This is a genomic window from Microcoleus sp. MON2_D5, assembly GCF_036701905.1.
GTDB lineage: Bacteria > Cyanobacteriota > Cyanobacteriia > Cyanobacteriales > Microcoleaceae > Microcoleus.
The window spans coordinates 1-54,086 of the sequence record NZ_JAUBRM010000051.1; the positions used below are offsets into that span (position 1 = coordinate 1).

Annotated in this window: 49 protein-coding genes; 24 read left to right on the plus strand and 25 right to left on the minus strand. The window is 46.5% G+C overall.

What is annotated here, in order from left to right:
* Positions 1-134: 134 nt before the first annotated feature.
* On the plus strand, positions 135-590 hold the full coding sequence (locus tag QUA47_RS19125; protein ID WP_333431898.1) for a GTP pyrophosphokinase: 456 nt from the start codon (positions 135-137) through the stop codon (positions 588-590).
* An 82-nt stretch (positions 591-672) separates the two neighbouring features.
* On the opposite strand, the gene fabG is transcribed toward QUA47_RS19125, so the two are convergent.
* Positions 673-1,437: a 3-oxoacyl-[acyl-carrier-protein] reductase gene (gene fabG / locus QUA47_RS19130; protein ID WP_333431899.1), complete on the minus strand. Its 765-nt coding sequence runs from the start codon at positions 1,435-1,437 to the stop codon at positions 673-675.
* 73 nt (positions 1,438-1,510) lie between these two features.
* On the opposite strand from fabG, the gene trxA reads away from it, so the two are divergent.
* Both trxA and QUA47_RS19140 read left to right on the plus strand, forming a co-directional pair.
* The gene (trxA, locus tag QUA47_RS19135; RefSeq protein WP_333431900.1) at positions 1,511-1,828 is read left to right on the plus strand and encodes a thioredoxin; all 318 of its coding nucleotides are present in this window, start codon (positions 1,511-1,513) and stop codon (positions 1,826-1,828) included.
* 453 nt (positions 1,829-2,281) lie between these two features.
* On the plus strand, positions 2,282-2,875 hold the full coding sequence (locus tag QUA47_RS19140) for a hypothetical protein (protein WP_333431901.1): 594 nt from the start codon (positions 2,282-2,284) through the stop codon (positions 2,873-2,875).
* 54 nt (positions 2,876-2,929) lie between these two features.
* Here the strand turns inward: QUA47_RS19140 and prmA are convergent, their stop codons facing one another.
* Positions 2,930-3,820, minus strand: coding sequence for a 50S ribosomal protein L11 methyltransferase (gene prmA / locus QUA47_RS19145; protein ID WP_333431902.1), 891 nt, complete (start codon positions 3,818-3,820; stop codon positions 2,930-2,932).
* 184 nt (positions 3,821-4,004) lie between these two features.
* A complete protein-coding gene (gene serA / locus QUA47_RS19150; RefSeq protein WP_333283914.1) occupies positions 4,005-5,588 on the minus strand; it encodes a phosphoglycerate dehydrogenase in 1,584 nt (527 codons plus the stop codon).
* Positions 5,589-5,878: 290 nt separating this feature from the next.
* On the opposite strand from serA, the gene QUA47_RS19155 reads away from it, so the two are divergent.
* On the plus strand, positions 5,879-6,385 hold the full coding sequence (locus QUA47_RS19155) for a hypothetical protein (protein ID WP_190663783.1): 507 nt from the start codon (positions 5,879-5,881) through the stop codon (positions 6,383-6,385).
* 77 nt (positions 6,386-6,462) lie between these two features.
* Positions 6,463-7,053: a Uma2 family endonuclease gene (locus tag QUA47_RS19160; protein WP_333431903.1), complete on the plus strand. Its 591-nt coding sequence runs from the start codon at positions 6,463-6,465 to the stop codon at positions 7,051-7,053.
* A 55-nt stretch (positions 7,054-7,108) separates the two neighbouring features.
* Here QUA47_RS19160 and QUA47_RS19165 read toward each other — a convergent pair whose 3' ends face one another.
* Positions 7,109-7,840 (minus strand): PaeR7I family type II restriction endonuclease, encoded by a 732-nt coding sequence (locus QUA47_RS19165; protein WP_333431904.1) that lies wholly within the window; start codon positions 7,838-7,840, stop codon positions 7,109-7,111.
* Positions 7,837-8,883 carry a site-specific DNA-methyltransferase gene (locus tag QUA47_RS19170; protein WP_333431905.1) on the minus strand — a complete coding sequence of 349 codons (1,047 nt, stop codon included), beginning with the start codon at positions 8,881-8,883 and terminating at the stop codon, positions 7,837-7,839. The genes QUA47_RS19165 and QUA47_RS19170 overlap by 4 nt, the downstream gene beginning before the upstream one ends.
* 171 nt (positions 8,884-9,054) lie before the next feature.
* On the opposite strand from QUA47_RS19170, the gene QUA47_RS19175 reads away from it, so the two are divergent.
* Complete coding sequence (locus QUA47_RS19175; RefSeq protein WP_333048915.1) at positions 9,055-9,834, plus strand: photosystem II S4 domain protein; 780 nt, start codon at positions 9,055-9,057, stop codon at positions 9,832-9,834.
* Between the two features lie 250 nt (positions 9,835-10,084).
* Here QUA47_RS19175 and QUA47_RS19180 read toward each other — a convergent pair whose 3' ends face one another.
* The 3 genes from QUA47_RS19180 to QUA47_RS19190 all read right to left on the minus strand — a co-directional run bounded on the left by QUA47_RS19180 (position 10,085) and on the right by QUA47_RS19190 (position 15,664).
* Positions 10,085-11,563, minus strand: a complete 1,479-nt coding sequence (locus QUA47_RS19180) for a hypothetical protein (protein WP_333431906.1) — start codon at positions 11,561-11,563, stop codon at positions 10,085-10,087.
* Between the two features lie 90 nt (positions 11,564-11,653).
* Positions 11,654-14,587: a CHAT domain-containing protein gene (locus QUA47_RS19185; RefSeq protein ID WP_333431907.1), complete on the minus strand. Its 2,934-nt coding sequence runs from the start codon at positions 14,585-14,587 to the stop codon at positions 11,654-11,656.
* Between the two features lie 288 nt (positions 14,588-14,875).
* Positions 14,876-15,664 carry an SDR family oxidoreductase gene (locus tag QUA47_RS19190; RefSeq protein ID WP_333431908.1) on the minus strand — a complete coding sequence of 263 codons (789 nt, stop codon included), beginning with the start codon at positions 15,662-15,664 and terminating at the stop codon, positions 14,876-14,878.
* 96 nt (positions 15,665-15,760) lie between these two features.
* On the opposite strand from QUA47_RS19190, the gene QUA47_RS19195 reads away from it, so the two are divergent.
* A complete protein-coding gene (locus QUA47_RS19195; RefSeq protein ID WP_333431909.1) occupies positions 15,761-17,095 on the plus strand; it encodes a hypothetical protein in 1,335 nt (444 codons plus the stop codon).
* A gap of 105 nt (positions 17,096-17,200) precedes the next feature.
* On the opposite strand, the gene QUA47_RS19200 is transcribed toward QUA47_RS19195, so the two are convergent.
* The 3 genes from QUA47_RS19200 to QUA47_RS19210 form a co-directional block, all read right to left on the minus strand.
* Complete coding sequence (locus QUA47_RS19200; RefSeq protein WP_333431910.1) at positions 17,201-17,437, minus strand: 2Fe-2S iron-sulfur cluster binding domain-containing protein; 237 nt, start codon at positions 17,435-17,437, stop codon at positions 17,201-17,203.
* Between the two features lie 103 nt (positions 17,438-17,540).
* Positions 17,541-19,007, minus strand: coding sequence for a cobyric acid synthase CobQ (gene cobQ, locus QUA47_RS19205; RefSeq protein ID WP_333218905.1), 1,467 nt, complete (start codon positions 19,005-19,007; stop codon positions 17,541-17,543).
* A 339-nt stretch (positions 19,008-19,346) separates the two neighbouring features.
* Positions 19,347-20,981 (minus strand): Ycf66 family protein, encoded by a 1,635-nt coding sequence (locus tag QUA47_RS19210; RefSeq protein ID WP_333431911.1) that lies wholly within the window; start codon positions 20,979-20,981, stop codon positions 19,347-19,349.
* A 373-nt stretch (positions 20,982-21,354) separates the two neighbouring features.
* Between QUA47_RS19210 and QUA47_RS19215 the strand changes: the two genes are divergently transcribed.
* A complete protein-coding gene (locus QUA47_RS19215) occupies positions 21,355-21,537 on the plus strand; it encodes a hypothetical protein (protein WP_333431912.1) in 183 nt (60 codons plus the stop codon).
* Between the two features lie 373 nt (positions 21,538-21,910).
* Positions 21,911-22,348: a DUF6918 family protein gene (locus QUA47_RS19220; RefSeq protein WP_333040283.1), complete on the plus strand. Its 438-nt coding sequence runs from the start codon at positions 21,911-21,913 to the stop codon at positions 22,346-22,348.
* A 120-nt stretch (positions 22,349-22,468) separates the two neighbouring features.
* Here the strand turns inward: QUA47_RS19220 and QUA47_RS19225 are convergent, their stop codons facing one another.
* The 3 genes from QUA47_RS19225 to QUA47_RS19235 all read right to left on the minus strand — a co-directional run bounded on the left by QUA47_RS19225 (position 22,469) and on the right by QUA47_RS19235 (position 26,958).
* Positions 22,469-23,971, minus strand: a complete 1,503-nt coding sequence (locus QUA47_RS19225; protein WP_333431913.1) for a HoxN/HupN/NixA family nickel/cobalt transporter — start codon at positions 23,969-23,971, stop codon at positions 22,469-22,471.
* 263 nt (positions 23,972-24,234) lie between these two features.
* Positions 24,235-25,641, minus strand: a complete 1,407-nt coding sequence (locus QUA47_RS19230; RefSeq protein ID WP_333431914.1) for a tetratricopeptide repeat protein — start codon at positions 25,639-25,641, stop codon at positions 24,235-24,237.
* A gap of 102 nt (positions 25,642-25,743) precedes the next feature.
* Positions 25,744-26,958: a DUF4331 domain-containing protein gene (locus QUA47_RS19235; RefSeq protein ID WP_333431915.1), complete on the minus strand. Its 1,215-nt coding sequence runs from the start codon at positions 26,956-26,958 to the stop codon at positions 25,744-25,746.
* A 596-nt stretch (positions 26,959-27,554) separates the two neighbouring features.
* On the opposite strand from QUA47_RS19235, the gene QUA47_RS19240 reads away from it, so the two are divergent.
* From QUA47_RS19240 to QUA47_RS19255, 4 genes are all read left to right on the plus strand, one after another.
* Positions 27,555-28,121 carry a sigma-70 family RNA polymerase sigma factor gene (locus QUA47_RS19240; protein ID WP_333431916.1) on the plus strand — a complete coding sequence of 189 codons (567 nt, stop codon included), beginning with the start codon at positions 27,555-27,557 and terminating at the stop codon, positions 28,119-28,121.
* Positions 28,122-28,189: 68 nt separating this feature from the next.
* Complete coding sequence (locus tag QUA47_RS19245; protein WP_333431917.1) at positions 28,190-28,885, plus strand: cupin domain-containing protein; 696 nt, start codon at positions 28,190-28,192, stop codon at positions 28,883-28,885.
* Between the two features lie 212 nt (positions 28,886-29,097).
* Positions 29,098-29,574 carry a DUF732 domain-containing protein gene (locus QUA47_RS19250; RefSeq protein WP_333431918.1) on the plus strand — a complete coding sequence of 159 codons (477 nt, stop codon included), beginning with the start codon at positions 29,098-29,100 and terminating at the stop codon, positions 29,572-29,574.
* Between the two features lie 170 nt (positions 29,575-29,744).
* A complete protein-coding gene (locus QUA47_RS19255) occupies positions 29,745-30,563 on the plus strand; it encodes a hypothetical protein (protein WP_333431919.1) in 819 nt (272 codons plus the stop codon).
* Between the two features lie 92 nt (positions 30,564-30,655).
* On the opposite strand, the gene QUA47_RS19260 is transcribed toward QUA47_RS19255, so the two are convergent.
* Entirely contained in the window at positions 30,656-31,243 is a 588-nt protein-coding gene (locus tag QUA47_RS19260) for an acireductone dioxygenase (protein ID WP_333218922.1), read from the minus strand.
* A 221-nt stretch (positions 31,244-31,464) separates the two neighbouring features.
* Entirely contained in the window at positions 31,465-32,673 is a 1,209-nt protein-coding gene (locus QUA47_RS19265; RefSeq protein WP_333431920.1) for a NupC/NupG family nucleoside CNT transporter, read from the minus strand.
* A 249-nt stretch (positions 32,674-32,922) separates the two neighbouring features.
* Between QUA47_RS19265 and der the strand changes: the two genes are divergently transcribed.
* From der to proC, 7 genes are all read left to right on the plus strand, one after another.
* Complete coding sequence (gene der, locus QUA47_RS19270) at positions 32,923-34,284, plus strand: ribosome biogenesis GTPase Der (protein WP_333403425.1); 1,362 nt, start codon at positions 32,923-32,925, stop codon at positions 34,282-34,284.
* A 161-nt stretch (positions 34,285-34,445) separates the two neighbouring features.
* Positions 34,446-35,441 carry an energy-coupling factor transporter transmembrane protein EcfT gene (locus QUA47_RS19275; RefSeq protein WP_333431921.1) on the plus strand — a complete coding sequence of 332 codons (996 nt, stop codon included), beginning with the start codon at positions 34,446-34,448 and terminating at the stop codon, positions 35,439-35,441.
* Positions 35,442-35,627: 186 nt separating this feature from the next.
* Positions 35,628-36,086: a holo-ACP synthase gene (gene acpS / locus QUA47_RS19280; protein ID WP_333065641.1), complete on the plus strand. Its 459-nt coding sequence runs from the start codon at positions 35,628-35,630 to the stop codon at positions 36,084-36,086.
* A 35-nt stretch (positions 36,087-36,121) separates the two neighbouring features.
* Positions 36,122-36,391 (plus strand): transcriptional coactivator PipX, encoded by a 270-nt coding sequence (pipX, locus tag QUA47_RS19285; RefSeq protein WP_006634205.1) that lies wholly within the window; start codon positions 36,122-36,124, stop codon positions 36,389-36,391.
* A gap of 72 nt (positions 36,392-36,463) precedes the next feature.
* Positions 36,464-37,129, plus strand: coding sequence for a YggS family pyridoxal phosphate-dependent enzyme (locus tag QUA47_RS19290; RefSeq protein ID WP_333431922.1), 666 nt, complete (start codon positions 36,464-36,466; stop codon positions 37,127-37,129).
* A gap of 117 nt (positions 37,130-37,246) precedes the next feature.
* Positions 37,247-37,864, plus strand: coding sequence for a cell division protein SepF (locus QUA47_RS19295; RefSeq protein WP_190656556.1), 618 nt, complete (start codon positions 37,247-37,249; stop codon positions 37,862-37,864).
* 192 nt (positions 37,865-38,056) lie between these two features.
* Positions 38,057-38,902, plus strand: coding sequence for a pyrroline-5-carboxylate reductase (gene proC / locus QUA47_RS19300; RefSeq protein ID WP_333431923.1), 846 nt, complete (start codon positions 38,057-38,059; stop codon positions 38,900-38,902).
* Positions 38,903-38,938: 36 nt separating this feature from the next.
* Here proC and QUA47_RS19305 read toward each other — a convergent pair whose 3' ends face one another.
* The 3 genes from QUA47_RS19305 to QUA47_RS19315 form a co-directional block, all read right to left on the minus strand.
* Positions 38,939-41,335 carry a bifunctional serine/threonine-protein kinase/ABC transporter substrate-binding protein gene (locus QUA47_RS19305; RefSeq protein ID WP_333431924.1) on the minus strand — a complete coding sequence of 799 codons (2,397 nt, stop codon included), beginning with the start codon at positions 41,333-41,335 and terminating at the stop codon, positions 38,939-38,941.
* Between the two features lie 168 nt (positions 41,336-41,503).
* A complete protein-coding gene (locus tag QUA47_RS19310; protein ID WP_333431925.1) occupies positions 41,504-43,915 on the minus strand; it encodes a bifunctional serine/threonine-protein kinase/ABC transporter substrate-binding protein in 2,412 nt (803 codons plus the stop codon).
* Between the two features lie 156 nt (positions 43,916-44,071).
* Positions 44,072-46,432, minus strand: a complete 2,361-nt coding sequence (locus QUA47_RS19315) for a bifunctional serine/threonine-protein kinase/ABC transporter substrate-binding protein (RefSeq protein WP_333431926.1) — start codon at positions 46,430-46,432, stop codon at positions 44,072-44,074.
* A gap of 178 nt (positions 46,433-46,610) precedes the next feature.
* Between QUA47_RS19315 and QUA47_RS19320 the strand changes: the two genes are divergently transcribed.
* Positions 46,611-47,396, plus strand: a complete 786-nt coding sequence (locus QUA47_RS19320; protein WP_333431927.1) for a calcium-binding protein — start codon at positions 46,611-46,613, stop codon at positions 47,394-47,396.
* A gap of 97 nt (positions 47,397-47,493) precedes the next feature.
* On the opposite strand, the gene plsY is transcribed toward QUA47_RS19320, so the two are convergent.
* From plsY to QUA47_RS19335, 3 genes are all read right to left on the minus strand, one after another.
* Positions 47,494-48,174 (minus strand): glycerol-3-phosphate 1-O-acyltransferase PlsY, encoded by a 681-nt coding sequence (gene plsY / locus QUA47_RS19325; RefSeq protein WP_333431928.1) that lies wholly within the window; start codon positions 48,172-48,174, stop codon positions 47,494-47,496.
* Between the two features lie 167 nt (positions 48,175-48,341).
* On the minus strand, positions 48,342-49,673 hold the full coding sequence (locus QUA47_RS19330; protein WP_333431929.1) for a DUF3086 domain-containing protein: 1,332 nt from the start codon (positions 49,671-49,673) through the stop codon (positions 48,342-48,344).
* A 58-nt stretch (positions 49,674-49,731) separates the two neighbouring features.
* Complete coding sequence (locus tag QUA47_RS19335) at positions 49,732-50,124, minus strand: DUF3119 family protein (RefSeq protein WP_333431930.1); 393 nt, start codon at positions 50,122-50,124, stop codon at positions 49,732-49,734.
* A 226-nt stretch (positions 50,125-50,350) separates the two neighbouring features.
* Here QUA47_RS19335 and QUA47_RS19340 point away from each other — a divergent pair, with 226 nt between their 5' ends.
* Positions 50,351-51,541 (plus strand): transposase, encoded by a 1,191-nt coding sequence (locus tag QUA47_RS19340; protein ID WP_333431931.1) that lies wholly within the window; start codon positions 50,351-50,353, stop codon positions 51,539-51,541.
* Between the two features lie 51 nt (positions 51,542-51,592).
* Here the strand turns inward: QUA47_RS19340 and QUA47_RS19345 are convergent, their stop codons facing one another.
* On the minus strand, positions 51,593-52,387 hold the full coding sequence (locus QUA47_RS19345) for an MlaE family lipid ABC transporter permease subunit (protein ID WP_333431932.1): 795 nt from the start codon (positions 52,385-52,387) through the stop codon (positions 51,593-51,595).
* 186 nt (positions 52,388-52,573) lie between these two features.
* Here QUA47_RS19345 and QUA47_RS19350 point away from each other — a divergent pair, with 186 nt between their 5' ends.
* Complete coding sequence (locus QUA47_RS19350) at positions 52,574-52,861, plus strand: hypothetical protein (RefSeq protein ID WP_190656534.1); 288 nt, start codon at positions 52,574-52,576, stop codon at positions 52,859-52,861.
* 45 nt (positions 52,862-52,906) lie between these two features.
* Here QUA47_RS19350 and QUA47_RS19355 read toward each other — a convergent pair whose 3' ends face one another.
* Complete coding sequence (locus QUA47_RS19355; RefSeq protein ID WP_333431933.1) at positions 52,907-53,116, minus strand: hypothetical protein; 210 nt, start codon at positions 53,114-53,116, stop codon at positions 52,907-52,909.
* 240 nt (positions 53,117-53,356) lie between these two features.
* Between QUA47_RS19355 and QUA47_RS19360 the strand changes: the two genes are divergently transcribed.
* Positions 53,357-53,800 (plus strand): Hsp20/alpha crystallin family protein, encoded by a 444-nt coding sequence (locus tag QUA47_RS19360; protein ID WP_190656530.1) that lies wholly within the window; start codon positions 53,357-53,359, stop codon positions 53,798-53,800.
* A 33-nt stretch (positions 53,801-53,833) separates the two neighbouring features.
* Here the strand turns inward: QUA47_RS19360 and QUA47_RS19365 are convergent, their stop codons facing one another.
* On the minus strand, positions 53,834-53,998 hold the full coding sequence (locus tag QUA47_RS19365) for a hypothetical protein (protein WP_333431934.1): 165 nt from the start codon (positions 53,996-53,998) through the stop codon (positions 53,834-53,836).
* Positions 53,999-54,086: the final 88 nt, after the last annotated feature.

Genomic DNA, 54,086 nt, shown 5'->3' on the forward strand with positions numbered 1-54,086 from the left:
TTCGTTTCGGCATTCTTTATCTGACGGAGGTAGTGTTCCTCACTATTATATCACGGTCAATCGACCGGACATGATATCACACACTACCTTTTCCCCGCGAGGGCACTGAAACTTTAATAGAGAACTTCTGTACTATGTTGTCAAATACGAATTCAGAGTACGAATCATTACTACAACGGGCGATCGGGATCGCCGCAAAAGCTCATGAGGGGCAGGTTGATAAGGCAGGCAATCCCTATCTCGATCATCCGCTATTTGTAATGGAAAATGTAAACTCTATAGAGGAAAAAATCGTAGCGGTTCTACACGATGCGGTCGAAGATTCTGAACTTACACTTGAGCAACTTAGAAGCGAAGGTTTTCCTGAAGTTCTAGTCTCGGCGATCGCGGCGATTACCAAAATAGAAGGAGAAGCTTATGCAGCTTATTTAGAACGTGTGATTGCCAACCCGATCGCACTGCGAGTCAAGATCGCTGATGTTACTCATAACCTCGATATTCGTCGCATCGCCAATCCCACAGAGGCAGATTTTCAACGGATTGCAAAATACAAAAAAGTCCTCAGTCAGTTGCGTGCCGCCTTAAAATAATTATTAACCGCAAATATCCGCGTTCATCGTGGCACAGGCATCTTGCCTGTGCGATATCTGCGGTTAAAAAAATCCCGAAATCCTAAGCCATTACCATCCCCCCATCCACATTAAAAACCTGCCCCGTTATATAAGCCGCCGCCGCATCCGCCGCCAAAAACTTCACCATCCCGGCAACTTCCTCAACTTCCCCGTATCTCCCCAGCGGAATATACTTCAAAATTTCATCAGACTTGACATCCTTAGTCATATCTGTAGTGATAAAACCCGGTGCAACTGCATTCACAGTAATCCCGCGACTCGCCAACTCTTTCGCCACAGTTTTAGTAAACCCAATTACCCCAGCCTTCGCCGCACTGTAGTTAGCTTGTCCCGGATTGCCCATTTGCCCAGCAACCGAAGCAATATTAATAATTCGGCCGCTTCGCTGTTTCAGCATGATTTTACTGGCAGCTTTCGCACACAAAAACACGCCGGTTAGATTCAAATCAATTACCGCTTGCCAATCTTCCAACTTCATCCGCAGCAGCAAAGTATCGCGAGTAATCCCTGCATTGTTCACCAAAATGTCAATTCGTGCCCATTTTTCCATGACATTACTGGTGAGTAAATCTACTTGGTCAGTTTTCGAGACATCTGCTGCAAGTGCCACAGCTTCTCCTCCAGCAGCGACTATTTCTGCTACCACCTCATCAGCAGCAGCACTCAAACTCGCATAGTTGACGGCGACTTTAGCGCCTTCTGCTGCTAGTGTTAAAGCGACGGCGCGGCCGATTCCCCGCGACGCACCGGTCACGACAGCAACTTGACCCCGCAATCTCTGAAAATTCTCTGGCAATAATTCCATAATTGTATCCTCGCAATCTACCAGAGAATTTTGCACTAAAATCGAGCCAGAACCCAAAAAATTATTTTGTCTTATGGCAGTTCAAAAACAGTTCAGCAGTTTTGAAGAGTTACTATCGGGCTCTGACTTGCCGGTGTTGGTAGATTTTTACGCTACTTGGTGCGGGCCTTGTCAGATGATGGCACCGATTTTGGAGCAAGTGAGCGGTCAGATGAAAGACAAGCTCATGGTTGTCAAAATTGACACGGATAAGTACGAACACTTGGCGTCGCAGTATCACATTTATGCTTTGCCGACTTTGGTGCTGTTCAAAAATGGCGCTGAGGTCGATCGCATTGAGGGAGTTATGCAACCGGCGCAGTTGATCGATCGAGTGCAACCTTTCTTGTAGTACGAGCCACTTATCTCACGCGTAGGGTGTGTCAGCTCATATCTGATTAATTATGAATAAGATAATCCTAGTTGACGCACCCTACTTTTGACATACTCACCGACCTGAAGGTACGGTGATTCTTAAGCCTCGCGACTTAAGTTTCTGCTTCTTCGCAACTGCCTCCACCATCAAAGAGTTTTGGTCTTATGTTCGCTCCACAGACTAACCTCGCAAGCCCTGCGGTTTTTACGTGTCGAATACCAAACGGAATTCTTCGTAGTTTTGATTCTAGGGTTAGACTTCCATTGCCCTATCCTCTTTTCCCGGTCTACCGATTTTGCTTCGCCGCCAGCACAAGGCTGAACTTCGCTCGTATAGGCTGTTTGATCCATCGTCTCGGGTGGGTCGTTGACCAATTACATTCTAATATAAAGCCGTCCTAAAAGGACGGGGGTTCTACCCAAATTTGTGATGAAGACTCCCAGCCACGCTATTATCAATCTCGCAATTCTCGGCAAACCGCAACTGCCGCAAGCTAATCTAATTATTGTTATCGGCGGAATTTTGCCGGATATTCCGATATTTTTATTTTACTTTTGGGCGAAATACATTGCTCGCTTGCCCGCAGCTACAATTTGGTCAAAAGCATATTATGAGCCTTTTGTGCAAAATATTGTGGCTCTGTTTCATTCAATTCCCCTTGCGGTTATTGGTTTGCTAATTGCTTATTACTTTGGCTGGAAAAGTGTGCAAATTCTGTTTATCAGCATGATACTACACTCTCTGGGAGATTTGCCTGTCCACAATGACGACGCTCACCGACACTTTTTTCCGTTCAGCAATTACCGTTTTATCAGTCCGATTTCTTATTGGGATAGGAAGCACTACGGGGCAATTGTTTCTATGGTTGAAATGTTGTTAGTGCTGCTGTCAACTTACCGCGTTTTTGGTTTTATTAATTCTTATGCTGGAAAAACATTGTTAATTTTGGTGAATAGTTTTTACTGGGCTGGCGCGGTTTATTTTCAGGTGCGAGATTTATTTAAATTCACTTCCCAAAGATGAAACATGAACTCAAAATTACCAATTAGCAATTAGGAATTAGCAATTACCATATTGTTAATTCCGCCGAATATTAAAACAACACCAATCTTGGCGCTTCCACAGAGTAGCCACAATCCAGCCGTGCTGTTCGAGAGTGTCAGCAATTGGCTTAGCTTGTTCGAGCAAAATGCCGCTGAGCACGGCCCAAGTAGTGGGTTTGCTAATTGCCGTGAACTGCGGGATTAAATCAATGATTACTTCTGCTAAAATGTTGCAGATCAAACCGTCGATCGGCTCATCTACCATTTCTTTCAAACGATCGATACTTCCGAGCTCTGCAACTAACTGCTGAGAATTAACGCGGTTGAGTAGTCTGTTGCTAATGGTCGATCGCACTGCCAAAGGATCTGTATCCAAAGCATAAACTTTTGTAGCGCCCAACAACACGGCGCCGATCGACAAAATACCCGAGCCGCAGCCGATATCGGCAACTACGGACTTGCTGTCATCAAAACCTAGCCGCATTTCCAGCGACTCCAGACAAAGTTGAGTAGTAGCGTGAGCACCGGTACCGAAAGCCACACCCGGATCTAAACGCAAAATGAGGCGATCGGTATCAGTCGGTAGCGGCAGCCAAGCCGGATTAATTAAAAAGCGATCGCCCACTTCTTGAGGCTGCCAGTGCTCCTTCCAAGTGCTGCCCCAGTCTTCGTCTTCAATCAAATCCCACTGCATCGCAGGTAGGGGCAAACCTGCACACAGAGCATCTTGGCGCAGCCACAGAGACAGAGCGGCCAAATCCAGCAATCCTGCCTGTTCTTCGGGCAAATAAGCCGACATCAGGCAGGAATTGCTTTTGATCTCAGTAGCAGTTCCCCGACAGTTAAATCGTTCCAGACGCCAAAAGATGATATCTTCCAGCGCCGGATCGCAAAGAATTCTAATTTCCCACCAGCTATGTGCCATAACGATTTTAGATTTTAGATTTTAGATTGTAGATTGGCCCAGGGGAACTGGAGACTGGGAACAGGGGAGTGAGGAAGGAGGATTGGCTAATAGAAAAATTCCCGCTTTCTTGCCAATGACCAATGACCAATTACCCATTACCAATTATCAGCCCTTGCATCCAAAATCTAAACTCCAAAATCCGTCAAAGATTTACCGTGTAAGCATCCCGAATTCCCGGAACTTTTAGGATCTCAGCCAGTATCCCCTCTGGTAGAGGGTCATCGAGGCTCAAAACCATCACCGCATCGCCTCGCACGATTTTACGGCCTACTTGCATACTGGCAATATTGACATTAAAACTGCCCAATTGGGAACCAATTTTGCCAATAATCCCCGGCATATCGCGGTGCAGGGTAAACAGCATATGGTGAGTGGGGGAAACGTTGACCGGGAAATCGTCAACACTGGTAATCCGAATTTCGCTTTCGCCGAGCACTGCACCTGTCACGGTGTGTTCGCCGAGGGTTCCCTTGGCCGAGAGGTGCAGGGAGCCGGTGTAGTCGCGAATTGAGGCGTCTCTGGTTTCGACGACGCGAATTCCGCGCTCTTTTGCTTCAATGCTGGCGTTGACGTAGTTAACGCGCTCTCGCAGGGCTTGGGAGAGCAGGCCTTTGAGGGCGGCGACGACTACGGGCTGACCTTGGTTGGTGGCCAATTCGCCTTGCAGTTGAACGTTGAGGTAATCGACTCGGCCTCCGGCTAGCTGGCTGACGAGGTTGCCGAGGGTTTCGGCGAGTTGCAGGTAGGGTTTGAGTTTTTCGATCGAGTCTGGGAAAATTCCGGGTATGTTGACAGCCGATCGCGCGGGCAGTCCCAACAGCACGTCGCGAATTTGTTCAGCCACGTCGATCGCCACATTCACCTGAGCTTCCGCTGTGGATGCTCCCAAGTGGGGCGTCAGCACGATGTTCTGGCCGACAGTCCGCAGCGGGGAATCGGCTTCGAGGGGTTCGTGTTCGTAAACGTCGATCGCGGCACCGGCGATCTTGCCTTCTTTGATGGCTTCTGCGAGGGCTGCTTCGTCGATGATCCCGCCTCTGGCGCAGTTTATGATGCGGGCCGTGGGCTTCATTTTCGACAGCACTTCCGCGTTAATTAAGTGCAGGGTCTCCGGCGTTTTGGGGATGTGCAGGGTGATGTAGTCGGATTCGCGCATCAGCAGTTCTAGTTCTACCAAGCGGCAGCCCAACTGGTCGGCTCTTTCCGTCGAAATGAAGGGATCGTAGGCCAGCAGTTTCATGCCCATTGCTTTGGCTGCGGCCGCGAGGTGGGAGCCGATTTTGCCCAAACCGACGATGCCGAGGGTTTTTTTGTAAACTTCTACGCCGATAAAGCGGTTGCGTTCCCATTTACCACCTTTGACGGATTCGTTAGCTTCCGGGATGTGGCGGGACATCGAGAGCATCATGGCGAGCGCGTGTTCGGCGGCGGCGATCGTGTTGCCTTCGGGGGAATTGACGACTACAATTCCTTTGCGGGTAGCGGCGGGTACATCGACATTATCTACGCCGACGCCGGCTCTGCCGATGATTTTGAGTGAATTCCCGGCTTCAATGATTTCTTTGGTAACTTGGGTGCCTGAACGGATCATTAAAGCGTCGTAATCTGCAATAATTCCTACCAGTTGTTCGGCTGAGAGTCCTGTGTTTACGTCAACTTGCGCGACTTGGGAGAGGATGTCAATTCCGGCTTGGTCGATCGGATCGGATACTAGAACTTTAGGCATAGCAAGCAATTGAGTGCAATAGTAAAAATAGACCGAGCGTTGGCGAGCTCAAAGTTGAGACTTATGACTTAGAGCAGTATCTAACAGCTCAGCTCAAGCTTGCCTTTGTGCAGTTTGAATTGTATCTGTATTCGGTCAAGGTCGGCCGTTTTTTCCGTGAAATATTTTAGCTTTGCGGGCGATCGGACTCTCTGACCGCGTTAAAATCCCCGAACTGCTTAGCTAGTATGTCTTTTCGGGCTATAATAGACTTTGGCTATTCAAGCCTAATTATCAGGAATTGTTTTCTAATGAATTATCTTATCGCCGTACTGCCCGATCGAATTCAAGCCGAAGCTGCCTACAGTGCTCTGGAAAAAGAAGGCTTGCCCATGAAGCAAGTGAGCATTTTGGGCCGCGGCTACAAAACTGCTGATGAATTTGGCTTGATCGACCCCAACCAGCAAGCGAATAAACAAGCTAAACTCATGGCTGTTTGGCTGGTGCCGTTTGGCTTTATTGCTGGCGTTACTTTCAGTCTGATGACTCAGTTGAAGACTTTTGCGTGGGCGGGCGAAATTGGCGATCACGCGATCGGCGGAGTGCTGGGTGCGATCGCCGGCGGGATGGGCAGCTTTGTTGTTGGCGGAGCCGGGGGTATGGCTTTTGGCAGCGGCGATGCTTTGCCCTACCGCAACCGTTTGAATGCGGGTAAATTTTTGATTGCGGTTAAGGGTACTGATGATTTGACTGGGAAAGCTGCGAAGATTTTGCAGCAGTTTGAACCGGAAAATATCCAAGGTTATACAGAGACTTAGTTCTGTGTTGACAGTCAACTGTTGACGGTTAACTGTTAACTGTTGACTGTCAACTCGTGTAATATTTGAAGGCAGTTATGGAATTACAAACTATCCCCCTACATTCTCCCCTAGAATTAACGCTTGAATTAACTGACGAGCAGTTTTTTAAGTTGTGTATAGACAACCGGGATTTGAGATTTGAGCGCACTGCTAGTGGAGGATTAATTATTATGCCACCTACGGGTAGCGAGACGGGTAATTTCAACATAGACTTATCGTATCAACTTCAATCTTGGAGCCGTCAAAATAAGCATTTGGGAATTGCTTTTGATTCTTCAACTGGATTTAAACTGCCCGACGGTACTGATATTTCTCCCGACGCTGCTTGGATTCGGCGCGACAGGTGGGATGCTTTAACTGCTGAAGAAAAAAAGAAATTTGCGCCGATTTGTCCCGATTTTGTGGTGGAATTGCGATCGACCACTGACTCGCTAGAAAAATTGCGGGCTAAAATGAAAGTGTACGTGAAAAATGGAGCCAGGTTGGGATGGTTGCTCGATCGCAAAAATAGAAAAGTAGAAATCTCCCGTCAAGGTAGAGAAGTAGAAATTTTAGAGGCGCCTGCAACTCTGTCAGGTGAAGATGTATTACCCGGTTTTGTTTTGGATTTAAGTGATATTTTGTAATTTAAAAAAAGCATTTTCCTGTGCTGTGGCGGCTCGATAAAATCTGTTACTTACTCTACAGCGCGTGCCGGATAAGCTGCTGCAAAAAATTGACGGCCGACAAGTCTGGACATCGCTCCGTATAGTTGGGATTTTGTGCTGCCTGTTCGCGACCTGTCACTAAAAAGCAAGCAGCCGTGAAATGCCTTTCCCGCACCATCTTCTGACAAAACAGTTCATAGCGTTTAGCATAGCTGGCGCCTCTAAACTCTGGCATAACCGCGAAATGCGGTTCAGCAACCTGTACCGGGGTGCGCGAGGCAGGACTGTCTTCCAAAACAAACAGATATCCTAACCACGGTGGCGGAGGTGCTGCGCCAAACACCCCTTCCCGGTAAGCTGTCCAGATGTCCAGAGCAGCCCCCATCGCTTCTTCTGTGCGGTTGTTGAAGTTGTTGCCAAAGCTGCCAACCTGGCTCTTCAACTCAATGACTACCTTGAGTTGCCGTTTTTCTCGGTTTACCACCAAAAAGTCGTACATCTTGGTCGGGCGGAAGAACCCCGGTATAACGGTTAGGCTTTTTTTAACATGGATATGGTTTTGAGGAACACCTACAGCGAGCAAGAAATTAGTCAGCGTCAGGATGAAACCGTCCATCTGCTTGCCGCCTGTCACCGCACTGCGGTTCCCCTGGTCAACCTTGCCAGCTAGCACCTGGGCTTGTGCCTGGGCGATGCGGGTATCCCAGAAACCCTGCACCGCCTCCTGGAACACATCATCGGGGATGATGGGTGTCTGTTTCGTCATTCAGCAACCTCCCCCATCGTTCTGTCATAGACAACGCGCAAGCCATACGTCTCCTGCATCCGTTTCAGCGCTAGCTGATGGTAAGTTGGCTCCACATCTACCCCGATACTGTTGCGCCCCCAGTTGGCGGCGGCTACGCAGGTTGTTCCTGTCCCCATAAATGGGTCAAGTACCGTGTCCCCTGCAAAAGAAAACATCCGCACCAGTCGTTCTGCCAGTTCCAAAGGATATGGGGCGGGGTGTTGCTTGGTGGAAGCGCCTTTGATATCCTGCCAAATCTGTTGAAACCACTGTCGGTGGAGAGTTTCCGGTATTACGGACAATACCCGTGCTGTGAGAGTGGGACTGCGGTAGCCGCCCGGTTTGCGCTGCATCAGGATAAATTCGATGTCGTTTTTGATCACACCTCCGGGTTCATAAGGTTTGCCGAGAAAACTCGTGCCATTCCCGGCTGCTTCCAGGGAAGCATTGGCGATTTTGTACCAGATAATCGGTGCGAGGTTATCAAATCCCAGATGGCGACAGTGTTCCTGAATACTCGCGTGCAGGGGAAATACCATGTGCCTGCCAAACCGCCTGCGGGCAACACAGACATCGCCCACCACAATCACCAGCCGTCCGCCGGGGACTAAAACCCGCCATACCTGCTGCCATACTCGATCGAGCTCCTGCAAAAACTTTTCGTAGTCTGCTATTTCGCCAAGCTGGTTGAGATTTTTGAGATATTCTTTTAAATTCCAGTACGGGGGCGATGTGACTACCAGATGTACGCTTTCATCGGGAATATGTGTCAAGTTTCGGCTATCGCCCTGTAGCAGGGAATGGAAAGATGGCAACCCCTGCACCCGATTCTGAATTTCCTGGATCAACGCCTTATTTTTGCTGATGGCAGGAATGGCGCGTTGCTCGTCTGCTGTTAGTAATGCCGTTGCTTCCTCGGGTACAAGGCTTTTATCCTGTAGCGCTTGTTTCAACGGTTCGGCTGCTTCCGGACACAGCAACCGCGTTGAAATATTAACCTTGCTTAAACTCGAGGACTTCATACATTTGGTACAATAATCATGTTCATCATATCAGCTTTGCGAGTCCCAAAAATCATAAGTTCGTTATTGGATTATCTTAGACTATAATTAAAGTAGTGCGACTGTTAAAAAAGTAGACTTTGTAGTTACAGCAAGCTTTGGCAATTTCAAATTAGAATCTAGCATTAACTGATGTTACAAAGAGAAGAACTGTTAAAAGGCATCGAAAACCGCGAATGTGTGGCGCGGGCGATCGACCAAGCGGAACAAGCAATTAAAACTTGGGAAGTTACTCTGACTGATTTTCTGTCGCCTCCAGAATTGGCGGACACTCTGACGGTATTTAAGCGGTTAACAGACGTGGAATTAGTGGCTTGGGGCGGCTACCCGCAAGCTGAAAGACAAAGAATTGCGATCGCGCGATCGGATATCCCGATCGACTCTGCTAGCGTTAACGTTGCTGCAGTAGAAATCGCTGGCAATTTCTTGTTCGATACAGCTTCTCACCGCGACTTTTTGGGGGCGATGTTGGGTACGGGAATTGTCCGCGAGAAAACGGGCGATGTGATTGTTTTGGGAGAACGCGGCGCGCAGGCCATTGTCATGCCGGAGATGGTAGAGTATTTGGAGATGAGTTTGCAGCAAGTGCGATCGGTTCCTGTACAAACGCGGCGCATTGAGTTGAGCGAACTAAAAATTAGAGAACCCAAAAAGAAAGAAATGACCACCGTTGAAGCATCGATGAGATTGGATGCTGTAGCCTCGGCTGGATTCGCAATGTCTCGCAGCAAAATGGCCGATTTAATTGATAGTGGCGACGTGCGAGTTAACTGGAAAGACGTTACTCAAGCTAGTTATAATGTCAAGTCTGGAGATTTAATTGCTGTTACGGGCAAGGGAAGATTGGAAATTGGGGAAGTTGCTGTTACTAAGAAGGAACGCTATCGAGTCCAGTTAACTCGATATTTGTAATTTATGGGTGGCATCTTCGACCCAACCCCTACTCCCCACAAAAAATTGACTCTTTGTGGAACAGGCATCTTGCCTGTTCTTAAGAATGCTAAGGCGAAGATGCCCAACCCCTACTCCCCCCAAAAAATTGACTCTTTGTGGAACAGGCATCTTGCCTGTTCTTAAGAATGCTGCAACCTATGAGTTATACCACCCAAAAACCCCGAAAAACCCGGTTTTTTTGGTTTTATGCGTAAGTCCTAAATCCAAATTATCGGGGAAAAGTTTTCCTTACCCACACGGCGATACCCAGCATTAACCAGCCAAATAGTAAGCCAAACAGCAGACTCCAGATAATTGTCGCAAAAAAGGGATGCAGCGGTAGAGAAAAATCGAGTTGCCATTGAATCGGTTTATCCTTAATTAGAGGATAGGCGGCCGAAAATATTTGTCCGCCACCGATCGCAGTTCCGACAAAAAAGATGATATTCTCAAGCTGGCGATCGCGCCTTTTCTCCCTGTCTTCCTGTTTATTGTATAATTCCATCTGTTCCCTGTCCACTTCCACCTGTTCTATTTCCACCATCCCCCGCACAGTAGATATCGACTGCTGGAACAAATTTTGACTAGCAATCAGGTAGCTTAAATCTATTTCACTTTGCCGCTGATACTTATCCTCAGCTAAATCTAGAAACCTCTGCCAAAAATCCAGATTGTCGCCTGGGATGCACAAACCTCTAATTCTTGTCAACGCCTCACCATAATTTTCAGCATTAGTATCAATGGTATTTCTGTCTTCTTGCAAATATCGCACCTGCTGAGCAAAAGCCCACATTTTAGTGTGAACTTCAGCCAGCAACTCCTTTAACTTCTGCAACTTAACTTGTCGATTTTGTTCGCTTTCTATTGCACCCAATTCGCGAAGCTTCTTTTCTAACTCGCCCACTATTTGCTGTGCTTGGCGATAATTTTTTCGAGCTTCGCCATACACAAATACAATTTTAGCGCGAGAGCACAGCAGATTCATCAAGTAAAAGTTAAACGTCGAGGTTGCGAATTCCCAAGTTCGGGGATTGTCTTGCAACCATACTAAAATGTGACACCGTTGACGCGCATCATCTTCTCGGCTTTCATACTCAAAAATCTGACTCCCGAATAACTTTCCTTCGGCGCGAAAGTCTACTGATGCTGGCTGTTTATCCTGTACAAAAGCTTTAACCGATTCGTCAGCTAGTTTCCGGTAAGTATTATAAACTGCTGGTGCGGCGTATAATAATAATGTCTGTCCCAGAGACGGTTGAATTGCATTTGGCAACAAGCAACCTTGGGGATTTAATCGAGTTAAGTCCGCTACTTTCATTGTGACATTTTTATAGCAAAATGTCACGTCTGCAGTGTAAGTATCCTGAAGTCGCAGAGCATTGATAGAACCATCAAGTTTCGGGTTATCTGGCTGAGTAATTGGCTGAAACTTCAGAGTTTTTCCACCATCTGGAATCAGCAATTTTACCCGAGTCAGATTTTCCCCTTCGCCCTCTGGATAATAGACGCCGTTTTTGTAGCAAATTAGCTTGTCTCTGAGGGACTTTAGTTCGTTGATGTTAAATTCTTTGCCGACCTTATCAGCTAGATTTTCCCACAAATTTTGGGCATTTTTTGCTACTTGCTTATAGCCTTCGTCCCTATCATCCCGCAGGTGGAAAGGATAGAGGGTAATGGTGGGATTTTTAATTGGCCATTCTTGGCTCATAATCAATTTTGTGAGATGTTTTCGAGTATTTCTATCAGATATTTGGGGCGGGCAAGATGCCCAGCCCACAAAATTTTTATGGTTTCTATCCTAGGAAGGTGTTTGTGGATTATTTGTTGGCGGTGTAGGCGGCGCAGACGACAGAGGCAAACCCTGTCGAATCTGATTTTCCTTCTGTGTTTCATAAAACTCCCTGACGATTTCCTCCGGTGCATCGCTATCACCGCCGCCCGCACCCATTTGATAAATTTCGTTCTCTAAATTTTCTTCTATTTGAGGTCTAGTTTCACACCAATCCTTGATTGTTTGAGCGATAATATTGATATTATCGGTCGAACCAACATCAATCGCTGATAATTCTTTGAGAAATTGCGGCTCGGATATTTTCAATAACTTAATGAAAGCTGCCACAATTTCTTCCGGTGTGGCATCATCGGGAAGTGACATTACTAATCTCCTTAAATTACTCTTTTCAGTGGACAGGGGTAAAGTTTCGGTTTCGCCAATTAAGGTAAATGCAGCCCAAGCTATGGGACTCGGAAATCGAGCTTTTGTGGTTAGCATAGCACACCGCAAGGCGGCTGCTCGATTCTCGCCCCGTGCTAAATTTTGGTAGAATTCAGTCATTAGTAATTTGGCTGAAATTGCTCCCATATTCCACAGGGAAACGATGATGCTGGGGACTCCGGCGAGGATGAAGCAGCGCGACAATCCGATGACTCCATCTCCGGTGATTTTACCGCCTCCGGTGCTGCACGCGCTTAATACTACGAGTTCGGAATCGAGTTTTAATTGCAGAATTTCTGTGGCGTTAAGCGCGCCGTCGTCGGTGTCTCCTGATGGTGCTAAAATAATCGCGCCAGGGATGCCAGAACCTTGGAAATCGTCGAGGAGTCCGTGGGCGGATAAATGGACGATGCGGGTGTTTAGCATCCTCTCTAAAATGGCGACTTTTGTGGCTTTTTCTCCGCTAATTGCTTCGGTTCCTAAAGTTGCGGCAATGGCTTCGGCGGCTTCTTTTGCTCTGGGGTTTTGGCGGAGTTTGTAGGGGTGTTCGTTGAATTTTGCGGCGATGGTTGGATCGCCGACAATTAGGGCGGCTTGTCTCAATCCTCGCACTCGGTTTTGATGTTCGCGGGTGATTTCTAATACTTGGATGGATGGGCTGGTGAGTATGGTATTATTTTCGATTAGGTAGCAGTTGTTGCTATCTTGCAAGGCGGCGAAAGGAACTAAAAATAAGTCGTAGTGAGGGATGAAGAGGATGGGGGAATTGGCATCAACGGGCAGCAAGTCGATGATGGGTTCGATCAGGATTTGATGGAGGAGTTGCAATAGGGGAAAGCGGCCTGTTTCGTCTCGATTGTACTGGGATTCTAGCTGAATTTTGTTGCCTTCGTCGTCGGTTTCATTGGTGCCGATGGAGACGCGGGCTTTGAGGATGATTTGTTTGAGGGTTTGGTTTTGTTGGTTGAGGGGTTCGAGGTTGGCGGCGCGATGGGTGATGTTGCCGTTTGGTTGAATTACCCAGATGTAAATTTCTGGATTGATAATCGAATATTCAACTATTGTGGAGTTTCTGTCGCGGGCAATTTGTTGGATTTGGGGAATTGATAATTGATTTGTTTCGTCATTCGCTGGCACATCATTTGTTAATAAGGTTTGTCGCAATAACTCGACGAAGGCACGGGTGCGGGACATTTCAGATATTTCTAAGGCTTCATCAAATCTAGTTTGGGCGACTAGGACTTGTTGCAGCAGGCGATAGGCAGATACTTGGGTTTCAAAGATTGAGGCTTTATGATCATTATTTACTAACTCTGAACGCATAGTTTCATAAATTTCGACTGAGGCACGTAATGCTGTTTCAGCTTCAGCAAGTTGATTGTTTTTTAGTAAAGTACATCCCAAATTGTTTAGAGCAATTGACTCTCCCAGGCGATATTCGATTTCCCGTGAAATCTCTAAAGACAGTTGGTAAAATTTGATCGCCCTGTGGTATTGCCGTAGGGAAGAGTAAGCATCGCCCAAATTGTAGAGGGAAACAGCTTCTCCTTGGCAATTTCCGATTTCCCGTTCAATCTCTAAAGACAGTTGGTGAAATTCGATCGCCCTGTGGAATTGCCCTAGGGAATCGTAAGCTAAGCCCAAATTCCCGAGGGACATAGCTTCTCCTTGGCGATTTACGATTGCCCGTGAAATCTCTAATTGTTGTTCGATAAATTCGATCGCCCTGTGGTATTGCCCTAGGGAATTGTAAGCATTGCCCAAATTTCCGAGGGACATAGCTTCTCCTTGGCGATCTCCGATTTCCCGTGAAATCTTTAAAGACTTTTGGTAAAATTCGACCGCCCTGTGGTCTTCGCCTAATGCATGGTAAGCATTGCCCAAATTGCCGAGGGAATTAGCTTCTCCTGGGCGATCTTTTATTTCCCGTGAAATCTCTAAATACTGTTGGTAAAACTTGATGGCCTTGTGGTATTGCCCTAGGGAATAGTAACCAATGCCCAAATTGCCGAGGGAATTAGCTTCTGCTGGGCGATCTCCTATTTCCCGTGAAATTGCTAAAGACTGTTCCAGAAATTCGATCGCCCTGTGGAATTGCCCTAGGGAATTGTAAGCAGTGCCCAAATTGCCGAGGGAATTAGCTTCTCCTTGGCGATTTTCGATTTCCCGATAGATAGTTAATGCCTGTTCCCAAGACTGCAAAGCTTCTCGAAATTGACTAATGTTAAACTGCTGATTTCCTTGTTCTAACAGTCTGTCTGCTTCTCGTTCTCGGATAACTGCCACTGAGGTGTTGTCATTCATTCCAAGCAGTAGCCCTGCAAAATTCATCAACCGATTAGCGTTATTTAGTTCGCCTTGTTCTCTGAGATTATCAGCCTCTTCTAGCATTGCCGCCACCAAGCCATCATCCAGCAATTCCGGCTGAGTCTCTAATACCTCCGCTTCTTCGCCGCGGGGACAGGTTAGCAGTTGATTTATCAGGTTGAGATAGGCTTGTTGGCGTTCGGAGTTCATGGCGATTTGGGATTTGGGATAGTTTGATCCATTAATTTATTATCGGTGAAACTCATCGGTTTTGGGCGATCGAATTTTTGTCCTTGGGTGGGGGCGGGTTTATCTAGATTGTTGGTGGGAATTGGGGATGGTTGGTAAAACCCGCCCCTACAGAATTATCGGGATGTTTGATTGTTTTGGGAAAATTTTGGTTAGGGGCGATCGACTTTTGGGAAAATTTGGGTTAGGGGCGATCGAATGTTTGTCCTTGGGTGGGGGTGGGTTTATTTATATTGTCAAAGATCGCGATTATTCCTCTTTCGCCCGAAACACCTTTTCTACCGACTTCACCAAAAGTTCTCGCGGCATCAATCGAGGCAGATTTGCGATGATTTGATTGGGAATTCCCCCTGTGACAACATTAGACTCATTTTTGTCTAAAGCTTTCAAAGCATCTCGCACTACTTCCGCTGCGGGAACGAGTTTTTGCCCGCTGCTGGATGCCATTGATTGAGGGAATTCAGCTACTGCGAAAAAGTCCGATTCTGTCGGCCCTGGACAAAGGCATAAAACGCCAATTCCTAAATCTTTGTTTTCCGCCCAAAGCGCCTCGCTGAAACTTAAAACAAAAGCTTTAGTTGCTGCATACATCGACAAGTACGGCATCGCTTGAAAAGCTGCGATGGAGGCAACATTGATGATACTTCCTGATTTTCGCTGCCGCATTCCCTGCAAAAATAAGTGCGACAGTTCCACTAATGCTACAATATTTAGTTGCACCATTGTTAGTTGTTTCGCAAGCGGGCGCTCGGCAAAAACACCGTAATCGCCAAAACCCGCATTGTTAACCAACAAATCCACCGTCCAACCTTTTTTAACAACCGTATCAAATACAGCAGTTCCAGCGCCCGGTGCGCTCAAATCTTGCACGATTACTTCTACCCGAACCTTGAATTGTTGTTGCAGTTTAGCAGCTAACTGTTGCAATTTATCTTCGGAACGAGCTACCAAGATTAGATTGTGCTGGCGTTTGGCTAATTCGGCGGCAAAGGCTGCACCAATTCCGCCAGAAGCACCAGTGATTAAAGCAGTCGGCATGAAATTAATTCGGATTATTTGATATAAACTTTATATATTTTAACAATTATTTTGACGGGAACCTGTAAAATAATTAAAAGGGAATAGGTGAGTTTTATGGCGCGTCTTACCGATCGAGCTTTTGAAATTTTGCGGGCCGAAGTTGACAAGTGCGCGGCGGCTGATAGTCTAGCGGGTGATGTCTACCGACGGATGGTAATCAAGCGGTTAGAGAAATTACGATCGCAAAACGGCACTTTCGCCTCAATAGAAGAAATCCGCGATACCTTCAAAGACGAATTTCCCAACTTCAGCGAAAAAGCTCTCAAAGCAGCCGTCAAAGCCAACCGCCCGCCGGGATTGTTCGGTAAAATCATGTTTGCTGGGAGTTTGCTGGGAAGTGCTGCGGGGATAATTTGGCTGATTAACCTGCCTTTTCCAATGATTCGCTGGCCCGTGGCGAAAACAATGCCGATATTGTTGCTGCCGAGTTTTAGGAGTATGGATCACAATTACCGGCAGGCGATCGCCCTTGTGGAACAATCCGATCAACTGGTGAATAAAGCCACGGCTGTCGCTGATTTTGACTTGGGCGAAATAAAAGCAAAACAAGCTCAAAAACACCTCGACGCCTTGCCGGTGTGGTTCCTCGGCTATTACCCAAAGAGGTACTGCTCTTTTTTTAGCTGCAGTTGGCAGTTTACACTCGATGAATTTCAAGCCGCCCGCAAAAATGTCGGGCGGATGGAGGCTCAGATTTTCCAGCAAAAAAATGCTTTTACTCAGTTAAATCAAGTCGAACAAACTCTCAACGCGGCAAAACAGCAGTATCAGCAAGCCAAAACGGCTGCGGATAGACAAAAAGCGACGGTAAATTGGCAAAGTGCGATCGACCAACTCAATCAAATTCCCGCCGAAACCCTCGCGGGAGAAACGGCTAAGAAAACACTCAAAGCAGCAGAAAGAGACTTTCAAGCAATGGGCGGCGTCGCCACCGGTTCTGTGCAGGCTGACAACTTAATTGAAGCTGCCAAAGAATTTGCTCTCTCCGCCGCCGTCGCCTCCCAAAAACCACCGCATCCAGCCGCACAGTGGGAGCAAATAGCAGAATTGTGGCAAGAAGGAATTAACCGACTAAAATTAATTTCCCTCGATAATCCGGGCTATCTCGATGCTCAAACCAAACTCGCTGAATATCAAAAAAATTTAGGAATCACCCAGATTAGACTGCAAGCAGAAAAAGATTCTACCACCGCTTTGCAAGCAGCTAAAAACTTGTTTGCCAACTTGCAAAATAATGTGAATTCTCAAAATCCCGGTTACTCCCTCAGCCAGTTGCAACAAATTATCAATCAATTAGAATCCGTCAAACCCGGCACAACGGTTTATCCTGAATCCCAAAAATGGCTGCAATCTGCTCGCAAAAAACAGCAAGAATGGCAAAAAAATTAAAGGTTTGAAATTGGGAATATAGCATTGTTAGCAGTTGACTGTTGACTGTTAACTAATGACTAATGCCAACTGCCAACAACCAACTGCCAACTGCCAACTGACAAATTACCAAGTCGGGTCAACATACAGATTAATTGTCACTTGCTTTCTCCCCGAAGGGATGCCGGAAATACAAGCACAAATCGTATCTCCGCCATCAATTTCTACTTCGCAAGCGTGACAAGAACCCATGAGACAGCCGGTAGGAATAGAAACCCCTGCACGTTTAGCTACATCTAGTAAAAGCTCTCCTGCTTCAGCTTCAACTGTCACGTTATCTGGTAAAAAACAAACTTTTGTCATTGAATTTGAACCTCAACTCTAACAAACAATAATCAACAGTTAACAGTTAACAGTCAACTGTCAACAGTCAACAGTCAACAGTCAACTGTCAACAGTTAACTAATCAACCTAAAATATGCTTGATATCTAAATGCTTTTCCACTGTATCTGCTAGAGAGTCTAACAGAGTTTCGCGGTGTTCCCGGTAATTAGGAATACCCGTAGGCAACGCGCGGAGTCCCCGCTGCTGCCGCAAGTGATTTAACCAAGCTCGCCGCCAAGCTCCGTTGTCAAAGATGCCGTGCAGGTATGTGCCCCAAATTGATTGAGAAGTATTGACAATGCCTAAACTAGCATCGTCAAATAGCGGTTGAGTCAAATCTGACTCTAGGATTTGCGTTTTTCCTTGATGAATTTCGTAACCGGAAACGGGTAAACCCGGTTGAGGATAGTTAGATGTTACGATTCGTTGGCGGGCAATTTTGTTCGGTGCCATCGCAGTTTTCAAAGGCAGCAACCCCAATCCTGGAAATTCTCCCTTTTCTCCCTCAACCCCTTCTTTATCCGTGATACTTTGCCCCAGCATCTGAAAGCCGCCACAAACTCCCATGACTGTACCGCCAGCTACTAAATAATTTTGAATAGCTTTTGCCATACCTGTTTGGCGCAGCACCTGCAAATCGGAAATTGTAGTTTTAGAGCCTGGTAAAATCACGGCGTCTGGATGGCCTAACTGGTCTTTTGGGCTGACATATTTGACAGTGACGGAAGTTTCCGACTCTAGGGGGTCAAAGTCTGTAAAATTGGAAATTCGGGGCAGGCGGATGACGGAAATATTGATGTCGGTTTGAGCATTGGGAGAACGCCGATCGAGCAAATCGAGAGAATCTTCTGAGGGAAACACTTCGTCTATCCAAGGAATCACCCCAACTACCGGGATTCCCGTCCTTTCTTCTAGCCAAGTCAGGCCCGGATCTAAGATCGATTTTTGTCCTCGGAACTTATTAATAATGAATCCTTTAATTAAAGCTCGTTCGTCTGGATCGAGCAATTCCAAAGTACCGATAATGTGAGCAAAAGCACCGCCGCGATCGATATCAACTACTAGCAAAGTTCGAGCCTTTAAATATTTAGCTACCCGCATATTTGTTAAATCGCGGTGTTTGAGATTAATCTCAGCAGGGCTACCGGCTCCCTCACAAACAATCATGTCAAATTCTTGCCCGAGAAATTCCAAAGATTCCCGAATAGCTTGCCAGCCGATATCGAAATACTGCTCGTAATATTGAGATGCTCGCACATTGGCGATCGCCCGGCCCTTCACAATCAATTGAGAAGTCATGTCTCCTTGTGGCTTGAGCAAAATCGGATTCATTTCTACCCAAGGTGCGACGCCCGCAGCCCAAGCTTGCACTGCTTGAGCGTAACCAATCTCTCCGCCGGCCGCTGTGACATAGGAATTCAGTGCCATATTCTGACCTTTAAACGGAGTTACCCGCCAGCCTCGCCGAGAAAAGATTCGACACAAAGCTGCCACGAGTAAAGATTTCCCTGCGTGAGATGTTGTTCCCACGACCATAATTGCTTTCATAATATTAAGGGAGAAGGAAGTTCGGCAACGCGCAGTGTAAGGGATTTAATATCTATTCCCGTTGCACCGTCCGTGATTGTTGATTGTTGAGTGTAAACTGCTGACTCGGAGTCTAAAAACTAAATGGTTGAGTGTTAACTGTTGACTCGATTTTATTATTCCGATGCAACCGGAAACGATATAACGGATTTAACGGATTTAACGGATGGATGTTGAGAGCCGAAGTCAAGCGTGAATAAGGAGGAAGGAAGAGGGCCTAAGTAAGAAGTAAGGAGTAAGAAGTAAGAAGGCAGAAAACAGAATCAAAAAAATTCTGGTTTCTACCTTTTGCTTTTTGCCTCAAGATAACGGCTTATCTTCGCCGGATACATTCTCAGACTTGGATTCATGGGCCGCTTGAGCAGCTTCTACTAGATCCGGAGGGGGGGGATTCGGGCGAATCAATTCCGGGTGTTCTCCCTCAGAAGATGGTTTTTTATCTGTTGATTCGATCGAGATCACTGATACTGAAACCGTTTCCACCTGCACGCTCAACCCAGGTTCTCCCGGTACTTCTATCTCTACAGGCTCTGCCATTTCCACCACAGTCATTTCTATCGATGCTGCAGGGGCTTCTGCTTCCGGTACGCCTGCTGCTGCTTCCGGTTCACCAACCGCAGCCAGCGGTGTCTGGGTTTCCAGAGATACAGCAGGGGCTTCTGCTTCTAGTACGCCTGCTGCTGCTTCCGGTTCACCAACCGCAGCCAGAGGTGTCTGGGTGTCAGCGGACGATCGATCTTCGATCGGAGTTTCCCCTATTTTGTCAGAACTCGCGGTTTCTGTGGCCATCAAAAAGGCCATTGCTTCAACATCGTTGGGAAACGGCACTCCTTGGCTTGTTTCAACAGCAGTGTTGCTACTTTCGGCTGCCACTTCCGCAGCCACCTCGGCTAATTCGGATTCGAGAATTTGGTCGATACCGGGTGCACGAGTTGCCGTTATTTTAGATTCAGGTGCGATCGATTCTGGAGTCACTGAAGGTTTTGGCGTCTGGGGAGTTGCATCAGACTTGTTTTTACCCGCACCTCTTCCCAACATACCGCCGAGACTATTTTTGATATTGTCGAACAGACTTCCGAAACCGCCGGATTTTTTAGCTGGTTTAGGAGGAGTAGGAGGAGTTGGGGCCACCGCCGCCGCCGCCGCTGCTGCCGCCTGCGACTCTTTAACGGCTGTCCTCCATTCTGTTTCCTCGTCAAAATCATCTGCTTCTGGCTGCTGTGGAGGTTCTGGCTGAGCCTCTGCTGGCTCCACACTCGGTGCAACGGCTATTTCTGAAATTTCTAGAGGTAGAGGTAGAGGAGTGAAACTGCTGGCTAATTCTGCTGGGGTTGGTGAAGTCTCAGCAGCAGGAGTTTCGACTGAAAACACTGGTATTTCTGCAATTGCAGGTGGTTTCGAGTCGGGAATTGTCCAGTCAGGGGCGATCGCACTTTCAGTCGTCGGAGCGATCGAACTTTCAGCAATACTTTCAGCTATGGGGGGAATCGCCGGCTGTTCCTCTAGCTTTACCTCGCCCTTATCCAGAGTGGGTGCTGGAACCACATCAGTTTTCGGTTTGGGCGATCGAACAAACTTAGGTTTTTTCGCTGCGGGTTCTTTTTTCTTGGCAAACAAGGCAGCCAACGGCACGCCTGCTGCAGCCAAATTCGCCGACTGAGGAATCGGCGTTTGCTCAGCAACGGGTGTCACTTGCCGGCGCAAAGTCAGAGTTTCCCAGGCAAACCAGCCCAACATCGCCACGCCCGCCATTTGACCAAGCAGGAGAGCACCAGTAATTCGTCCCGCACAAGCCCATAAAATTAACGCATAAAAAAGCCCTACCCCGCTCCAGGTAAAATCACTTTTGCGGTGTACTTCTGGAAAAAAGAAGGCCGCCATGTAAATACTGAAGCTGCCTAGACCGACCGCCAACGCCAGAATGTATGCAAGCATCTTGTCGGTACCTCCGCTGTGTCAAATAACTTCTACGCGCTAATTCTACCTTTGAGAGAGACTCAACGGCTTCTTTCTCTAGGACAATTCTTGATTTGGGGGGAAGTTCGGCAACGAACCGATGTAAGGAATTTAACACGTTCAACCGATGTTGACGGTACAAGTGCCAGGAAAGATTTCCCACTCTCCCCCAGTTCCCTAGGGTCCATCACCCCCTACCCCCAGACCCCCTATCCCCATCACCCTCTTCTCCGTGGTGATAGATGTCACTTAAACTATGCCCGTGCGATCGCACCAAGCGACTGAGGATGTTTATATGTTGTAGGTGTAAGAGGAATTATGCCTTAGGGCATATGTAATTGGAGACACTGCCATGTTAGAAAAAGTATTATTAGCTGCCGGCTTAACCTTATCGCTTCAAGTATTTCCCGGACTCACCACTTCCGCGCCGTTATCGAAAAATTTGGTATTGCGAGCGAGCGATCGCCCGGCTCAAACCCAGAAAGTTCCCATCGTTGCAGTACCTGCGGCCCTCAAGCCCAACGTCCAATCCTAATGATACGTGCCAGCTCATACGTGCAAGTGCGATCGGACTTAGGCATAGCCTTTCTAATATTTTTTTCGAGCTGTTCTATTTTTTATGTGACTGTTCACAACTCATCAGTTTGTAGTCAGGGCTTTAGTCCTCATTAATATCACCTAATAAGGACTAAAGCCCTTACTACAAACCGTAGCCAAATAATTAGTAGCAGATAGAACATTAATTCCCATAACATACGAGACAAAACTCAACATTAGGTTCTGTCATAGACACATTCAAACCTTAAAAAACTTGGGAAACCTTGAATAAAGGTTCAAAATAGATATATGATGTCAGATTGAGCTCAAAGCTAATAAGCACATTGACTATTAAATCAAGGAAAGTGAAAATGGGACTTAGTGATATTCTCTTGAATGAAAACCACAGAGAAACTTTTGTTGATGACTGTGTAAAGTTGATAGACCAACAAGTTGCTGCAGCGTCAGGATTGGGTGGTATGGCTCTGAAAGCTGCCTACTCTACTGTCAAGGGGATACGGGCTGACTATTGCGCCCAAGTCGTCGATCAACTTCTGCCAGAAATCTCGATCGCACTCGATCCGATGTGGACTGAAGCCGTAAACAATGGCAACCCAGTCGAATATTTTGCTCAAAGAAAAGGTGAAGTAGCAGACGAATTGCTCCAGATAAGTGACAAAAGGGTCGAGAAAAGCACAAGAGGGATGGTTAAAGGCGCCTATGCCAAACTCCGCCCCTCAGCTAAGACTTACGTAGAAAAGGGAGTACCGGATTTAGCCCAAATTATTAATAAACATAGTGCGGCCTGATAAGTGAGCAACGGCTAAAAAACAGGATACCCAGATACCCGGATTCTTCCAGAAATCGGGTATCTAAAAGCAGACTTATTCGTAAGTTTGCAGTTAGGAGAAAGAGTCCTAATTTTATGCTTATCCATTGCCAATTACCCACTGATTTTCAGCAAATATTTTCAACATCGCCTGTCCGGTAATTCCCAACCCCAAAAACATTACAAACACCGCACTAATCGCCGGCAGAAATTTAACTGCTGTTATCTGTTTTGGCAGTTTATCAAAATTTCGTTTGGCATAAACTAAGATTAATCCGATCGCACTCAGCACTAAAGCCAATCCCAAACTAAACGCTACCACTAGCGTCATTCCCAAACCAACATTGCCCAAAGCCGACGCGCTCAAGAGCATCACCAAAGCGGAAGGACAAGGCAACAAACCGCCGGAAATTCCCAACGCTAATAAGCTTTTCCAAGTAATAGCAGAACCGTCAGCACCGGGAGGCAAATGCGAGTGAAGGCGGCCGTCTCCGTGATGGTGGTAGTGGTGAGATATATCGGGTTTTACAGGCTTGAATTCTCTCTCCCAACTTCCCCTACTCAAAAGATTCACTGGTTCTTCACATTCCGCAGTAAGGACTTTACTCCTTAAAAACCAGTTTTTATTAAAAATTTTAGTTTTGATTTTTTTGAGAACTTCAGTCCTCACTACCAACCTAGTCTTAATTTTTGATAAGAGTAAGTTAAACCCGATTACGGCTACTAATAAACCAGAGATTAAATTCAGCCAAGGATCTAATTTTTCCGGGTCGATCAAGTTAGAAGCAAACAAAGTAATTCCGCCCACAGCAAACACGCCTGCAGTGTGAGTAATTGTAGTGGTCGCTGCTAGAAATAAAGCGTGTACCGGAGTAGCCCGCGAACCAACTAAATAAGCGCCGACTATGGTTTTTCCGTGTCCGGGCGACATCGCGTGCACGCATCCCCAAGCAAATGCTCCCGCTACTGCTAGCAGTAAACTCCAACCTGAATCCCAGATAGATTCCTTTCCTGCTAACAAAAAGTCGCGGTTTTGCGGCGTAAACACAAAGCTTTTTACAGCACCGGCTTGTACAATCGTAGCTTGGCAGCTAGCTGTCGGAACTTCGGGCAAAAACAGATTGTAATTAATCCGCAATTTCTCTGGTTTGGAGATGGAAATCGAGTCAGGTAAACCGGGGGTTTTATCTTGAGAAGGTGCGGGCCAGGTGTAGTCTAAAATTAAGGTGCTGTGGGTATTCGGCTGCTGGATTAAGCTGGCGGTTTTAGCTGCTATGTCTAGCGGTGCTATGGCTACTGAGCCTTGAATATTGCTGCTGTTGGTAATGCGGATTTGTTGGCTGAAAAACTTTTCTAGCTGTATTTGGTGGCTGCGAACTTCAGCAGGTTGTAGCTGGCTGTCTCGATTGTCGTCGGCGAAGTTTGTTAAGCCGGTTGGGAAAGTTAATGTTATTTCGGTTTGCAAATCGTTGACTACTATTTCTGCTACGGATAAGTCTGACCAGTGCGAGTAAACTGGCCTGGTTGAGGTTGTTAGTAACAATGAAAGTGTCAGGAAAAATAGGATAAATAATTTGGGAATTCGGTTTATTTTGTACTGCATAAATCCCGGTTCTTTTAGTGATTTTCGGATGAATTATTGGTTTTTGTTGTGATTTTTCCAGCGCGCTTACCCGCAAGCCCGCCGGGGATTGAAATCCCCGTCTCATAGCGAAAGTCGGTTAAAACCGACTGAATAGCTAATCAAATTCAACAATTGTGCATTTCAGTCCTATGCAAGAGGACTTAAGCTTTGAGCCAGGGGTTTCAACCCCTGGCGGATTGACGGAATGGCGAACTTGGCCGAATGGCTGCTATTAGCTAATCTCAAAATTCATAACTTCCCAAACCCAATGCTTGGCGGGATCGATCGTCAAAACTCGGGTCAATTTCCTTGGACTTTTGAAAATAAGCGCGAGATTCAGCATCCTTACCTAAAGTCCGGGCGATCGCACCAGCCCGGTAAAACATACCCGCATCGCGAATGCCCGATCGCACTATTTCCGCCATCACTCGATCGGCCTTTTGCCATTCCCCAGCACTCGAAAGCGCCCAAGCCAAAGTATCTAGGGTCACAGCATCCCGGCGAATTTTCACCTCCTCCTGCATTAACGCCAGCGCTTCCGTGACATCCTGCGATCGACCTTTTTCCAGCAGCAAACTCGCCAAATCCCTGCGGTGCCCGAAACCGCCAGATCCAGAAACCTGTTCCTGTCGCAGCCCAGCTTCTGCTTTGTCGCGAAGTCGCCGGGATTCGTTCGCATCTCCCTGCAAATCCTTAACCCTCGCCATACCGCGATCGACAATGCGATCGAACACAGTCTCAACCTGGCCAGAATACGCAGAAACCTTGCTGTAATAGCCTTCCGCCTCCCGATAATTGCCCTGCCGCGTCTCCAAATCCGCCAAATAAATCAGCGCTAGGGGGTATCGCGGCACCAACCGCAGCGCCTCCAAAAACAACGCTTTCGCCTGCACAAACTGCCCGCGACGCGCGTAAAATCGACCCAAGAGCGATCGGGCCCGCGCCGAACCAGCAACCTCTCCCGGTTCCTCCGCGGCCATTGCTTGGCGGTAATCCTGCAAAACCTCAGCATCTCGGCCCTGAGACTCTCTCACTAAAGCTCTCAAAGTGAGGGAACCCAAGTTAGGAATCCGGTTAACTAAGGCTTCTGCGGCTGCATTTGCCTCGCTCACTTTTCCCATAGCTAAGTGAGATGTAACTAAAAGGGCGATCGCATCTTCATTCTCAGAACCCACCTGTTTAGCAAAGCGCAAAGCAGTAGCAAAATCGTGTCTTGCCTCAGCAATTCGAGCTAAAACTAACAGCGCACCTTGGTTGTCAAAAGGCAAATCGGCGATCGACCTTTGAGCCGCTTGTTCTGCCAATAAAAACCAACCTCCCTCCCCAGTACCGCGAGCCATTTTTAAATAAGATCCCGCCAGTGCCGCCCGGTTCAAACCGCTGCGGGAATCAACGGCCAACCGCTGCTGGTAAAAAGCAATCTCTTGCTTAATTGCTTCCTTTTGATTGGGATTATTTCTCAAACTTTCCGAGAAATGATAGCGGTAATTAGCGTCTAGATTGGCCGGACTATCGTTATAAAGTTTATCTGAAATAAAACGCAAATTAGGAGGTAAATTCACTACTACCATCCCAACTAAAGGAACTACTATCAGCAGCCACCACGAGAAAATATCCGATTTTATTTCCAGTTTAGTCTTAGTTTTCATACATCCGCGTTAATCAGCGTTCATCTGCGGTTAAAAAAAGGATTTTACATCTGTCATTAGTCAGTAAACCCTGACTAATGACAGATGACTAATGACTAATCACTAATTAGGCAAAGCCAAATAAGGAAAAGTGGGTTCTAAAGGTTTGTGTCCCTGAGCCGGATTTCCCGGAGTTCCGTTATATGAAACGTTATCGCCCACCGGAGAACCCACCAAAGCTCCCAGAGTGATATCAATAACGTCGTCCATCAGCATACGACCTCCGATCAAGCTTCCTTGAGCATTTGTAGCGCTAGCGTAGCCGCTGGTTTTTGTGGTATCAATCCGCATGACATCGGGTAAGAAAGCTCCGGCGATCGCATTTGGATCGACATTATCCCGACCGTCCAAAAGATCCACAGCATTCAAAGTAGCAACAGCTTCCTGCCGCACCGGAGCAGCAGCAGCGCTCAAATCCAATTTCGGAGGAATATTATTAAATGCCTCCAGATAAGCGGAAGAAACTATCAAACCCTCATTAATTGCAGGTCTCGCCAAACGCTCGAATTGTTTGAAACCGCCAGCTCCATCCCGGATCGCAACTGTTGACCAAACATCAAAAGTATTCGCCCCAGTTCCTGCTTGCAAAAACGCTTTCGGAACGCGGACAGCAATTGTATTGACGTTGTAACCTTTAGTAAAGTCGATCGCTTGATTCGGTTCTTTAAAAGCAGTGCGCGGCCCAGTGCCTAAAGCTGCGGCGCGAACTCGGAAAAATTGTTCCACATCAAAGAAAAACGGGTCTTCGCGTAAACCGGCAAATACAGTCAAGTTAGAACCGCCCACAGGTACTGTATTCACAACAGCATTAGAGTTCAGGGGAGTTGTGGCAATTAGCCCGCCGTTAACTGTAGTCTTAAAAACAGTCTCCGAGCCACCGCGAACAACAGTTACAGCTACCGCTTGCATACCTTGATTATTAGGCGGACTAAAGGCAAACCGCAAGATAATATCCGAACGTCCAGTAGGTGTAGAATTCACGTCACCTACCTGCGTGATGTGAAATTGGTAGAGGGCTGTAGTGCTGAAATAATATTGAAAGCGGGCTACAGACCTGGGATTTGAATTCATGGTAAATACTAAATCCCCCTCCGCAGCACCGGGGTTTTGGTCTTTTTCGCGATAGACGAACACGTCAGTTAAATTGACAGCGCGACCTTTAATATCTACTTCCCCGTCGTCGTGGTCTGAAGCAACAATTATCCCTGGAGTTAATAGAGCAATTAGAGCTACTTCAATAGCTAGTATGGTTCGGCGAATTTTTTTTGTGAGCTTCACTCTTAGCACCTGTATTTCAATGATATTTTTGCACAAATCAATGGTAAATAACCCGCCTTCGCAGGTTTTACTTTGGGAGCAACAGGTTGAAATCTGTCAACCTGTCGGGCTTTTGCGCTGTTCCTGAGCCTTCCCCTATTGGTGGTATACGAAGGTTTGGCAATTTTGGATCTGTGCTACAAGATTAATTTATGCAAAAAAGTGCGTTATTGAGGATTTATTCATTCCCGGGCTATTCTTGGGAATTCGTGCTGGGAGACAGAGCCTCGCTTATATGGGTTTCCAGGCTCTTCTTGGGAGTGAGCAGACCGAGCTTAGGAACGAGTGAATGGCGTTGTTTTGACTGTTCAGGCTCGGGGCATTTCTTCGTTCTGCATAAAGCGGATTGCTAAGTCTCCAAAAAATCACTAATTAGGTGGTAAAATTCAAGATGACTTGGGATTTTTACAATTCAAAGCACGACAAAATGGGCCGGAAAAGGCATACTCCAGTTTGTACCCCCAACTTCAAACTTACAATTATGTTCTGTAGTGATATACGCCGAATTTTTAATTTTGGATCTGTGCAGTCAAAACAAAAATTTTCGGTACACTGAGATGACAGGCCAGAAGTCAGGCGATGAATCGCTGCTTTTAGTGCAGATTGCCCGGAAAGACCAAACGGCATTAGCTAAACTTTACGATCGCTACGGTCGCCCAAGTTACGCTCTCGCTTACAAAATCCTGGGTTCGGTAGAAGAAGCTGAAGAAGTGGTACTCGATGTTTTTTCCCAAATTTGGCAAAAAGCAGCAACTTACGATCCTTCTCGCAGTCGAGCAGATACCTGGTTGTTCATGCTGACCCGCAGTCGTTCCCTCGATCGGCTGCGAGCTGTGCAGCGAACAGTCCGGGCTGCTGAAGCTTGTCTGGAAGAGGCTAAAGTACCCATCTCTAGCGTTGCAGAACCGATGGAAGATGCAATGTTTAAAGAACGCCGCGAACAAGTCAAAGCGGCTTTAGAAAAACTGCCAAAGGAACAGCAACAGGCGATCGAACTCGCCTACTACCAAGGATTGACTTGCGCGGCGATCGCGGCTAAAACTGGTATCCCGACAGGTACAATCAAAACCAGAATTCGGTTGGGTATTTCCAAATTGCGTCAGGCTTTGAGCGAACAATTTTAGATTCTCAAAAAACAAAATTTAAGTTGTTTAACATCAATCTAAAATTGTGGCATCTCCAATCATCCATCTTGAGTGCGAGCGCAGGAGACAATCTCAAATTTAAAATCAACTTAGGCGGAATTACAATTATTGGCGAAAAACAGATGGAAATGATGCCAGACGAGGAATATAACATCCTTGCAGCCCTTCAAGCTCTCGATATCCTCGACGAGTCAGAACGCGGCGCATTTGCAGAGAAATTGAAAGAGTCCGCAGAACTTAAAAGTGAATTAGCTGCTTTGGAATCAACAATTGCCGCGATCGCCTACACAGCCCCCCCAGTTCCCGTCGCCCCCGACCTCAAAAACCGCCTGTTCCAGCGCATAGCCGAACAGCAGCCAACCCCGACAGAATCAGTCAATTTAAAGCCCATTGTGACCTCCCCAACCGAGAACAATACTCCATCTTTAATCGTGCGCTCGCACGATGTCAAATGGAAATCTTATGGAGTTCCGGGAGTTTCGTTCGGCAAGCTTTACATTGACAAAAAAAAGCGCGAACTTACCTGCTTGATGCGACTAGAACCTGGAGTAACATTTCCCCTGCACCGACACGCTGCCTCGGAGGAAGTGCTTGTATTAGAAGGAGACTTAATTGTAGAAGGGGAAATTTGCCATCAAGGGGACTACATTCGATCGCTTCCCGGTTCCACACATTCGCCCCTCACACAAGGGGGATGTTTGCTGTTAATGAAAACTTCCCTAGAGAACGAAATGTTGGTCTGATATTATGTCGGTTGATTTTCCTGCAAGGATTTATTTTCGCTTAGTCGGGGCTGGTTTATGTATGCCGATTTTTAGTAGAAATTCTACAGTGTTGGTAAAACTAGCCTTTCCAAGTATTTCTTCGGTTAATTTAGCCGACACGTTATAACTCAAGAATACCGCATTGCGTAGCGTTCGGCGGTTAAAAATTCCAAATATATCACGTAATTCCCATGCTAAAATACTCGCGTTTAACTGCTGTTCTGTCCGCCGTTATTATTATACAATTTGTACCCAGCAACCACAGCGCGATCGCCCAAGAACGCGAAGGATGTTTTCTTGTTAATTCACTGGGAGAAGTAATTAACTTAAATTTGTTGTGTTCGCCTCAAGAATCCGACATTAAGCTGACAGGAAACGATGGGAAATTTCTCGAAGACTACAAACGCTTAGCAAAAAGCTACTCTCCCGAAGCAACGGATAATTTACTGCAAGCAATCCAAAGGGCGCCCGGTCAAAAAATTGCGGCCGCTAAAAGAATGTGTGCGGAAGCAAAATCTGGAGTTTCTCTGCCGGAAGTTAAATTAAGAGCGATCGGGCAAGCTGTCAGTATTGAAAATCCCACTGTCAAAGAAAGTTTTCTGGCGGAGGCCGATATTATTACCACTCTTGCCGCCAACCATTATTGCCCGGAGTTAGCCAGTAAGTAATATCATGAAATCTGGAGAGACACGCTAAGCGAGCATCTCAGTTTTGCTTTTACTATCCGTGTGCGATCGTCCGCCTCCCACTCCTAAAAAATACTTGTTACAAAACTGAGATGCTTCCCACGGTAATGCCGCGTCTCTACTTGCAGCAACGATCCATGAAATTACCGGACATGAAACATTTAAAATCAAGTTCCGCCGACTTGCGGGATTTATTCAAAGACAGCATTACAGTTAAATACCTCGCGGAACCGCTGAAAGCTGTCCCCGCTTGCGAAGATGCGGTCAAATTGCGATCGTGGATGGAGGCCCGCGATTTTGACGTGCTCGGTATCGAAGAAAACGGTACGGTTTGCGGCTATGTAGAACGATCGCACTTAATCACAGGCAAGTGCAGCGACTACCAGCAAATTTTTCACCCCTCAGAATTAATCGCCGCTGCCACTCCTTTGATGGAATTGCTGCCGCTGCTGCGAGAAAAACCGAGATTATTTGTATTAGAAAGCAACAGGATCAACGGTATCGTTACCTGCGGCGATTTGCAAAAAGCACCGGTGCGGATGCTGCTGTTTGGATTGGTGACGCTTCTCGAAATGAATTTATTGCGAATCGTGCGGATTTACTTTCCCCAAGATTCTTGGCAAAAATTGCTTAAGGGCGATCGCATCTTAGCCGCAAAACACCTTTGGGAATTGGGGCGATCGCGAAATGAAGCGATTGACTTAATCGATTACCTGCAGTTCTGCGACAAGCGAGATTTAATCCTGACTTCTGCTGAAATAGTCGATCGGCTGGGGCTCAAATCCAAACGCTACGGGGAGCGTTTTTTAAAGTCAGCAGAAGCATTGAGAAACAAATTAGCTCACGCTCAAGATTTAATTAACGGTTCTTCTTGGCCGGAAGTAATTTTTTTAGCCCAGGAAATAGAAGCGCTTTTGCAGCGTTGCGAAGAAATTGAAATGGCCGCACCTAATGAAGCAGAGAGCATTTAATCCTAGGCTATTAGAGAGAGATTTTGTTTGTGGAGTCGCCATTTCAAGATCCTATTTTGATAGAGGAAGGTGCGCCGAAGCGCACCCTACATTTAGTTTTTAATTTTTAGTTTCCTGTTAGTATACTGAGGAACCCAGCCTTGAGCACTGGTGTAATACTGCAAGGCTTTCAAGTACAGGGACGGAGTGAGATAAAACCAATGTTCGGTATTAGCCGGCACTTTAATGTATTCTTCAGCTTGCAGCATTAATTGTACCTGAGAGCCGTTAGAATACACAAACCCAAAAACGCATTCCCCAGCTAAAATGTGAAGAACTTCTGCATCTGTGTGGGTGTGAGTGCGATCGCTTTGAGTCATCAGCGCGTAAATCTGTTGCGAACCTGGATGCAGCACTTTTAAGTCGCACCACTGATATCCACTAGCGCGCTTGAACTGTTCAAACTCGCTATTAAATGCTGCGAGAATCTGCTGTTTTTCTGTAACATTGAGAATGTCTTGAACGAGCAGTTCTTGAAACGCCGGATTTTCGTTGGTGGGCAGAGAATCGATCTCAATATTTAAAACTGCCAGTTGACTCGCGATTGCCCGGATATCCGTATATGTTCTACCGTCTTCTAGTTGCAGAACAGCCATATTACCACCTAATGTGTTGAGCTTTGAGGGAAATTTAGTTTCCATTTTTAAGCTGCTGTTTTAAGCTTTGGTCAAAAACTAAACTCCTGCTTATTTTCAATAATAGCCGATCGCTAAAATTCCATGTCCTGCCTCGCCAATCATCAAAGCAATACCACTCATCAAATAATTTGGTGGCTTTTTTAACTTTTATTTAATAACATTTACTGGAGTTAATATAAGGTGCACCATAAGCACCGCAAAGCTTAACTAAAAACTCAAAACTTTCAAATCAGCATTCCCGCGATACAAGCAGTCATAAAACAAGCCAAAGAGCCAGCAATCATCGCCCTCACGCCCAACCTCGCCAAATCGCCTTGCCGCGAAGGAGCCATCGCGCCAATTCCCCCAATCTGAATCCCGATCGAACCAATGTTAGAAAACCCGCACAAAGCATAAGTCGAGATAATTTGCGATCGTTCAGAAATCGCCTGTTGTTTCACCAATTCCATCAAATCTAAATAAGCAACAAACTCATTCAAAATCGTTTTTTTTCCCAAAACAATCCCCACCTCTGCACAATCAGCCCAAGCCACCCCCATCAGCCAAGCAACCGGAGCCATCAAATAAGCTAAAATTAATTCTAGCGACAACTGAGGCAAACTAATTAGCCCTCCAAACCACCCCAAAAGCGCATTAAAAAAAGCCAAAAAACCCAAAAAAGCAATCAGCATCGCCGCCACATTCGCCGCCAACTTCAACCCGTCGCTAGCACCCGAAGCCGCCGCATCCACCGCATTAGCATAAACCTTTTCCACCTTCACCCCCACCCCCCCAGCAGTCAGCGACTTTTCAGTTTCTGGGTACAGCAATTTAGAAATAGCCAAAGCTGCTGGTGCAGACATCACCGACGCCCCAATTAAATGTTGAGCGGGTACTCCAAAAGAAATATAAGCTGCCATGACTCCGCCGGCAATTGTGGCAAATCCTCCCGTCATGACAGCATGGAGTTCCGAGAGCGTCATCGCCGCCAAATAAGGTTTAATTAACAAAGGAGCTTCTGTTTGCCCGATAAAGATATTCCCAGCACAAGAAAGCGTTTCTGCGCCCGAAGTTTTCATGGTTTTCATCATTAACCATGCCACTGCTTGCACAACTCGCTGCAAAATGCCGTAGTGATAAAGTAGGGTGATAAACGAAGAGAAAAAAATGATAGTCGGCAGCACTTTAAAAGCGATAAAGTGGTCGGCAAAATTGTCTCCAAATATAAACTTTGCCCCCGCATCCGAAAAATTGAGAAACTGCGTCACCAAATCTCCCAAAAATTTAAAGACAGCCAAACCCGGAGCAGTTTTGAGAATCAAAATAGCAAAAATTAGCTGTAAAGCAATTCCCCACAATACGGGCGGCCACTTGACAGCGCGCCGATCGACTGAAAAGGCGTAGGACAAACCGACAAAAACAGCTAACCCGAATACAGAAATAAGTCGTTCCATTTAGCAATTTTTAGAGAATGGGCAGCAAGCATTTATCGTTACCAGGCTCTGCCTGGTAATCCAAATTAACAGTCCGATGGTACTTTATCTCGTTTCCGGAGGTCGCCATGAGTTCGCGGCGCGGGCCGCACAGCCCCGGAGGGCCTATAATACACGATGCAGCCCGATCGCATACAATCCCAGCCAGTTTGGCTTACAATAAAAGGCTAAACCTCAAAATTACGGCGCAGCCTCATTGCTGCTACTTTTATGTCTCTACCTATAGTTGCTATTATTGGACGCCCCAATGTAGGCAAATCGACGATCGTCAACCGTTTAGCCAATACCCAAGACGCGATCGTCCACGACGAACCAGGAATCACGCGCGATCGCACTTACAGACCAGCATACTGGGGCGATCGGGAATATCAAGTCGTAGACACCGGCGGGCTAGTATTCGACGACGAAACAGAATTTTTGCCTTTAATTCGCGAACAAGCAATGGCAGCCCTCGCAGAAGCCAGCGCAGCCATTTTCGTAGTAGACGGACAAACCGGGCTCACCGGCGGCGACGAATCGATCGCATCTTGGCTGAGACTGCAAAAAGTCCCCGTCATTCTCGCCGTCAACAAATGCGAATCGGAAAATACAGGACTCACCCAAGCAGCCGACTTTTGGCAATTGGGACTGGGAGAACCTTACCCAATTTCCGGCATTCACGGTAACGGCACCGGCGAATTGCTTGACAAATTAATAACTTATCTTCCCACCGAAGTATTACCAGAAGTTGAGGAAATTAAAGTAGCAATTATCGGTCGTCCCAACGTCGGCAAATCGAGTTTGTTAAACGCATTTCTCGGAGAAAATCGCGCCATAGTCAGCCCGATTTCCGGCACAACCCGCGACGCGATCGACACCTTAGTAGAACGCAACGGTAAAACCTACCGCCTGATCGACACAGCCGGAATACGCAAAAAGAAAAACGTCGAATACGGTGCAGAATTTTTCGGGATCAACCGCGCTTTCAAAGCAATCCGCCGGGCAGACGTAATACTGCTAGTAATTGACGCAATTGACGGCGTTACCGACCAAGACCAAAAATTAGCCGATCGCATCAGCGAAGAAGGTCGAGCCTGCATCATAGTCGTCAACAAATGGGACGCCGTAGAAAAAGACTCCGACACCATCTACGAGTACGAAAGAGAAGTAAGAACCCGACTTTATTTCCTCGACTGGGCAGAAATGATTTTTGTTAGCGCCATGAGTGGACAGCGAGTTGAAAAAATCATTGAATTAGTAGACAAAGCCTCCGACGAACACAAACGTCGCGTCCCTACCGCCGTGATTAACGAAGTCATAGAAGAAGCCACAAGCTGGCACTCAGCCCCAGTTACCCGCCAAGGAAAACAAGGCAAAATCTATTACGGTACTCAAGTGCGATCGCAGCCACCGACAATCGCCCTATTTGTCAACGATCCCAAACGCTTCACCGAAAATTACCGCCGCTACATGGAAAGCCAATTCCGCAAACATCTAGGCTTTACCGGTACACCAATGCGGCTGCTTTGGAGAGGCAAAAAAGTTCGCGCCAGCGAAATCAGCACAACCAACAGAGCACTGCGCGTGAAGTAATTCTAGACTTTATATTAAAGAAAAAACGCAGTTTAATAATCAAAGCAAATTGCGTTTCTTTCTTTTCTCTTCCTTCGCGTCCTAGCGCTTACGCGCGGCTTTGCCTAACGCGTCTTCGCGGTTCAATAAATTTATATTATTAAAAATCTAAAATCGACAAAATGGATTTATTGCGATCGCTCCCTATTGGACTTTACCTAGAACAACCAGTAACCTGGCTTCATCGGCTAGACTCCCGCGTAAAATTAGCTTGGTTGATGACATTTCTGATTGCGCCAATACTCGCCAATCCCATCTGGCGGTTGATGCTAGTAGGAATGTTAATCGTACTGACACTAACCGCAGCAATTCCCTTGCGCGTGTGGAAACAGCAAATGGGACTGCTGCTGCTATTCTGTCTATTAGTATTTGGTCTCAGCGCGATCGCCCCCGACGGACTCCGCTCAGAACACCAGCCCCGCATCCCCGCCGACGAATTAACCTTTTCCCAACAGCCCGCAACCCTTCCACCCCGTCAAGAGCCCAAACCCTGGTACAAACCTTTTAACTTAGGCTCAAACTCCCCAATCCCCAATGCCAAAGCCCAAAGCCCAAATCAACTCCCCCAACCCACAAACTACCGTTACGTTGTATTCAAACAAGGCCCGATTAAAATCACCCGCCAATCTCTAGATTTAGCTATCAACGTCAGCACCCTATTTTTCACAGTAATTTACAGCACCAACCTCTACCTTCTCACCACAGCCAGCGAAGAAATCACCGCCGCGATTGAAAACTTAATGCAGCCTCTGCGCCGCTTGAACTGGCCTGTTACCGAAATAGCCTTAACATTAACTTTATCTTTGCGATTTATTCCCCTAGTATTGGAAGAAATACAAAATTTAGTGCGATCGGTCAGAACCCGAGCAATAAACTGGAAAAAACTCGGATTTCGCAGCGCAGCTCAAGTGTGGTTGATGATAGCCGAGCGACTGTTAGAAAACTTGCTCCTGCGAGCTGAACAAATTGCCAGCGCCATGAAAGTTCGCGGCTTCACCAGTCCCGATCGACACCGTGTAGAATGGCACCAGTTGCACTTGAAAATCCGAGACTGGATCGCCCTCGGCTGCTTGCTCGTCCTCTGGAGCGCCCGCTTGGTTTGGGGTTGGGACAGTTAAGATTTTAGATTTTAGATTTTAGATTTTAGATTGATTGATTAGATTTGAGATTGAAGAATATTAAAGAATTGGGAATGAGTGATGAAGCTCGTCGTTTTGAGCACTGGCCTACATTTGAGTAAGTTTTGTCTGGTGCGCGACAGTCCTGCTAAAGTAATGGAGACAAATATTTAGAGAACCAAGACCTTGAACATCTATCTTGGGACAGATATCGTATATGTTCCGCGCATACAAGCCGCATTAGACCGGTTTGGCGATCGCTTCCTCGAAAAAGTTTACACGCCCGCCGAACAGAGGGATTGTAGGTCACTAAATTCTCAACACAGCAGCATTAAAGGTAAAATGAATCGAGTTTCCTGCAACCAACTAGCGGGGCGCTGGGCAGCAAAAGAAGCCGTTGTCAAAGCTCTAGGCACGGGATGGCGGGGAATACGGTATGCAGATGTGGAGATTCGGCGCTCCGAAAACGGTGCTCCAAACGTGCAACTGCACGGAACCGCAGCAGCACAGGCCTCTGTTTGGGGAAATTGCCAGTGGCAATTGAGCCTCAGCCACGACGGAGACTATTGCACGGCTACGGCGATCGCTCTTTGTACCCCGCCGTCAAACAACGCCGTCGGGCGATCGAGCGAAACTAAAATCTAAATCTTTAATCTAAAATGGATCGATTGTGAGCGTTAATGACTACCGAAACTTACCTGAATCATCCAAACTTTGGCCTCCTCTTCAGAGTATCCCAGGTTGAAGACAGCCAAGAATTATTTACCACCCTATACGCCCAGCGCCTGTTTTTTTTGGTGACAAACGGCCCAGGCGGGCTGAGATTTGAACCAATCAGCCGCTCCGACGCTCGCCTCATGGTCGAAATTCGCCTGCGAACCCTGCGTCGCAGCGGTCAATATCAGGAGTACGACCAATTGCAGACCATTCACCAGCGCACGTTTCAATAGCGAAAATCAGTAACTTGGTAATTGGTAACTGTCTTAATTTTCCTTCCCTCCCCTTCCCAGCGTTGAGCACCCATGACCATTGCCTCTCGAATTAACAGCATTCGCCAACACTTGCCGGAATCAGTGCGGTTAATTGCCGTTACCAAACAGGTACCAACTGATGCTATCCGGGAAGCATACGACGCCGGTATCCGGGATTTTGGCGAGAGTAAGGTTCAAGAGACTGCCGACAAACAAAGGCAACTGCAAGATTTACCGGATATCAACTGGCACTTGATCGGCCACTTGCAAGCCAACAAAGCCGCCAAAGCCCTAGAGATCTTCCAGTGGATTCATTCTCTCGACAATTTAAAAATCGCTCAGCGACTTTCGCGCTTGGCGGGCGAACAGTCCTGCTCTCCCCAAGTCTGCCTGCAAGTCAAAATGTTGCCCGACCCGGACAAATACGGCTGGAGCGTTCCAGAACTGCTTGCAGGCCTTCCAGAACTCAACAAATGTCAGCATATCAAAATTCAAGGTTTGATGACAATACCCCCACTGGGGTTAAATGACTCGCAAATCCTAGAATTATTTAACAGCACCCGCGAACTTGCTGACAAAATCCAACAGCAAAATTTGTCCTGCATTCAAATGCAGCAGCTCTCGATGGGGATGTCGGGAGATTATCATTTGGCCATTCAAGCAGGTGCTACTATGGTACGGCTAGGACAAACCTTATTTGGCTCTAGGAGGGGATAAATAATTCAAATCTTCTAATAAAGACAATTTAGGTTAAATATATAGTAGTCAGCCACCCGCGACTAACGCGCGACGCGAGTATAGTCGGGGCAGCAAAGTCGTGAAGGAGAGTGAATCATGAATATTTTTTCTAAACTGCGAGATTTTGTAGGCATCAACAATGAGCCTGAGTACGATGACGTGTACGACGAAACCGAAGGGGAGCGCTATCAGAACTTCTACCCAGCGCCTGAACCGAACCCCGCTGCAGTCGCAGCAGCCGAAGAAGAACGTCGTCAAAATCGTAGAATGCGAGAGCGGTCAGTAGTAGGATCGACAGGTATGGATGTCGTTGCACCAACCGGGGGAGTAGGGTCAGTAATGAATAACGTGATTGGAATGCCTGGAGCTATGAACGGGATTTCGGAAGTAGTAGTAATGGAGCCGCGCACTTTTGAAGAGATGCCGGCAGCAATTCGAGCGCTTAAGGAACGGAAGTCTGTGGTTTTGAACCTGACGGTGATGGACCCAGACCAAGCGCAAAGAGCTGTGGACTTTGTGGCGGGCGGTACTTATGCCCTTGACGGTCATCAAGAGCGAATTGGCGAAAGTATTTTCTTGTTTACGCCTAGCTGCGTGCAGGTGAGAACTCAGTCTGGTGTGGTTCACGAAGTGCCTCCTGCTCAAGGACGCCCTCGTGCTGCTGCTCCTGCACCAACAGTCTGGCCTGCAGAACAAGCTCCAATCGCTCAGTAGTCAGTAGTTAGTAGTCAGTTGACAGTGGTGAGTAGTCAGTAGTCAGTAGTCAGTAGTCAATAGTTAACAACTAATAACTGTGGAATAAACACTGCGGATTAATAACATTAGCTAACAACTAAGTAACCAATGACAACTGACAACTGACAACTGACAACTGATAACTCAAAAGTGACAAGTGACAACTGACTAATGACTAACATAAAATTTGGTACCATCGGCGGCGGGGTAATGGGAGAAGCTCTCTTATCCCGCTTAATTGCACAAAAAGTTTATTTGCCTTCAGAAATATTGGTGAGCGACCCACAACTTCAACGCCGCCAATTTTTGACGGAAACCTACGGGATTGGAACAACAGCCAGCAATCTAGAAGTTGCTGCCGCTACAGAAGTGCTGTTTTTGGCGATTAAACCGCAAGTTTTTGATACGGTAGCTTTGGAATTGGCCGTGGCGGCCGATCGCCAACAGGGCAATAATGGAGAAACGGCTAATTCTGAGCCAGAAGCGCTGGTAGTGTCGATTTTGGCAGGAGTGCCACTGAGCAAGCTCGAACCAGCCTTCCCGGGGCGGGGAGTGCTGCGGGTGATGCCGAATACTCCGGCCACGGTAGGAGCGGGAATGAGCGCGATCGCCTCGGGAAAACTCGTGCAACCGACTGATTTAGAATTGGTAAAGCGCATCTTTCAGGCCGTGGGAGAAGTGGTAGAAGTGCCTGAGAGTATGCTGGATGCGGTGACGGGGCTTTCGGGTTCCGGGCCTGGTTATGTAGCAATTTTGATTGAGGCCTTGACAGATGGCGGAGTTTGTGCAGGTTTGCCACGGGCGATCGCCTCTCAATTAGCTTTGCAAACTGTATTCGGTACGGCGAAGCTAATGCAAGAAACGGGAATGCACCCGGCACAATTGAAAGATCAAGTTACAAGTCCCGGCGGCACAACTATTGCAGGAATTGCTAAATTAGAGAGTAGCGGCTTTCGATCGGCCCTAATCGAAGCAGTGAAAGCAGCTTGTTTGCGTTCTCAAGAATTGGGGAAATAAGTCAGGAATAGCGCACCGAAACAATCAGAAATGAATTCAATCGCACTTTAAACCTGCCGCTGCCGCTGTCGGATACTTGACGGGAACAAAAGCTACACCGAATTGTTCTTTTCGACACTTGACAATATGCACCAATTCGCTGGGGGAATTTTTGCGATCGCCATTCTTTCCAAACTGAATAGTTCCTGTTCCTCCTTCCACAATAAAATTCGCAAGAGAAAGCGTTTTTTGCATTCCTTCGCGGCTGGGTTGCTGCTGCATTTCCATTGCCTTAATCAGTGCAATAGTTGCATCGTAAGCTAAGGCGGTATCGGTATTTACCGTTCCTCCCCACAACTTTTGAGCCTGTTGAGGAAATTTTTTATTAACACTGCTTAAGGGATGCCAGGGGACAGAGACGATTAGTTTTTCAAAAGATTTTAACTGGGATACGGCTTCCAAAGTTCTCCACTTGTAGAGTACCCAAATTCCGGCTATCCAATTGCGATTGCCGTTGGCTTTAACCATTGCGATCGCGTTATTTAATGAATTAGTAATTTGACCGTCTGGAGATAACACGATCGCAGTTTCCCCTGTGCGCTGGATTTGATTTAAAGCTGTTTGGGCGTTGAATTCATTTTTGGATAAATCAAACTCGCGACTTCTGACTATTTTTGCTTTTTTGTCATCTTGAAACTGCCGTTTGAAAGCTTGTGTAAAATAAGAACCCGACGAACTGCCGGGATTGTATAAAACTGTCGCTTGATTTTTGCCTACTGACCGCAGATACTTTGCTAAAGTTTGAGCAGCAAACCGACTCGAATAGGATGTGCGAAAGAAAATTTTTCGATGCTTTTCTGTCAGTTCTTCCGTTGTGCTTCCCGGAGAAATCAAAACCAGGTTATTTTGGTCATAAATATCTACCGCTGATAGGGTAATTTCGCTGGCATAGTGACCGACTACTCCTAAAATATCCGGCTGTTTAACCAGTGCATTTGCTGTTTTAATGGCCTCTGTTTTGAGATTCGCATCGTCAGCAATAATGACTTTCAGACCTTTTTCGTTAATAGCTTTGGCTTCGAGAAAGCTGTGACCGGGAAAGCTTTTATTCCTCTCATTAGCAGCGCTTAATCCTAAATTAACTTGTGTTTGGGCTTGGGCAACGCCGCGCAAAATTTCTTTTGCCGAATCTGCATTAATTACAGAACCATCCTGAGTTCTCAGGATGGGAACGGCAACAGCAATTGTATAATAATCAGCCTTTTTAGCCTTCAGCAAAGCATTGTTCATGTAAATTAAAGTTTCGGGATCGATGCTGTCTTCTTCGTTCCAGGATTTTTTGAATAAATTAAAAGCAGATTGATAATTAGATTTGGCAAACTCCTCAACTCCCCTTTGCTTTAACCGAGGCGAAGAAGTTTTTACTAGGATTTCTTCGCCGCAACTCACAGCATCTCCTTGGATTAAAGGACAAGTTTTAGGTGTAATTGTGCGTAAAAAAATAGGGGCTGCCAGTCCCGCTGTCATTCCCGCAACTGCCAATGGCAACAAGCCAAAGATCGATCGAGAAAACAGCCTGCGTTTCGGTGGTGGTGAATGCAATGCTGTTAGCGCTCGCAAATCCTGTAACACTTCAGCAGCGGATTGATAGCGATCGTTAAAGTGGTAGCGCACCATCTTATTTAAAACTTTTTTTAGCTTGTCGCTAATTTGTACCATCGGGCGATCGTCAGTGGAGTAATGCCAGACGAGTTCGCCAGTTTTTTGATGGTTGAAAAAATCTGCAATATCTAAACCTGCGATCGCTTGAATGCCGATGATTCCCACAGCATAGATATCGCTGTTAAATCTGGGCTGATTTTTCCACTGTTCCGCCGGCATATAACCCTCACTACCAATGGCACGAGTTTGAGTTATTTGACCGTTATCGAGCGCCAAAGTACCGATCGCTTTTACTGCCCCAAAATCAATCACCGCAATTTTGCCGTCTAGCTTGCGCCGGATTAAGTTTGACGGTTTAATATCGCGGTGAATAATACCTTGAGAGTGGACGCAATCTAAAACTGACAAAATATCCAGCAATAAATCAATAACTTCTGACTCCTTAAACTTCCTGAGAGAAGCGAGTTCTTTATTCAGCGGATTTCCTTCGATGTATTCTTGAATTAAGTAAAATTTTCCCTTTTCCAGAAAGCGATCGATTAACTGGGGAATGCGCGGACACTTATCGAGATACTTCAGGGTTTTAGCTTCTTTTTCAAATTGCTGTTGTGCTTCTTCCAACAGCCGCGCATCCTTAGATTGAGGCGGCTCAATTTCCTTGACGACGCACAGGGGATTTTCGGGGCTGCCCAAAGCGTCGTTAGCCGTATAGGTTTTAGCAAACCCTCCCTCACCTAATTGACCGATAATTCGGTAGCGCGCGCGCAGAATATCCCCTGGTTTTAGGCACATAAATTCTCCGATTCCCCGACTGGCTGCACTCGTTGACGTTGATTTTACCATCGGGCGGGAACGGGTTTATATAGTTTACTCACGAGTATGTAACGCCGCCCTCTGGCGGTTCATGTACCGCGAGCGAGGGCGGCTAACGCAAGAAAATTGAATCAATCAGAAACGAGTTCAATCGCACTTTAAACCTGCCGCTTTTGCTGTCGGGTACTTGACGGGAACAAAAGCGAGGCCGAACCGCTCTTTTGGACACTTGACAATATGTACTAAGTCCGGTAGAAAATTTTGGCGATCGCCCTTCGCATCAAACTCAATAGTTCCGGTTGCTCCTGTGGCGCTAAAATTCTGACTCGCAATAGTGTGCTGCATCCCTTCGCGGCTGGGTTGCTGTTGCATTTCTATTGCTGTAATTAGCGTCCGAGTTGCATCGTAGGTTAAAGCTGTGCGGTGGTTGACGTTTCCTCCCCAAAGCTTTCGAGCATTTTCGGCAAATGTGGGGTTGGGAGCAGCTAAGGGATGCCAAGAGGATGATGTCACCAGTTTATTAAAAGACTGTAACTGGGAGGCTGTTTCTAAGGTTTTCTGGCTGTAGATTCCCCCGGTTCCCACTACCCAATTGCGATCGCCATTGGCTTTAATAAGTGCCATCGCATTTTTGACTGCATTCGGGACATGACTCGTACTTAAGACAATCGCTGTTTTCTCAGTTCGCTCGATTTCTTGTAATGCTAATTCAACGTTAAAATTTTTCTTACATAAATCGAATTCAGTGATGCTAAAAATCTTTCCTCCTGCTTGTCTAAACTGTTTTCTGAATTCTTCCCACAATGAAGAAGTAGCTTGAATCTCAGGACAATAGAAACCCGCCGCTTTTTTGGAACCTGCGTTTTCAATCAGATAGTTCTTGAAGTTTTCAGCAGTAATTTGATGTCTAGGGACAGTGCGAAAGAAAAACTTCCGACGTTTTTCTGTTAATTGTTCCGTTGTACTCCCCGGCGAAATTAAGACTAAGTTATTTTTGTCATAAATATCGACTGCATGCACAGTCATCTCGCTAGTATAGTGACCGACGACGCCCAAAATCTCGGTTTGCTTCACGAGTGAAGAGGCTCTAGCTTGTGCCTCTGCTTTCAGATTGGCATCGTCAGCGATAATGACTCTAATACCCTTGCCCTTAATGGCTTTCCCTGCTAAAAAACCTTGACCGGGAAAGTCGTTATTGCGATCGGAATTAAACAGTCCTAGGTTGACTTCTGTTTGGGCGTGGGCAATGCCGCGCAACATTTCTCTAGCCAAATCAGAATTGACAGTACCTCCTTCGCTGTTGCTAATGGGAACGGCAACTGCAAGGGTGTAATAATCAGCTTTTTTTGCTTTCAAAAGGGCATTATTCATGTAAATTAAAGTTTCGGGATCTTTGCGTTCTTCTTCGTTCCACGATTGTTTAAATAAATTAAAAGCTGATTGATAATTTGCATTAAAAAAGTCATCTATTCCCCTTTCTTTTAAGCGAGAACCAGATGTTTTTATCAGGATTTCCTCGCCACAACTCGCAGCATCTCCCTTGATTAAAGGACAAGTTTTAGGTGTAAATATTTTGTGTATTAAAAATACTGCTAGCCCGAGGAATCCTGCGATCGCGATCGGCAAGCAAACTCTCAATGTATCTTGCCATTGGCGTTGAGGCTTCGGCAACAGAGGTTGTTGTGGAGGGGGCGCAGGTGAGTGCAATGCTGTTAGCGCTCGCAAATCCTCTAACAGTTCAGCAGCGGATTGATAGCGATCGTTAAAGTGGTAGCGCACCATCTTATTTAAAACTTTTTTTAGCTTGTCACTAATTTGTACCATCGGGCGATCGTCAGTTGAGTAGTGCCAGACGAGTTCCCCAGTTTTTTTATCATTAAAAAAGTCTTCAATATCTAAACCTGCGATCGCTTGAATGCCGATGATTCCCACAGCATAGATATCGCTGTTAAATCTTGGCTGATTTGTCCACTGTTCGGCTGGCATATAACCGTCTGTACCAACGGCACGAGTTTGAGTTATTTGACCGTTCTCGATCGCCAAAGTGCCGATCGCTTTTACCGCCCCAAAGTCAATCACCGCAATTTTGCCGTCTAGCTTGCGCCGGATTAAGTTTGACGGTTTAATATCTCGGTGAATAATACCTTGAGAGTGTACGCACTCTAAAACTGACAAAATGTCCAGCAATAAATCAATAACTGCTGACTCCTGAAACTGCTGGCCTGAAATTAGTTCTTGATTCAGCGGATTTCCGTCGATGTATTCTTGAATTAAGTAAAATTTTCCCTTTTCCAGAAAGCGATCGATAAACTTGGGAATGCGCGGACACTTATCGAGATACTTCAGGGTTTTAGCTTCTTTTTCAAATTGCTGTTGTGCTTCTTCCAACAGCCGCGCATCCTTAGATTGAGGCGGCTCAATTTCCTTGACGACGCACAGGGGATTTTCGGGGCTGCCCAAAGCGTCGTTAGCCGTATAGGTTTTAGCAAACCCTCCCTCACCTAATTGACCGATAATTCGGTAGCGCGCGCGCAGAATATCCCCTGGTTTTAGGCACATAAATTCTCCGATTCCCCGACTGGCTGCACTCGTTGACGTTGATTTTACCATCGGGCGGGAACGGGTTTATATAGTTTACTCACGAGTATGTAACGCCGCCCTCTGGCGGTTCATGTATCGCGAGCGAGGGCGGCTAACGCAAGAAAATTGAATCAATCAGAAACGAGTTCGATCGCAATTTAAACCTGCCGCTGCCGCTGTCGGATACTTGACGGGAACAAAAGCGAGGCCTAACTTCTCTTTTGGACACTCTACAATATGTACTAAATCGCTGGGATGATTTTTCCGATCGCCATTTTCTGGGGAGTTAAACTGAATGGTTCCTGTTGCTCCCCAAGCGCTAAAATCAGGAGATGAAAGCGTTCTTTGCATTCCTTCGCGACTGGGTTCCTGCTGCATTTCCAATGCCTTTATGAGTGCGCGCGCTGCATCGTAACCTGAAGCTATACGAGTATTTCCCTCTTCTCCCCACAGCGATCGAGCCTGTTGAGGAAATTCTTCGTTGGGGCTGTTTAAGGGATGCCAGCCGACAGAAAGGATTAGTTTATTAAACAACCTTTGCGGTTGCCCAGATACAAATTCTAACATTTGCGGACACATCAGCATCCATGCCCCGGCAATCCAATTGCGATCGGCGTTAAGTTTTATTATGTCAAATGCGCTGTCTAGCGTTCTGCTATGATGGGGATCTGGAACTAGCACGATCGCAGTTTCTCCCTGTGTCTGGATTTCCTTGATCGCTCTTGCGGTGTTGAAGTCTTTTTTAAATAAATCGAAATCTTGAATTCTGACTATTGTTCCCCCTAGGCGTCGAAAATAGTTTTTATAACCTTTCACAAAAGATGCGCCGAATGGGCTTCGCGGATTGTATAAAATTGCTACTTGTGTTTGATTTTGTTCTCGGAGGTACTTCGCTAAATCTTTAGCGATTAAACTGCTCGTATATTGAGTGCGAAAAAAAAATTTCCTAGGTTCATGCGTCAGCTCTCCCGTGGCTGCACCCGGAGACATCAAAACGAGATTATTGTTGTTGTAAATATCTACAGCGTGCATCGTCATCTCGCTACTAGCGTGACCGATAACTGCTAAAATATCCGGTCGATCGACCAGCGAAATTGCTCTTTGTTTTGCCTCCTCTTCATCGTTGGCATCGTCAGCAATAATTACTTTAAGTCCTTTGCCCTTAATGGCTTGACTTGGTAAAAAACCTTGACCTGGAAAGTCCCGATCGCTAGAATTTGATAGTCTCAAATTAACTTCTGTTTGCGCTTGAGCCACTCCGCGCAGATATTCTTTCGCCTGCTCGCCAAGCTGAGAAAAACTGTCGGGGTTTCTCCGACAAACGGAAAGGACGACAGCAATTGTGTAATAAGGAGCGTTGCTGACTTCCAGAAAAGCATTGTTCAGGTAAATTAAAGTTTCTGGGTCTTTGCCGTCTTCGTTGTGCCACGATTCTTTGAAGGTATTAAAAGCTTGCTCTGAATTTGAAGCTGCAAATTCTTTAACTCCTTTTTGCTTGAGCCAAGGTTGAGAACTTGTAAATAGAATTTTTTCTCCGGCACTTAAACCATCTGGGAGGTTTGGGGGGGAAGGTGTTTTGCTGTCACGGGCGATCGAATATTCCACTCCCACCTGCGTCGCAGTCTCAATCGGCGGTGAGGGCGATAGCACCACCGATCGCAAATCGTCTAACACTTCAGCAGCGGATTGATAGCGATCGTTAAAGTGGTAGCGCACCATCTTGTTTAAAATTTTTTCCAGTTTGTCGCTAATTTGTACCATCGGGCGATCGTCAGTTGAGTAGTGCCAGACGAGTTCGCCAGTTTTTTTATGATTTAAAAAGTCTTCAATATCTAAACCTGCGATCGCTTGAATGCCGATGATTCCCACAGCATAGATATCGCTGTTAAATCTTGGCTGATTTATCCACTGTTCGGCCGGCATATAACCGTCTGTACCAACGGCACGAGTTTGAGTTATTTGACCGCCCTGAATCGCCAAATTGCTAATACCTTTGACTGCCCCAAAGTCAATCACGGCAATTTTGCCTGTTCTTTGGCATCGGATTAAGTTTGACGGCTTAATATCGCGGTGAATAATATGTTTTTTGTGGACGCAATCTAAAACTTCTAAAATGTCCTGCAATAACTCAATAACTTCTGATTCATTAAACAGCCTGCCTGAACCTATCTCCTCGTTCAGCGGATTTCCTTCGATGTATTCTTGAATTAAGTAAAATTTTCCCTGTTCTTGAAAGTGCTCGATTAACCTGGGAATGCGCGAGCACTCTTCCAGAGATATCAGGGATCTAGCTTCTCTTTCAAATTGCACCTGCGCCGCCTGCAAAACCTCCGGATCATTCGATTGAGGAGGCCCAATTTCCTTGACGACGCACAGGGGATTTTCGGGGCTGCCCAAAGCGTCGTTAGCCCTATAGGTTTTAGCAAACCCTCCCTCACCTAATTTAGCGATAATTCGGTAGCGATCGCGCAGAATATCCCCTGGATTCAGACACATAAATTTTTACAAGGCCTTGACTGGCTGCACTCGTTGGTGTCGAGCGTACCACAAATATGACTTTTATGAACTCAAAGTTATGACTTTTATGAAGTCAAAGTTATGAATATATGACTTGACTGGGAGATCGGCTTATTTAATAATCTTGACATCTTAGATTTTACGCGGAGATTGTTTTATGGCTTTAAAACCCGATCCGTCAGAACAGCGGCGATTAATTGGCGACAATACATCCGAAGTCGTTACTTTGTCGATCGCAGATGCAACTAATTTTCCTTTGGGAGGTTGGATGCTCGGAGGTGACGATCTAGTCACCGGCTCAACAGCTAATGATTTGATATTTGGCAATGAAGGGGAAGATCTTATCAGCGGGGAGTTGGGCAACGATTCTTTATTGGGGGGAAAAGGAATAGATCTACTGGAAGGAAATGAGGGAAATGACTCTCTCAGCGGCGGTCAAGATGGAGATTTGCTTACGGGTGATGCGGGAAACGATATTCTCTTGGGCGGTAGAGGCAATGATTTCTTAGGCAGCGGTAACGGAAATGACACTCTGGTGGGAGGTTTGGGTCGCGACTTTTTAGCCGCCTTGAATGAAAATAATTCAATCAAAATCGGGGGCAGCAACTTGTACGTCCTCCAAGCAGAACCCGGAGTTACAGATGTCAATAATGCCGATGCTATTGCCGGTTTCAGAGTAGGTGCCGATCGAATTGGATTGGCAGGCGGTTTGACTGCTAGCGATGTAGACTTGCAATACGTGACAAACGTGACACTCTTATTGGGGTTTGATGCACCAGAAAGTTTCAATCAAGTTTTCGCGCCCGGTGTATTCGATCCTCAACCGATACAGAGTCAAGGCACTCTAATTAAAGTTAGGAATTCCGGCGACATAGTAGGCTTTGTGGCAAATGTAAGTGTGGCTGAGATTCAAGGGAGTATTATCTCTGCTCAGGGATTCTAAGCTGTAGAAGGCGCTGCAAAGCCTCCTCCAAAAGCTTAAATCGAAGATTGGACAGAGAAATGGTAATCTGCAACCAGGAGTACAACAATATTACCGATCAATCGCTCGCTGCTGTTTCCAATTTCTCTCCAATCCTGGGTTCCGTACCATTTAACAGTCGCTGAATATTGCTCCGATGCCGCACAATTACAAAGACACCGCCCGCAATTCCAAACAATACATAAGCCAGCGGCTGATGTAAAGCAAACATCAATCCAGCAACGCTAATTGCTCCGATAATCGAACTTAAAGAGACAATTCGCGATACCGCAAATACTATTCCGAAAATTCCGAAAGTTCCCAAACCTACTGGCCAGTACAAACCGAGCAAAACTCCCAAACTTGTAGCCACTGATTTACCCCCGGTAAACCCCAGCCAGATAGACTTGCTGTGGCCCAAAACAGCCGAGAAACCCGCCAAAGTTGCCATCCAAGGGATGACAGTTGCAGTATTTTCTAAACCTGCGGCGGTTGCTAGCTGCTGGGTAAAACTGAGAGAGTAAATGTAGCGGATTAGGACGATCGCACTTACCCCCTTCAAAACATCAACCAGCAACACCCCCAACCCCGGCCACTTCCCCAAAGTCCTCAGTACGTTAGTCGCACCCGTCGAACCCGAACCAACCTCTCGAATATCAATTCCCAGCATCCATTTCCCCAAGGCGTACCCAGTAGGAATCGAACCCAGCAGATAAGCTGCTATTAGCAATGCCCCATTTAAAATTATCCAGCTAGCCATTTTTTAATTTGAGATTTCGTGTACAGCAGAAGGAAGAAGGAAGAAGGAAGAAGGAAGAAGGAAGAAGAAGAAACAACCTATTCCGGTTAATTTCCCTCTGAGTTTCTTCAGTCCGCGCAGGCGGACGAAAGTTTGTATAGCAGCGAATTATATTCGCCCGGACTTGCTCAAAAATCCTTAGCAGTCGTCAAAGTTTGCGGGTCAGAAGCAAAGGCCAACCACAGCGGAAATTGCAGCAGTGACAAACTAATTAAATCCTCAGTTTCATCAATGACAATTAGTGGCAATTTGCCCTCTTTCACCAGTCGATCGGCTTTTTGAGCTAAAGCTTCGGCAGACTCAAACATAATAATCCCCCGTTCCGGGCCAAAATCGCTGCGAGTAATGCCCAAACAGTCCTGCAAACCCCGGCGCCACTCTCCTAAACGTTCGGGACTGTTGGCGAGCACCAAAGTCCGCACCCGTCCACCGTAGACGCTTCTGAGTACAGAAATAATAGTCGAAGTAATCAAGATATTTTGCAAGCGCGAACCCATAGTCCGCAAAGCACCCCTTCCTCCTTGAGTGAAAAACCAGTTAGAAACTCGTTCCGCGTGGATGGGTTCAAAAGTGCGGCGGAGTTGCCAAGGCGGGCCGTAGTAGTCGGGGAGAGTGCGATATTGATCGAGGGTGCGGCGAATTTGTTTGGCTTGTTCTTGAAATCCCTGTTCGGCAAATTTGGGATTTACTGGTGCTGAGGATTGAGACTCCTCAGCAGGAATTTGCTTGGGTGTCTCTTGCACTGGTGGCGTCAAATCTAAGAGTTCGGCGGTAGCGGCCAAATCCTGCAAACTGCCTACTAGATAGTCTTTGAAACCCTGGACTCGAATTGCTAAATCTTGGGAAACGCCGGCAAAAGTGGTTCGCATTTCCTTTTGAATTCGATCGCGCCGGCGTTCGAGTTTTTCTACTTCGATTTGTAGCGCTTGTTTGCGGTGATCTAATTGAATCAAGCCGTCTTGTACCAAACGCCCGATCGAGGCTTGAGCCTGGCCCAACGCTTCTATAGCATTGGCTTTGTCGGCTTCCAAGGCGGCAATTCTTTCAGTCAAATTTTGTTCTTGCTGCTGCAATTCTTTGACTCTCTGTGCCAACTGTTCGGTAACATTTTCTGGGATGTGCGTTACCGTTTCTGGGGTTGCTATTGGCTGGGAGTCTGTTGGAGGCTCGATTTGAGCGATCGGACTTTCTGATTCGCCATCGTCGGTGTTGGGCGGAATTTGGGCGATTGCGCCTGCTTCGTCCACGAATTGGGCGAGTTCGGCATCTTCCTCGCCCAGCGGCGGGTGTGTATCTGGCGGGAGTTGGGCTGGCAGTTCATTTTCGTCGATCCACAAATCTCGTGTTTGAGATAGAAGTTGGTATTCCGTCTCATTCACGGGTAAATCGACTTCGCCGTCACCGCTTGGGGCGGCTGGTTGTGGTTGCGGTTCTTGGGTTGGAGATTCGTCTGAATTCATGGGAAATTTTGTTCGGCGTGGGCACGGAAAAGTTAAAAATTAAAAATTAACAACTTTTTTAGTCTTGACGGGGACAGCGCTGTTCTAAGGAGGTCTGTAGCATTTTACGATCGAACAGAACCGGCAGAAAGTGAATGCTGTTAATTTCTTTGAAATAGAACAAAATCGGCACAGCGGGCCAAAATATCCGCCAATTTTGCCATTCTCGGTAAGGAAAGCGGCGGATTAAGTTGGACGATCGATAAATGTCCAAATCTGTTGGGGTAAATTGTAGCCGGATGGTGGCGGCTTGGTACATCAGAAACAAGCCGAACAGCGAAAGCGGCAAACTCGCCCACTTGTGCACGAACAGCAGCGGTAGGGCCGCCAGTACCAGGACTAGGGGAATCGCATAACTCGGAGCGAGTTCGATCGTATTTGTCGGCGCAGTCGAAGAGGCAGTGGTATTCACGGGTTTAAATCAAGGGTAGTAAACGAATGTTGCCGATTATTCATATTTTATAGGAAATAAGCTGAAAACCCTGTGACTTCAGTCCAGGGACGGGCGATCGCGGGAGACTTTAGTCTCCCAGTCAAATCCTTGCTTCATCAGAAATACGAGTTACATTGTAAACTTTCTTTACTTTGGGGAGCCGTCTTATGTCAAACGATATAACATAAAAACCGGAGGTAAAGCAATGCTAGTTTTTGAGTTTAAAGCCTACGGGAAACAGAATCAGTTCAATGCAGTGGATGAAGCAATTCGTACCGCTAAATTTGTCCGCAATAGTTGTTTGCGCTATTGGATGGATAACAAAAAAGTGGGTCGATACGACTTAAATAAATACTGTGCTGTACTGGCTCGCGACTTTCCCTTTGCTGACGAACTCAACTCAATGGCTCGACAATCGAGCGCTGAACGAGCATGGTCTGCTATCTCCCGATTTTATGATAATTGCAAGAAAGGGATTCCTGGTAAAAAAGGTTATCCACAGTTTCAGAAAAACTGCCGCTCAGTTGAGTACAAAACGAGTGGATGGAAGCTTGCGGACGATAGAAAATCAATCAATTTTATCGATAAAAAAGGGATTGGAAGGTTAAAACTAAAAGGCACACGCGACTTGCAATTCTACCAAATCAGTCAAATCAAACGGGTGAGATTGGTAAAACGTGCGGATGGCGTGTACGTTCAATTCTGTGTTGATGTTGATCGAAAAGAAAACACAGAACCCTCTGGTACTACGCTCGGATTAGACATGGGTCTGAAGGAATATTACACTGATTCAAACGGAGTTACGGTTGAAAATCCGAAGTTCCTCAGAAAAGGTGAAAAAGTTCTTAAGCGTTCAGTACGTAGTGTCTCCAGGAAAGTAAGAGGTTCAAAGAATAGGGGCAAAGCTAGGCAGATTCTAGGCAAACGCCATCTCAAAATAAGTAGGCAGCGTAAAGACCATGCAGTGAAATTAGCACGGTGCGTAATCTCATCAAACGATGTAGTGGCTTACGAAGATTTGAGAATCAAAAACATGGTGAAGAATCACTGTTTAGCTAAGTCTATTAATGACGCATCTTGGTATCAATTTCGTGTTTGGCTTGAATACTTCGGTAAAGTATTTGGAAAGATTACGGTTGCGGTGAACCCACAGTACACCACCCAAGAATGCTCTAAGTGCGGTGAAATTGTCAAAAAAACGCTATCCACGAGAACACACGTTTGTAAATGTGGGTGTGTAATGGATAGAGATTTCAACGCAGCTAGAAATATCCTTCGTCGAGGATTGGGTACGGCGGGACACGTCGGAACCTTTGGTCTTGAGCCAAGCAACGCTTTAGGAGAATTGACCTCTACTGTTGTTGGAGAAATCCTGCTTCAGCAAGTTGAATCGTAGATTAAAGAATCCCCGCGCGTTTACGCCCGGGAGTGTCAACTGTTTCCTAGCTTACAAGCCTTTGAGTACGCTTGAGCCCGTCCCCTGAAACATCAGCCAAGTCAGGAAAAAGTTCACAATAAAAATAGCCAGTAAAGCCGTCACCACCGCCGTAGTAGTCGATTGACCGACGCCTTTTGCCCCGCCGGTGGTGGTCAAACCCCAGCTAGTGCCGATTACAGCAATCAAGCCACCGAATACAAAAGCCTTAATTGCCGCGCTGCAAATATCCCACAGACTCAGGAAATTGCGGACTGATTCTAAAAACACGCTTTGAGAGATGCCGTACATCGTTGTAGCAATCAGCAGTCCGCCGAGGACACCGGTGACGAGACACATGATGGTTAAAATTGGCAGCATCAAGCAGCAAGCAAGGACGCGGGGAATGACTAAATAGTCGATGGGGTCTGTTCTGAGCATCAGCAGGGCATCTATCTGTTCTGTTACCTGCATCGTGCCGATTTCCGCTGCAAAAGCCGAACCTACTCGTCCCGTCACGATTACGGCTGTTAAGACGGGGCCGAGCTCGCGAGTCAAAGACAAAGCCAAAACGCCACCTACGACATTGGCGGCACCGAGGTTAATAAACTCCCTGGCTACCTGAATAGTAAATACCATGCCGACAAAACCCGCAGTCAGCAAAGCAATCAGCAGAGATTCCGGGCCGACTGCTGCCATTTGGTCGATGGTGTTGCGGCGGTGAATTTTGCCCTTCAGCAAGTGCAGCATGACTTGGCCGCCCAATAAAGCTGCTGCCAGCAACCGCTGACTCCACAAACTGAGGCTCGAAGATGTAGTGGTGCTCAAGGGGATTTCGAGTGTAGAACAACTGTAAAAAATGAAATCTATCTACAAATCTTAAACAAGTTTTTTCTATAACATTTAAGATTTCTGACAGAACTGGCCACTGATGGCGATCGCTGCCTATCGTAGAAAAGGACAAGTTTTGTTTGCTTGCACCTTTCGGCAGTTTAGCTGAATTTACTGACTCTTATGAGCATTTTTCCCAATTTTCTTCGCTCTGTACTGCTGACCAGCCTGTTGAGCTTTGTCGCCCCCGTCTTGTTAATCGGCGCGGGATTGACTAGCTTTTCGCTGATCGGCTTCGTGCCTGCTCTCCAAGGAGTTGGTCGTTCTGGAGAAGACATGATTTTGCAGTTCTTAGCTACTTTCGGCAGCGGCTGTCCCCTCCAGGGCTTTTTCGTGATTGGTCTAACTTTTGGTTTAGTGGGTGCTTTGTTTGATACCTACGCTTCTTATCAGCATTCGCGGTGGAGTTAATTTTGTTTCGTTATATGTGGAATGTGAGATTTTAGGTTGGGAATTCTAAATTAAATCTAAAATCTCAAATTGTTGGGTTCCGATGCGATCGAATAGCGCCACCTGCAATGACTTCGCCCACCAACAGATAGTTGCTAGCAGACAGGAGTGGTGGAAAGCAAAAAATTTTAGACCAAAGTTAAAAATTCCCGAGTCATGTGTGGAGTCAATCTCAAATCTCAACTCTCCAACCTCAAATCGGCTGACTTCGCCCAAAAACGGATACTTGAAATTTTAGACTCTTGGTCAAACTTCCAGATTTATCTGTGGAGTCAATCTCAAATCTCCACTCTCAAACCGACTCACTCAACATTATTGCTCGCCAATGTTCGGTAATGCGATCGGCCTTTTTGCGGAAAACCGAATACCCCTATTTTTGGAGCTGGAATATATTAAATACAGGTTGAGTCAAGTGTTTCTCAACCCTAAAAACTTCAGATAGTCGAGGTATTAGTTATGGCACTTATTCGTTGGGAACCTTTGCGGGAAATGGACTCCTTGCAACGAGAAATGAATCGGTTGTTTGATAGCTTGACTCCGGCAACCGATCGCGCATCTAACGGTGTTGCTTTTCTCCCCCCCGCCGAACTCGATGAAACTCCCGAAGCCATCCACCTTAAATTAGAAGTTCCGGGCATGGAAGCTAAGGATTTGGACGTACAAGTAACCGCAGAAGCTGTTGCTATTAGCGGCGAACGCCGTCAGGAAACTAAGAGTGAAGATAAAGGCATGACTCGCTCTGAGTTCCGTTACGGTTCGTTCCGCCGGGTGATTCCCCTACCCGCACGGGTTCAAAATGACAGCGTAGAAGCTGAGTACAAAAATGGAGTTTTGCACCTGAATTTGCCCAAAGCAGAAGCAGAAAAGAACCGCGTGGTAAAAGTGCAAATCGGTGGCTAATAATTGTTTCCTACTTTAGTGAGTTTTAGTTAATTAGTAGGGGGGCGCAAGGCACCCCCTATTTGTTTTGGGAATTGATAATTGGTCATTGGGAATTGAAAATTGTGCCGAAAAGCATTGGGCATTGCGAGTTTGAGGAATGATTATTCCTTTTTCCTTCTTCCTTCTTCCTTCTTCCTTCTTCCTTCTTCCTTCCATCCGTTACATCCCAATACGGTTCAGTTAAGGGCTAGGCAGTGCTTAAAACAATAAATACAGGAGGATTCATTATTATTCCAGTACCTCT

Excerpts from the sequence above, each read along its gene's own strand:
- QUA47_RS19125 (WP_333431898.1), top strand. The coding sequence starts at position 135 with ATGTTGTCAAATACGAATTCAGAGTACGAATCATTACTACAACGGGCG.
- fabG (WP_333431899.1), bottom strand. The coding sequence starts at position 1,437 with ATGGAATTATTGCCAGAGAATTTTCAGAGATTGCGGGGTCAAGTTGCT.
- trxA (WP_333431900.1), top strand. The coding sequence starts at position 1,511 with ATGGCAGTTCAAAAACAGTTCAGCAGTTTTGAAGAGTTACTATCGGGC.
- QUA47_RS19140 (WP_333431901.1), top strand. The coding sequence starts at position 2,282 with ATGAAGACTCCCAGCCACGCTATTATCAATCTCGCAATTCTCGGCAAA.
- prmA (WP_333431902.1), bottom strand. The coding sequence starts at position 3,820 with ATGGCACATAGCTGGTGGGAAATTAGAATTCTTTGCGATCCGGCGCTG.
- serA (WP_333283914.1), bottom strand. The coding sequence starts at position 5,588 with ATGCCTAAAGTTCTAGTATCCGATCCGATCGACCAAGCCGGAATTGAC.
- QUA47_RS19155 (WP_190663783.1), top strand. The coding sequence starts at position 5,879 with ATGAATTATCTTATCGCCGTACTGCCCGATCGAATTCAAGCCGAAGCT.
- QUA47_RS19160 (WP_333431903.1), top strand. The coding sequence starts at position 6,463 with ATGGAATTACAAACTATCCCCCTACATTCTCCCCTAGAATTAACGCTT.
- QUA47_RS19165 (WP_333431904.1), bottom strand. The coding sequence starts at position 7,840 with ATGACGAAACAGACACCCATCATCCCCGATGATGTGTTCCAGGAGGCG.
- QUA47_RS19170 (WP_333431905.1), bottom strand. The coding sequence starts at position 8,883 with ATGAAGTCCTCGAGTTTAAGCAAGGTTAATATTTCAACGCGGTTGCTG.
- QUA47_RS19175 (WP_333048915.1), top strand. The coding sequence starts at position 9,055 with ATGTTACAAAGAGAAGAACTGTTAAAAGGCATCGAAAACCGCGAATGT.
- QUA47_RS19180 (WP_333431906.1), bottom strand. The coding sequence starts at position 11,563 with ATGAGCCAAGAATGGCCAATTAAAAATCCCACCATTACCCTCTATCCT.
- QUA47_RS19185 (WP_333431907.1), bottom strand. The coding sequence starts at position 14,587 with ATGAACTCCGAACGCCAACAAGCCTATCTCAACCTGATAAATCAACTG.
- QUA47_RS19190 (WP_333431908.1), bottom strand. The coding sequence starts at position 15,664 with ATGCCGACTGCTTTAATCACTGGTGCTTCTGGCGGAATTGGTGCAGCC.
- QUA47_RS19195 (WP_333431909.1), top strand. The coding sequence starts at position 15,761 with ATGGCGCGTCTTACCGATCGAGCTTTTGAAATTTTGCGGGCCGAAGTT.
- QUA47_RS19200 (WP_333431910.1), bottom strand. The coding sequence starts at position 17,437 with ATGACAAAAGTTTGTTTTTTACCAGATAACGTGACAGTTGAAGCTGAA.
- cobQ (WP_333218905.1), bottom strand. The coding sequence starts at position 19,007 with ATGAAAGCAATTATGGTCGTGGGAACAACATCTCACGCAGGGAAATCT.
- QUA47_RS19210 (WP_333431911.1), bottom strand. The coding sequence starts at position 20,981 with ATGCTTGCATACATTCTGGCGTTGGCGGTCGGTCTAGGCAGCTTCAGT.
- QUA47_RS19215 (WP_333431912.1), top strand. The coding sequence starts at position 21,355 with ATGTTAGAAAAAGTATTATTAGCTGCCGGCTTAACCTTATCGCTTCAA.
- QUA47_RS19220 (WP_333040283.1), top strand. The coding sequence starts at position 21,911 with ATGGGACTTAGTGATATTCTCTTGAATGAAAACCACAGAGAAACTTTT.
- QUA47_RS19225 (WP_333431913.1), bottom strand. The coding sequence starts at position 23,971 with ATGCAGTACAAAATAAACCGAATTCCCAAATTATTTATCCTATTTTTC.
- QUA47_RS19230 (WP_333431914.1), bottom strand. The coding sequence starts at position 25,641 with ATGAAAACTAAGACTAAACTGGAAATAAAATCGGATATTTTCTCGTGG.
- QUA47_RS19240 (WP_333431916.1), top strand. The coding sequence starts at position 27,555 with ATGACAGGCCAGAAGTCAGGCGATGAATCGCTGCTTTTAGTGCAGATT.
- QUA47_RS19250 (WP_333431918.1), top strand. The coding sequence starts at position 29,098 with ATGCTAAAATACTCGCGTTTAACTGCTGTTCTGTCCGCCGTTATTATT.
- QUA47_RS19255 (WP_333431919.1), top strand. The coding sequence starts at position 29,745 with ATGAAACATTTAAAATCAAGTTCCGCCGACTTGCGGGATTTATTCAAA.
- QUA47_RS19260 (WP_333218922.1), bottom strand. The coding sequence starts at position 31,243 with ATGGAAACTAAATTTCCCTCAAAGCTCAACACATTAGGTGGTAATATG.
- QUA47_RS19265 (WP_333431920.1), bottom strand. The coding sequence starts at position 32,673 with ATGGAACGACTTATTTCTGTATTCGGGTTAGCTGTTTTTGTCGGTTTG.
- der (WP_333403425.1), top strand. The coding sequence starts at position 32,923 with ATGTCTCTACCTATAGTTGCTATTATTGGACGCCCCAATGTAGGCAAA.
- QUA47_RS19275 (WP_333431921.1), top strand. The coding sequence starts at position 34,446 with ATGGATTTATTGCGATCGCTCCCTATTGGACTTTACCTAGAACAACCA.
- pipX (WP_006634205.1), top strand. The coding sequence starts at position 36,122 with ATGACTACCGAAACTTACCTGAATCATCCAAACTTTGGCCTCCTCTTC.
- QUA47_RS19290 (WP_333431922.1), top strand. The coding sequence starts at position 36,464 with ATGACCATTGCCTCTCGAATTAACAGCATTCGCCAACACTTGCCGGAA.
- QUA47_RS19295 (WP_190656556.1), top strand. The coding sequence starts at position 37,247 with ATGAATATTTTTTCTAAACTGCGAGATTTTGTAGGCATCAACAATGAG.
- proC (WP_333431923.1), top strand. The coding sequence starts at position 38,057 with ATGACTAACATAAAATTTGGTACCATCGGCGGCGGGGTAATGGGAGAA.
- QUA47_RS19305 (WP_333431924.1), bottom strand. The coding sequence starts at position 41,335 with ATGTGCCTAAAACCAGGGGATATTCTGCGCGCGCGCTACCGAATTATC.
- QUA47_RS19310 (WP_333431925.1), bottom strand. The coding sequence starts at position 43,915 with ATGTGCCTAAAACCAGGGGATATTCTGCGCGCGCGCTACCGAATTATC.
- QUA47_RS19315 (WP_333431926.1), bottom strand. The coding sequence starts at position 46,432 with ATGTGTCTGAATCCAGGGGATATTCTGCGCGATCGCTACCGAATTATC.
- QUA47_RS19320 (WP_333431927.1), top strand. The coding sequence starts at position 46,611 with ATGGCTTTAAAACCCGATCCGTCAGAACAGCGGCGATTAATTGGCGAC.
- plsY (WP_333431928.1), bottom strand. The coding sequence starts at position 48,174 with ATGGCTAGCTGGATAATTTTAAATGGGGCATTGCTAATAGCAGCTTAT.
- QUA47_RS19330 (WP_333431929.1), bottom strand. The coding sequence starts at position 49,673 with ATGAATTCAGACGAATCTCCAACCCAAGAACCGCAACCACAACCAGCC.
- QUA47_RS19340 (WP_333431931.1), top strand. The coding sequence starts at position 50,351 with ATGCTAGTTTTTGAGTTTAAAGCCTACGGGAAACAGAATCAGTTCAAT.
- QUA47_RS19350 (WP_190656534.1), top strand. The coding sequence starts at position 52,574 with ATGAGCATTTTTCCCAATTTTCTTCGCTCTGTACTGCTGACCAGCCTG.
- QUA47_RS19360 (WP_190656530.1), top strand. The coding sequence starts at position 53,357 with ATGGCACTTATTCGTTGGGAACCTTTGCGGGAAATGGACTCCTTGCAA.
- QUA47_RS19365 (WP_333431934.1), bottom strand. The coding sequence starts at position 53,998 with ATGGAAGGAAGAAGGAAGAAGGAAGAAGGAAGAAGGAAGAAGGAAAAA.